The 57,671-nt window shown below is 37.2% G+C and carries 56 protein-coding genes and 1 other annotated feature (2 of these 57 cut by a window edge); of the genes, 47 read left to right on the top strand and 9 right to left on the bottom strand.

Annotated elements, in window-relative coordinates; translation table 11 throughout:
* Positions 1 to 355 carry the 5' portion of a nicotinate phosphoribosyltransferase gene (locus CHB72_RS12080; RefSeq protein ID WP_089283136.1) on the bottom strand. Its footprint begins 1,082 nt before the window's first position, so 355 of the gene's 1,437 nt are visible here — the first part of the coding sequence; the start codon lies at positions 353 to 355; its stop codon lies off the left edge, out of view.
* Between the two features lie 259 nt (positions 356 to 614).
* On the opposite strand from CHB72_RS12080, the gene CHB72_RS12075 reads away from it, so the two are divergent.
* The 10 genes from CHB72_RS12075 (at position 615) to CHB72_RS12030 (ending at position 12,077) form a co-directional block, all read left to right on the top strand.
* On the top strand, positions 615 to 1,190 hold the full coding sequence (locus CHB72_RS12075) for a nucleoside recognition domain-containing protein (protein WP_089283135.1): 576 nt from the start codon (positions 615 to 617) through the stop codon (positions 1,188 to 1,190).
* Positions 1,187 to 1,723, top strand: coding sequence for a spore maturation protein (locus CHB72_RS12070; RefSeq protein ID WP_089283134.1), 537 nt, complete (start codon positions 1,187 to 1,189; stop codon positions 1,721 to 1,723). Before CHB72_RS12075 ends, CHB72_RS12070 begins: the two co-directional genes overlap by 4 nt.
* Positions 1,724 to 1,831: 108 nt before the next feature.
* Positions 1,832 to 2,084, top strand: a binding site (T-box leader).
* A gap of 123 nt (positions 2,085 to 2,207) precedes the next feature.
* Positions 2,208 to 4,190: a methionine--tRNA ligase gene (gene metG, locus CHB72_RS12065; RefSeq protein WP_278277837.1), complete on the top strand. Its 1,983-nt coding sequence runs from the start codon at positions 2,208 to 2,210 to the stop codon at positions 4,188 to 4,190.
* Between the two features lie 12 nt (positions 4,191 to 4,202).
* On the top strand, positions 4,203 to 4,970 hold the full coding sequence (locus CHB72_RS12060; protein ID WP_089283132.1) for a TatD family hydrolase: 768 nt from the start codon (positions 4,203 to 4,205) through the stop codon (positions 4,968 to 4,970).
* A 406-nt stretch (positions 4,971 to 5,376) separates the two neighbouring features.
* The gene (locus CHB72_RS12055; RefSeq protein WP_089283131.1) at positions 5,377 to 6,327 is read left to right on the top strand and encodes a hypothetical protein; all 951 of its coding nucleotides are present in this window, start codon (positions 5,377 to 5,379) and stop codon (positions 6,325 to 6,327) included.
* Between the two features lie 405 nt (positions 6,328 to 6,732).
* Positions 6,733 to 7,776: a ubiquitin-like domain-containing protein gene (locus CHB72_RS27755; protein ID WP_089283130.1), complete on the top strand. Its 1,044-nt coding sequence runs from the start codon at positions 6,733 to 6,735 to the stop codon at positions 7,774 to 7,776.
* A gap of 229 nt (positions 7,777 to 8,005) precedes the next feature.
* Positions 8,006 to 8,542, top strand: coding sequence for a ribonuclease M5 (gene rnmV / locus CHB72_RS12045; protein ID WP_089283129.1), 537 nt, complete (start codon positions 8,006 to 8,008; stop codon positions 8,540 to 8,542).
* A gap of 9 nt (positions 8,543 to 8,551) precedes the next feature.
* Positions 8,552 to 9,415: a 16S rRNA (adenine(1518)-N(6)/adenine(1519)-N(6))-dimethyltransferase RsmA gene (gene rsmA / locus CHB72_RS12040; protein ID WP_089283128.1), complete on the top strand. Its 864-nt coding sequence runs from the start codon at positions 8,552 to 8,554 to the stop codon at positions 9,413 to 9,415.
* Between the two features lie 172 nt (positions 9,416 to 9,587).
* Entirely contained in the window at positions 9,588 to 10,910 is a 1,323-nt protein-coding gene (locus tag CHB72_RS12035) for a DUF7922 domain-containing protein (protein ID WP_089283127.1), read from the top strand.
* A gap of 165 nt (positions 10,911 to 11,075) precedes the next feature.
* Positions 11,076 to 12,077: a sodium:calcium antiporter gene (locus tag CHB72_RS12030; protein WP_242975115.1), complete on the top strand. Its 1,002-nt coding sequence runs from the start codon at positions 11,076 to 11,078 to the stop codon at positions 12,075 to 12,077.
* A gap of 28 nt (positions 12,078 to 12,105) precedes the next feature.
* Here the strand turns inward: CHB72_RS12030 and CHB72_RS12025 are convergent, their stop codons facing one another.
* The 3 genes from CHB72_RS12025 to CHB72_RS12015 form a co-directional block, all read right to left on the bottom strand.
* Positions 12,106 to 12,561, bottom strand: a complete 456-nt coding sequence (locus tag CHB72_RS12025; protein WP_089283125.1) for a rhodanese-like domain-containing protein — start codon at positions 12,559 to 12,561, stop codon at positions 12,106 to 12,108.
* A gap of 70 nt (positions 12,562 to 12,631) precedes the next feature.
* The gene (locus CHB72_RS12020) at positions 12,632 to 13,084 is read right to left on the bottom strand and encodes a hypothetical protein (RefSeq protein WP_089283124.1); all 453 of its coding nucleotides are present in this window, start codon (positions 13,082 to 13,084) and stop codon (positions 12,632 to 12,634) included.
* Complete coding sequence (locus CHB72_RS12015; RefSeq protein WP_089283123.1) at positions 13,081 to 13,410, bottom strand: YtrH family sporulation protein; 330 nt, start codon at positions 13,408 to 13,410, stop codon at positions 13,081 to 13,083. The genes CHB72_RS12020 and CHB72_RS12015 overlap by 4 nt, the downstream gene beginning before the upstream one ends.
* Positions 13,411 to 13,664: 254 nt before the next feature.
* Between CHB72_RS12015 and CHB72_RS12010 the strand changes: the two genes are divergently transcribed.
* The 5 genes from CHB72_RS12010 (at position 13,665) to CHB72_RS11990 (ending at position 18,413) form a co-directional block, all read left to right on the top strand.
* The gene (locus CHB72_RS12010) at positions 13,665 to 14,057 is read left to right on the top strand and encodes a hypothetical protein (protein WP_089283122.1); all 393 of its coding nucleotides are present in this window, start codon (positions 13,665 to 13,667) and stop codon (positions 14,055 to 14,057) included.
* 215 nt (positions 14,058 to 14,272) lie between these two features.
* Complete coding sequence (locus CHB72_RS28095) at positions 14,273 to 14,437, top strand: AbgT family transporter (protein WP_089283121.1); 165 nt, start codon at positions 14,273 to 14,275, stop codon at positions 14,435 to 14,437.
* 139 nt (positions 14,438 to 14,576) lie between these two features.
* Positions 14,577 to 15,689 carry a M20/M25/M40 family metallo-hydrolase gene (locus CHB72_RS12000; RefSeq protein WP_089283120.1) on the top strand — a complete coding sequence of 371 codons (1,113 nt, stop codon included), beginning with the start codon at positions 14,577 to 14,579 and terminating at the stop codon, positions 15,687 to 15,689.
* Between the two features lie 141 nt (positions 15,690 to 15,830).
* The gene (locus tag CHB72_RS11995) at positions 15,831 to 17,291 is read left to right on the top strand and encodes an aminotransferase class I/II-fold pyridoxal phosphate-dependent enzyme (RefSeq protein WP_089283119.1); all 1,461 of its coding nucleotides are present in this window, start codon (positions 15,831 to 15,833) and stop codon (positions 17,289 to 17,291) included.
* Positions 17,292 to 17,414: 123 nt separating this feature from the next.
* Positions 17,415 to 18,413, top strand: coding sequence for an LCP family protein (locus CHB72_RS11990; protein WP_089283118.1), 999 nt, complete (start codon positions 17,415 to 17,417; stop codon positions 18,411 to 18,413).
* Positions 18,414 to 18,555: 142 nt separating this feature from the next.
* On the opposite strand, the gene murC is transcribed toward CHB72_RS11990, so the two are convergent.
* Positions 18,556 to 19,941, bottom strand: coding sequence for a UDP-N-acetylmuramate--L-alanine ligase (gene murC, locus CHB72_RS11985; protein WP_089283117.1), 1,386 nt, complete (start codon positions 19,939 to 19,941; stop codon positions 18,556 to 18,558).
* Between the two features lie 278 nt (positions 19,942 to 20,219).
* On the opposite strand from murC, the gene purR reads away from it, so the two are divergent.
* From purR to CHB72_RS11830, 32 genes are all read left to right on the top strand, one after another.
* Complete coding sequence (gene purR / locus CHB72_RS11980; protein ID WP_089283116.1) at positions 20,220 to 21,038, top strand: pur operon repressor; 819 nt, start codon at positions 20,220 to 20,222, stop codon at positions 21,036 to 21,038.
* 197 nt (positions 21,039 to 21,235) lie between these two features.
* Positions 21,236 to 21,541, top strand: a complete 306-nt coding sequence (gene spoVG / locus CHB72_RS11975; protein ID WP_089283115.1) for a septation regulator SpoVG — start codon at positions 21,236 to 21,238, stop codon at positions 21,539 to 21,541.
* Between the two features lie 282 nt (positions 21,542 to 21,823).
* Entirely contained in the window at positions 21,824 to 23,203 is a 1,380-nt protein-coding gene (glmU, locus tag CHB72_RS11970; RefSeq protein ID WP_089283114.1) for a bifunctional UDP-N-acetylglucosamine diphosphorylase/glucosamine-1-phosphate N-acetyltransferase GlmU, read from the top strand.
* A gap of 7 nt (positions 23,204 to 23,210) precedes the next feature.
* Positions 23,211 to 24,158: a ribose-phosphate diphosphokinase gene (locus CHB72_RS11965; protein ID WP_089283113.1), complete on the top strand. Its 948-nt coding sequence runs from the start codon at positions 23,211 to 23,213 to the stop codon at positions 24,156 to 24,158.
* An 11-nt stretch (positions 24,159 to 24,169) separates the two neighbouring features.
* Positions 24,170 to 24,727 carry an aminoacyl-tRNA hydrolase gene (pth, locus tag CHB72_RS11960; protein WP_089283112.1) on the top strand — a complete coding sequence of 186 codons (558 nt, stop codon included), beginning with the start codon at positions 24,170 to 24,172 and terminating at the stop codon, positions 24,725 to 24,727.
* 21 nt (positions 24,728 to 24,748) lie between these two features.
* Positions 24,749 to 25,138 (top strand): hypothetical protein, encoded by a 390-nt coding sequence (locus CHB72_RS11955; protein WP_089283111.1) that lies wholly within the window; start codon positions 24,749 to 24,751, stop codon positions 25,136 to 25,138.
* A 127-nt stretch (positions 25,139 to 25,265) separates the two neighbouring features.
* Positions 25,266 to 28,790: a transcription-repair coupling factor gene (mfd, locus tag CHB72_RS11950; protein ID WP_089283110.1), complete on the top strand. Its 3,525-nt coding sequence runs from the start codon at positions 25,266 to 25,268 to the stop codon at positions 28,788 to 28,790.
* Between the two features lie 29 nt (positions 28,791 to 28,819).
* Entirely contained in the window at positions 28,820 to 29,797 is a 978-nt protein-coding gene (locus CHB72_RS11945) for a peptidylprolyl isomerase (RefSeq protein WP_176431341.1), read from the top strand.
* A 132-nt stretch (positions 29,798 to 29,929) separates the two neighbouring features.
* Positions 29,930 to 30,481, top strand: coding sequence for a stage V sporulation protein T (gene spoVT, locus CHB72_RS11940; RefSeq protein WP_089283108.1), 552 nt, complete (start codon positions 29,930 to 29,932; stop codon positions 30,479 to 30,481).
* 157 nt (positions 30,482 to 30,638) lie between these two features.
* The gene (locus CHB72_RS11935) at positions 30,639 to 32,240 is read left to right on the top strand and encodes a putative polysaccharide biosynthesis protein (protein WP_089283107.1); all 1,602 of its coding nucleotides are present in this window, start codon (positions 30,639 to 30,641) and stop codon (positions 32,238 to 32,240) included.
* Positions 32,241 to 32,349: 109 nt separating this feature from the next.
* Complete coding sequence (gene yabN / locus CHB72_RS11930; protein ID WP_089283106.1) at positions 32,350 to 33,810, top strand: bifunctional methyltransferase/pyrophosphohydrolase YabN; 1,461 nt, start codon at positions 32,350 to 32,352, stop codon at positions 33,808 to 33,810.
* A 93-nt stretch (positions 33,811 to 33,903) separates the two neighbouring features.
* Positions 33,904 to 34,182: an HU family DNA-binding protein gene (locus CHB72_RS11925; protein ID WP_089283105.1), complete on the top strand. Its 279-nt coding sequence runs from the start codon at positions 33,904 to 33,906 to the stop codon at positions 34,180 to 34,182.
* Positions 34,183 to 34,434: 252 nt separating this feature from the next.
* Positions 34,435 to 35,118 (top strand): hypothetical protein, encoded by a 684-nt coding sequence (locus CHB72_RS11920; RefSeq protein WP_089283104.1) that lies wholly within the window; start codon positions 34,435 to 34,437, stop codon positions 35,116 to 35,118.
* A 91-nt stretch (positions 35,119 to 35,209) separates the two neighbouring features.
* Positions 35,210 to 35,887: a response regulator transcription factor gene (locus CHB72_RS11915; RefSeq protein ID WP_089283103.1), complete on the top strand. Its 678-nt coding sequence runs from the start codon at positions 35,210 to 35,212 to the stop codon at positions 35,885 to 35,887.
* Positions 35,884 to 37,251 carry a sensor histidine kinase gene (locus CHB72_RS11910; RefSeq protein ID WP_089283102.1) on the top strand — a complete coding sequence of 456 codons (1,368 nt, stop codon included), beginning with the start codon at positions 35,884 to 35,886 and terminating at the stop codon, positions 37,249 to 37,251. Before CHB72_RS11915 ends, CHB72_RS11910 begins: the two co-directional genes overlap by 4 nt.
* Positions 37,252 to 37,278: 27 nt before the next feature.
* Positions 37,279 to 37,521, top strand: a complete 243-nt coding sequence (locus CHB72_RS11905) for an RNA-binding S4 domain-containing protein (protein WP_089283101.1) — start codon at positions 37,279 to 37,281, stop codon at positions 37,519 to 37,521.
* Positions 37,522 to 37,606: 85 nt separating this feature from the next.
* On the top strand, positions 37,607 to 38,587 hold the full coding sequence (locus tag CHB72_RS11900) for a SpoIID/LytB domain-containing protein (protein ID WP_089283100.1): 981 nt from the start codon (positions 37,607 to 37,609) through the stop codon (positions 38,585 to 38,587).
* A gap of 128 nt (positions 38,588 to 38,715) precedes the next feature.
* Positions 38,716 to 39,006 carry a sporulation protein YabP gene (gene yabP, locus CHB72_RS11895; RefSeq protein WP_089283099.1) on the top strand — a complete coding sequence of 97 codons (291 nt, stop codon included), beginning with the start codon at positions 38,716 to 38,718 and terminating at the stop codon, positions 39,004 to 39,006.
* Between the two features lie 300 nt (positions 39,007 to 39,306).
* A complete protein-coding gene (gene yabQ, locus CHB72_RS11890; RefSeq protein ID WP_089283098.1) occupies positions 39,307 to 39,813 on the top strand; it encodes a spore cortex biosynthesis protein YabQ in 507 nt (168 codons plus the stop codon).
* A gap of 37 nt (positions 39,814 to 39,850) precedes the next feature.
* Positions 39,851 to 40,144, top strand: a complete 294-nt coding sequence (locus tag CHB72_RS11885) for an FtsB family cell division protein (protein ID WP_176431339.1) — start codon at positions 39,851 to 39,853, stop codon at positions 40,142 to 40,144.
* 117 nt (positions 40,145 to 40,261) lie between these two features.
* Positions 40,262 to 40,678 (top strand): S1 RNA-binding domain-containing protein, encoded by a 417-nt coding sequence (locus CHB72_RS11880; protein WP_089283096.1) that lies wholly within the window; start codon positions 40,262 to 40,264, stop codon positions 40,676 to 40,678.
* A gap of 63 nt (positions 40,679 to 40,741) precedes the next feature.
* Entirely contained in the window at positions 40,742 to 41,635 is an 894-nt protein-coding gene (locus CHB72_RS11875) for a Ppx/GppA phosphatase family protein (protein ID WP_089283095.1), read from the top strand.
* Positions 41,636 to 42,106: 471 nt separating this feature from the next.
* On the top strand, positions 42,107 to 44,500 hold the full coding sequence (gene spoIIE / locus CHB72_RS11870; protein ID WP_089283094.1) for a stage II sporulation protein E: 2,394 nt from the start codon (positions 42,107 to 42,109) through the stop codon (positions 44,498 to 44,500).
* A 48-nt stretch (positions 44,501 to 44,548) separates the two neighbouring features.
* The gene (locus tag CHB72_RS26540) at positions 44,549 to 44,701 is read left to right on the top strand and encodes a hypothetical protein (protein ID WP_176431338.1); all 153 of its coding nucleotides are present in this window, start codon (positions 44,549 to 44,551) and stop codon (positions 44,699 to 44,701) included.
* Between the two features lie 109 nt (positions 44,702 to 44,810).
* Positions 44,811 to 45,836, top strand: coding sequence for an ABC transporter ATP-binding protein (locus CHB72_RS11865; RefSeq protein ID WP_089283093.1), 1,026 nt, complete (start codon positions 44,811 to 44,813; stop codon positions 45,834 to 45,836).
* Between the two features lie 16 nt (positions 45,837 to 45,852).
* Positions 45,853 to 46,725: a carbohydrate ABC transporter permease gene (locus tag CHB72_RS11860; RefSeq protein ID WP_089283092.1), complete on the top strand. Its 873-nt coding sequence runs from the start codon at positions 45,853 to 45,855 to the stop codon at positions 46,723 to 46,725.
* Positions 46,726 to 46,741: 16 nt separating this feature from the next.
* Complete coding sequence (locus tag CHB72_RS11855; RefSeq protein ID WP_089283091.1) at positions 46,742 to 47,644, top strand: carbohydrate ABC transporter permease; 903 nt, start codon at positions 46,742 to 46,744, stop codon at positions 47,642 to 47,644.
* Positions 47,645 to 47,669: 25 nt separating this feature from the next.
* Positions 47,670 to 48,959, top strand: a complete 1,290-nt coding sequence (locus CHB72_RS11850) for an ABC transporter substrate-binding protein (protein ID WP_089283090.1) — start codon at positions 47,670 to 47,672, stop codon at positions 48,957 to 48,959.
* A 12-nt stretch (positions 48,960 to 48,971) separates the two neighbouring features.
* Positions 48,972 to 49,691: a glycerophosphodiester phosphodiesterase gene (locus tag CHB72_RS11845; RefSeq protein WP_089283089.1), complete on the top strand. Its 720-nt coding sequence runs from the start codon at positions 48,972 to 48,974 to the stop codon at positions 49,689 to 49,691.
* Between the two features lie 369 nt (positions 49,692 to 50,060).
* Positions 50,061 to 51,311 (top strand): hypothetical protein, encoded by a 1,251-nt coding sequence (locus tag CHB72_RS11840; RefSeq protein WP_089283088.1) that lies wholly within the window; start codon positions 50,061 to 50,063, stop codon positions 51,309 to 51,311.
* Between the two features lie 147 nt (positions 51,312 to 51,458).
* The gene (locus CHB72_RS11835; RefSeq protein WP_089283087.1) at positions 51,459 to 51,785 is read left to right on the top strand and encodes a nucleotidyltransferase domain-containing protein; all 327 of its coding nucleotides are present in this window, start codon (positions 51,459 to 51,461) and stop codon (positions 51,783 to 51,785) included.
* Positions 51,769 to 52,170 (top strand): HEPN domain-containing protein, encoded by a 402-nt coding sequence (locus tag CHB72_RS11830; protein ID WP_089283086.1) that lies wholly within the window; start codon positions 51,769 to 51,771, stop codon positions 52,168 to 52,170. The genes CHB72_RS11835 and CHB72_RS11830 overlap by 17 nt, the downstream gene beginning before the upstream one ends.
* Positions 52,171 to 52,313: 143 nt before the next feature.
* Here the strand turns inward: CHB72_RS11830 and CHB72_RS11825 are convergent, their stop codons facing one another.
* From CHB72_RS11825 to CHB72_RS11810, 4 genes are all read right to left on the bottom strand, one after another.
* Positions 52,314 to 53,723, bottom strand: coding sequence for a Na+/H+ antiporter NhaC family protein (locus tag CHB72_RS11825; RefSeq protein WP_089283085.1), 1,410 nt, complete (start codon positions 53,721 to 53,723; stop codon positions 52,314 to 52,316).
* Positions 53,724 to 53,794: 71 nt separating this feature from the next.
* Complete coding sequence (locus CHB72_RS11820; RefSeq protein ID WP_089283084.1) at positions 53,795 to 54,952, bottom strand: alanine dehydrogenase; 1,158 nt, start codon at positions 54,950 to 54,952, stop codon at positions 53,795 to 53,797.
* 258 nt (positions 54,953 to 55,210) lie between these two features.
* A complete protein-coding gene (locus CHB72_RS11815; protein WP_089283083.1) occupies positions 55,211 to 56,632 on the bottom strand; it encodes a sigma-54 interaction domain-containing protein in 1,422 nt (473 codons plus the stop codon).
* Between the two features lie 230 nt (positions 56,633 to 56,862).
* On the bottom strand, positions 56,863 to 57,671 hold the 3' portion of the coding sequence (locus tag CHB72_RS11810; protein ID WP_089283082.1) for a hypothetical protein. It continues 1,609 nt past the right edge of the window; 809 of the gene's 2,418 nt are visible here — the last part of the coding sequence; its start codon lies off the right edge, out of view — the gene reads right to left on this strand; the stop codon is at positions 56,863 to 56,865.

Below are 57,671 nucleotides of genomic sequence, written 5' to 3'. Positions count from 1 at the left end.
ATTGAGCTTCAAAACTTGGAGCCTTTATCCTTAACACAGGCTCATTAGGAAACATGATAGAACCCTCTGGTACTCCGTAAATTGTTCCAGAAAATTTGAAATTTTTTAGGGCTGATAGAAAGCTTTCATCGAAGCCTAAGCCCCTTAAGTAATCTAAATCTTCTTCCGTAAACTTAAGGTTTTCAACGTAATCTATAACTTGTTCTATACCAGCAATAATTGTATAACTGCTGTCGCAAGGATTTTTTCTAAAAAAGTAGTCAAAGACTACAATATCCTCATGAATATTATGTTTTAAGTAACCATTCATCATAGTTAACTGATAAAAGTCTGTTAATAAAGCGAGGTTACGCATCGTAATACCTTCCTTATCTTGATTTATTTGGCTGCAATCCAGTAGAAGTAAAAACTCCCTTTAAATTAAGCTCATTTTATAAGCATAAAATTTCTTTGAATCTATTATAACAGATTTTTGTCAATAAATAAAAAATTTGAAAAAAATTTAGTTTCTAAAGACAAGAGCTTATAGAATTGGAAGAGCAGGCATATGGGAAAAGCCCTAAATCATATCATGTAATGACTGTAGACTAAAAAATCAAGAAAAGAGGATTTTTATGAGTGTAATATGGTTTGGTATGATCATCCTTGGTATGATTGTAGCTGTTATAAACGGAAGAACTGAAATTATCAATGAAGTGATTCTAAAGGACGCTCAAGAGGCAGTGGTTTTTGCCATTGGGCTTACTGGAATCATGGGGGTTTGGCTAGGGATTATGAACATAGCCAAGAAATCTGGTTTGATTCATCATTTTGCTCTTTTAATGAGGCCAGTTACAAAAATTCTTTTTCCCTCTCTCCCTCCTAACCACCCTGCCATTAGTGCTATGATGATGAATATGGTGGCAAATATGTTTGGAGCAGGAAATTCTGCCACTGCTTTAGGGATTAAGGCGATGGAGGAGCTGCAAAGTCTGAACACAGATAAGAAGACTGCCACCAATGCCATGTGTATGTTTTTAGTCATCAATATGTCTTCTATACAACTAATTCCTTTAACGGTATTAAAAATAAGAGCAGATGCTGGGTCAATAGCTCCTACAGAAATTATAGCCACCTCTATTATGGCTACAGCTGCATCTACCCTTGTGGGTATCATTGTTTGCAAAATATTGGAGGGAAGAGAAGGATGATTCGATTATTAACAACTTTTTCAGTAGCTGCTATTCCCATTATGATTTCTATTGTTCTAATACATGGACTGATTAAAGGCGTCAACTTATATGATGCCTTTGTAGAGGGGGCCGGTGAAGGTTTTAAAGCTGCCGTCAGAATTATGCCTTATTTAATTGCTATTTTCCTGGCGATTGGGTTTATGAGGCGATCAGGGGCGATGGAATTATTAGTGAAAGCGATGACCATGCCCTTAAGTTTCATTGGGATTCCTTCGGAGGTACTGCCTCTAGCCATCATGCGACCTATTTCCGGTAGTGGTTCTTTAGGCGTTCTTAAAGATATCCTCACCCACTATGGTCCTGATTCCTTTGTTGGTAGGGTCGCCTCCACCATGATGGGGTCTGCAGAGACTATCTTTTATACGATGGCGGTGTATTTTGGCGCTGTAGGCATTAAGTACGCTAGACATACGGTACCAGCCGCACTAATCTCCCATTTTGCAGCTGTAATTGCATCAGTAGTGATTTGTAGGATTATATTTTTTTCTTAGTATGATAAAATACGCTAATAATTTATTCTCACAAAATTTCCAGCATACTATTGACAGATAATACATAATTTTATATATTTAAGGAGAAAATAAGTAGTAATAAATTGATGAAAAGTAATGATAGGAAGAGTAGGTTTATGGATTTAGTAGCAGAGAGCCGGGGCAGGTGAAAGCCGGCACTAAAGAAGTTTACCGAAGATGGCCCTTGAACTTCTTGACTGAGATTCTATTAGAGTAGGATTTAGGTTATGGCGGGATTGCAGCCGTTATACTGCAGAGTGATAAAAGTCACTTGCCGAGATTATTGCTGTGAGGTAATAACGAACTAGGGTGGTAACATGAGTTAAAACTCGTCCCTATACCGATGATAAGGTATAGGGACGTTTTTATTGCCCTCTGTGAAAGTGACTGACACCAAATCAAAGATTTGGGTCATCTACTTTTCTGGTAAAAAGTTTTGAAAATAAGGAAATACTAAGATGAAATAAATAAGGAGGAAGAAAAAATGAGCAAAGGAACCTATTATTTAACCACACCGATCTACTATCCCAGTGCTAAGCTGCATATTGGACACACCTATACAACTGTGGCCTCCGATGCGTTAGCAAGATTTAAGCGCTTTACCGGCTATGATGTACAGTTTCTAACTGGTACCGATGAACATGGAGAAAAAATTCAAAAAGCTGCTGAAGCAAAGGGCATGAGCCCTAAGGCATATGTAGATGAAATCGTAAGAGACATAAAAGAAATATGGAAGAGCATGGATATATCTTATGATATCTTTATCCGCACAACTGATGAACAGCATGTGAAGGCAGTGCAAGGAATTTTTCAAAAACTATATGATAAGGGAGATATCTATAAAAGCGAATATGAAGGATGGTATTGTACCCCCTGTGAATCTTTCTGGACAGAAACCCAGTTAAAGGAGGGGAAACTTTGTCCTGACTGCAGCAGACCAGCTGAACTGGCAAAGGAAGAAGCTTATTTCTTTAGATTATCTAAATATCAAGATAGATTGATTCAATATTTTGAAGAGCATCCAGAAATCTGTCTGCCAGAGTCTAGAAAAAATGAAATGATCAATAACTTTCTTAAACCCGGCTTAGAAGATTTGGCTGTATCCAGAACCAGCTTTAACTGGGGAATTCCTGTTCCTTTTGATCCAAAGCATGTTATCTATGTATGGATTGATGCGCTGTCTAACTATATCACAGCATTAGGATATGGATCCGATAATAGAGAGAAGTATGAAAAGTATTGGCCCGCCAATGTGCATATTATGGCAAAAGAAATTATTAGATTTCACACTATTATCTGGCCAGCTATGCTGATGGCTTTAGATGAGCCGCTGCCTAAAATGGTTTATGGTCATGGTTGGATTATGTTTGGTGACGATAAAATGTCAAAGTCTAAAGGAAACATTGTCTATCCAGAACCTCTAATTGAGAGATATGGACTGGATGCATTAAAATACTTCTTGCTAAGAGAATTTACCTTTGGATACGATGGAACCTATACCAATAGAACCTTTGTCAGTCGATTGAATGCTGATTTGTCCAATGATCTAGGGAATCTGGTAAGTCGAAGCATCACAATGATTGAAAAATACAATAACGGCATCATTCCTGAAGGAAAGATGGCAGGAGAATTTGATGAGAATTTAAAGGAAATAGCTGTTGCAGCAGCTGCAAAAGTAGAAGAAGCAATAGATAAGCTGCAATTCCATCAGGCATTAGAAGAGATTTGGAAAGTAATTCGTAGAGTCAATAAATACATCGATGAAACAACTCCTTGGATCTTAGCTAAAGAGGAGGCTAACAAAGAAAGATTAAACACAGTGCTATACAACTTAGCTGACAGCATTCGTATCGTTTCTGTATTACTAAAGCCCTTTATGGAGGCAACCACAAGTAAAATATGGGTGCAGTTAGGAATCAGTGATGACCAAAGCACGAAGTGGGAGGATGCTTCAATCTTTGGCAAGATACCTGCCGGCATTAAGGTAGAAAGAGGAGAAGTGCTTTTCCCAAGATTAGATATAGAAAAGGAAGTAGAAGAATTAGAGAAGGTAAATACAGCTTACTTCCAAAAAATAAATGGGATAAAAGTAGAGGAAGAAGTTGTAAAAATAGAGCCTAAAGAAGAAATCACCATCGATGATTTTGATAAGACGGAGCTAAGGGTGGCTAAAGTGGTTGAAGCAGAGAAACATCCAAAGGCTGATAAGTTGCTAGTACTACAACTACAGGTGGGCAGTGAAACAAGACAAGTGGTTTCTGGTATTGCAGAACATTATAAGCCAGAGGATCTTGTTGGGAAATCTGTTATTTTAGTTGCTAACCTAAAACCTGTCAAGCTAAGGGGAGTAGAGTCTCAAGGAATGATTCTTGCTGCCGCTACAGATAAAAAGCTGGTGGTGGCTACAGTGGATGGAGATATTCCAGCAGGAACATTGATTAGTTAGGAGAGGAAAAATATGTTGGTTGACAGTCATGCCCACTTAGATGACAGCCGTTTTGATGAAGATCGAGATGCTGTCATAAAAAGGGCAAAAGAAAAGGGAGTACAATATATCCTTAATCCAGGAGCGGATCTTAACAGCTCTATTAACGCAGTAAGCCTTGCAGAGGAATATGACATGATTTATGCGGCGGTAGGGGTCCATCCCCATGATGTTAAAGATATGGATGAGGCTATATTGGGGATAATAAAATCCTTTACTAGTAAAGAAAAGGTAGTGGCTATAGGAGAAATTGGCTTAGACTTTCATTATGATCATTCCCCTAGAGAGGATCAGAGGAAATGGTTTAGACGACAAATAGAGCTGGCTAAGGAAGTAAAGCTGCCTATCATTGTCCACGATAGAGAAGCCCATGGAGAAGTTTTTGATATACTCCAAGAATACAACGCTGGGGAATTTGGATGCGTGATGCACTGCTATTCTAGTAGCCTAGAATTGGCAAAGGAATATATAAAAAGAGGAATCTATATTTCCTTAGCAGGTCCTGTTACCTTCAAAAATGCAGCAAAAACCTATGAGGTAGCTAAAGAGATTCCATTAGAATGGCTGCTAGTCGAGACAGATTGTCCCTACTTAGCACCAATCCCCTATAGAGGAAAGAGAAATGAACCGGCTTATGTTCGTCAAGTCGCCGAAAAGATTGCTGAAGCAAAGGGAATTTCCCTTGAAAAGGTAGCTCAACAGACCAATGAAAATGCTAGACGATTATTTAATATTAAATAGAACAAAAAATTTTGAAAGATGAGGGATATAATCCTCATCTTTGTTTTTGCACTCTGTGAAAGTGACTGACACCAAATCAAAGATTTGGGTCATCTACTTTTATGGTATATATAGCTTAGAAGATACTTGCTATATAAAAACAAATTCTTGTTAATAATCACTTTTGATTGCAAAGAGAATTTAATAATCCCTAAAACAGGGATGGAAAAGAAGGATAACAATGGATAGAAACTAGTATTAGCAAGAAACATCAAAAGCTAAATAGAAAAATCTAAAGGATTACAAAGATTACCATACATTGATAAAAAGACAAAAAAATGGTAAAATATCAATCAGTAATATTTTTAATACAATGCAATATATTGAAGTAATTACTTAAATTAAATAAAAAAAGGAGCGAAAGATCATGAAAAAAACAAAAGGAATAATTCTACTAAGTGTTCTACTGGTTTTATCCATGACAATGACAGCTTTTGCCGATACAAATGAAACATCTGCTATCACCAAAGAAGGAATGACGGCTTCTGAAATGCTAGAAATGGTATCTGACAAGTTGCTAGAGTACAAAACCTTAAAAAATATTATCGAAATCGATATGACATCCCAAGTGATAGATAAAACACAAGAAAAAGAAGAAGCAGCAGAAATGGTCATGAACATGCTGATGGAAGCTGCTATGGATCAAGAAAATGATAAGATATATATTGTAAACACTGTAAAGACAGTTTTAGGAGAGGAAACACTAGAAGACAATACAGAAGCCTTAAAGGATGGCAATGTAATGTATAAAAAACCCCCTAGAGTAGACAAATGGATACAGCAGGATTTAAATCCAATCACGCAGGAGTTTGAGGCTTTATTAGGAACCAATATGCAAAATGGTACTGATATTACCAAGAAACAAATGGAATTATTTGGAATGACAGCTACTTATTTAGAGGAAGAAGAAATAGATGAAGAAGACTACTACGTGATTTTAATTACAGTTGATAAGGAAAAGTTTAAAGCTGTAATCGATGAAGTTCTCGATAAGATCATGACTCTTTCAGTAGAAATGATGGATGTTGAGGAAGTAGATGAATTAGAAGAAGAAGAAATGAAGGAAGCTATCAAAGCCATGATGACAGAAATAATTACAGGCATGGATATGGAGGTTGAATATAAATACTATATTAATAAGGAAACAAAAGTTTTAGAAAAGATGGATTTTGACCAAGTAATCCATATGGAAATGGGTATGATGGAACAACATATAACCAGTACAGGGGCCATCAAATTTTATGATTTTGATGAACCAGTAGAAATCCCAGAAATTCAACCAGAAGATATTATGAATTTTGTAGAGATGATAGAATAAATAGCATTTTAAATGAATGAAACGATAGGAGAGATATACAGAAAGGTTCAGCTACAAGAATAGCTGAACTTTTCCCTTTCTTTTCTTCTATTTCCCGGGAAATCGACGGAAAATTACAAAATCCCATACATGTTACAAAAGATGACTAAAGGAATAAAAACTTTAGCTATTGGAAATAATCAAAATGATTTAAATAATAGCATAATTTCCAAATGCTGGATAAATATGTTGACAAAGTTATTACGATAGCATAGAATGTTATAGACTTATTCCCTAGGCAAGCGGTTAGTCTATTTATTTTGAGATTAACTGTTTAAGAAAAAACTCCACTGCTTCTGTGACTTTGAAGGAAAACATCGACAATAGAGGAATTAGAAACAGTGGAAAAAAACAGGAGGAATATGTATGGAAAGTTTTTTGGGTAATAAAGACTTTTTAAAGATAGTTAATAAAAAAGTCTTTATTGCGATTGGACTAGTGGCCATAGTGATTATGAGCTTGAGCTTAATGGCTATTAAAAAGGATGTAGTTGTAGTTTATGATGGAAATGAAGTAACGGTTTCTACTTATGCTGGTACAGTAGAAGGTTTATTATTAAAACAGGGTATAGAAATTAGAGAAGAAGATAAAGTTGTTCCAGAGCTTCAGGAAAAACTGAAGGATGGAGCAAGGATTGTTATCCACAGATCCTTTGAAATTCAGTTGGTACAAAGCCAACGGGAAGAAACTATTATGACGGCAGAAAAAACAGTTGAAGACTTGATAAATAAATTGGATATAAATTTAGGGGAAGAGGATAAGGTGGAGCCCCACCTACAGGCATCTTTATATCCAGGGGAAATAGTAAGGATTATACGGGTAACTAAGGAAGTTGTTACCGAGGAGAAAGAAATACCCTTCCAGACAACAATTAAGTATAATGATGATATGGACTATGGGAAAACCACTAGAGTCCAGGAAGGGAGAACCGGTGTAAAGGAAGTTCAACTGCAGATTACTTATGAAGACGGTGCTGAAGTGACTAGGGAAGTCATAGAAGAGAGTATTATACTGGAAGCTACCAATGAAATCGTTGAAAAGGGAACTGCTAGATTGCTAGTAACCTCTAGGGGAGATACTAGACGTTACAAAGATGTGATCGTTATGGAGGCTTCAGCCTATACTGCAGGCTATGCAAGTACTGGGAAAAGTCCTGGAGATCCATATTATGGCATTACCCGTAGCGGTACCCAGGTGAGACCTGGTGTTGTAGCAGTAGACCCAAAGGTGATACCATTGGGATCAAAGCTATATATAGAATCCATGGATAGAACGTCTAGCTATGGATTGGCCAGTGCAGAGGATACAGGAGGCGCCATTAAAGGGAATAAAGTTGATCTTTTCTTTGAAAGCCGTGAAGCTGCTTTAAGATTTGGAAGAAGAAAAGTAAAAGTATATATTTTGGATTAAGTCACCAATAGCGGAGAAAATATTTCTCCGCTATAATTGATAATAGGAGTATTGTTAATTTTACCTGATTAAATTAATATAGATATGTACCTTTATAATTAAATTTCAATATACCCGGTCTACGGTTTCTCCTTCGACTGAAAATCATAGTTGAGGACTGCAAAATGTAGCCATTAGCATATTAAAATTTATAAACAGAAAGAATCTAATTTTAAAAGAGGAGATACAAATGATAAAAGAAATAATCGTTGTAGAAGGAAAAGATGATGTAGCGGCGGTGAAACGGGCTGTTGATGCAGAAATGATTATTACGGGAGGTTTTGCTTTGCCGGCGGCGGTGATGGAAAGGATAAAAACTGCTGCAAAAAAAAGGGGCGTCATTATTTTTACAGACCCTGACTTTGCAGGAGAGAAAATAAGAAAAACCATAGCCTCCCAAATTTCTAACTGCAAGCATGCCTTTCTTCCAAGGGAACAAGCCATGAAGGAAGGAGATATTGGCATAGAAAATGCCTCTCCAGAAAATATTTTATTGGCATTAAAAAACGCTAGAAGTCAAACAATAGAGAAAAGACAGGAATTTACTCAAAAAGATTTAATAATCAATCAGCTTATTGGTAACAACAAAGCCTCCTATCGAAGAGATCAGTTAGGAAAACTGCTGGGTATAGGCTATGGTAATGCCAAACAATTTTTAAACCGTCTAAATCATTATGAGGTTACAAGAGATGAGTGGCAGGAAGCTTTAAAACATTTAGAGGAGTAGAGAAAACCTATGGATAAAATTGCATCACCTAAAAAAACTAAGGAAATTATTCAAGAATATCAATTTAGATTTTCCAAAAGCCTAGGGCAAAATTTTTTAATTGATAAAAATATATTAGAAAATATTGTTGAAGCAGCAAATATCACAAAAGAGGATTGTGTCGTTGAAGTAGGCCCTGGTATCGGTAGTTTAACACAACATATCGCAGACAAAGCCGGTAAAGTAGTAGCTGTGGAAATAGACAGGAATCTTATACCTATTCTACAGAAAACCCTAGCTGATTATGATAATATAGAAGTAATTCATGAGGATGTTTTAAAGGTAGATTTACATGAAATTATTGAAAAAAAATTGGGGGGACGAAAAGTAAAGGTGATCGGAAATTTGCCATATTATGTTACTACCCCTATTATCATGAAGTTTTTAGAAGAGAAAATACCAATGACCTCCATGACAGTTATGATTCAACAGGAGGTGGCACAGCGGATGGAGGCGGTGCCCTCAACTAAAGACTATGGAGCTCTTTCTATTGCTGTTCAGTACTACTGTGAACCTAAGATCATGTTGAAGGTTCCACCATCAGTATTTATACCACAACCAAAGGTGGATTCAACTGTGATTCGATTAGATGTACTAGAAAAACCAAGGGTATATGTAGAAAAAGAGAAGCTTTTCTTTGGAATCGTGAAAGACGCCTTTGGAAAACGCAGAAAAACTCTTTTGAACGCCCTAAGTACAGGAGGATTGAGCCTGAGTAAGGAATTAGTAAAGGAGGCTTTTGAAGCCACCAACATTGACGGAAATAGGCGAGGAGAAACCTTGTCAATTCAAGAATTTGCAGAGCTAGCAAATTATTTTGTGGGAAAGCTATAAATCACCTAAAACTTTCATATATTCATCTTTATACTTTATTAATGCTCATATTTATAAAGATTTTCTTTAGCCCTTCCTTAAGAAGTGGGATTTACTAGCAACTATTTCCTTCCTCTTACATATATTAATAAAAAGGTGAAAGAATCTATCAATATATGAAGGGGGTCAGGCGGTGAAAAGAAGATATAGAAGATATTTTGTCATATTGGAAGAAGAAGACAAAGGATTTAGCAACTCAAAGTCAGAAGGAACCAAGGGTTACGGAAAAATTGAAGTAAGAAATGAACAGGGTACACTGTCATTATATTGTCAAAACCTAAAAAAGCTGGAAGAAAAAAAGGAAAGCTACCGTTTATACTTGATTCAAACAAAGGATACATTAGAACCCACTATTGTTGATATTGGTCCTATCAAGCTAGAAAACAATGGTAAAGGGGAAGTTATATGGCAGTTTAATGCGGAAAATGTGAAGGGCTTCAAAAAGTCAATTGAAGACTTTGACACTTTGGCACTTGTAGTAGAAACATTAGAAGAATCCCAAAGGGTTATAGCACCTTTGGTGGGGTATATACATAAGGAAAAGTCTAATTGGAAACCACTGCTTCAGAAGAAACTATTTATTACTACAAAAGGTAAAGAAGAAAAGGTTTTAGAGCAGCCTAAAGAAAAGTCTGAAGAAAAACCGGAAGAAAAACTAATTAAAGTCGATGAGAAAATAGAAAAGCCAGTAGAATCAAAGGGAAGTTTACCTAAAGAAGAAAAGCCAGTAGAATCAAAGGGAAGTTTACCTAAAGAAGAAAGGGTAGTGGAACCAAAGAAAAGCTTATCTAAAGAAGAAAAGGTAGTGGAACCAAAGGAAAGTTTACCTAAAGAAGAAAAGGTAGTGGAACCAAAGGAAAGTTTATCTAAAGAAGAAAAACCAGTGGAACAAGAAAAAGATAAGGAAATAAAGGAAAAATTAGAAAAGAAAACAGAAGATCATCCTGCAGGTAGCTATAGCTTTCAGCAGGATTATGAAGAAATCCATCCACTACAAAAATATATCGAAAATACATTGAAGGTGTTTCCAAGGGTAGAACCCTTTGACACTAATTTAAAAAATTATGAATGGTGGCAGATTTCATATAACATCCAAACAATATATAGGGCCTATATGCCTTTTATTTCCCATATCGAAATGATGATTAGCCCCTATTATTACCATTATCCCTACTATTCTTCATCAGAATATCAAAGACAATTTTGTAGATACCAGCACTATATTTTTGGTGTTTGCTATGATGAAAAGAGAAAAGCAAAGTATTATGTTTATGGTATTCCTGGAAAAAGAATCGGTATAGAACAGCCCTATAAGGGAACAACAGGATTTGTATACTGGAGAGCCTCCCATTATGAGCAATTTAAACAAGAGGACTTTGGCTATTGGCTAATGCATATCAATGCAGAAACCGGTAAAGTTGAAAAACCTTTAGAGGCAACAGAAATTTCATCCTAAGAAGATAGCGGGGTACAGCTCCGCTATCTTCTTGGATACATGTCTTGATAAATTAAGAATAAAGATAGGGGTGACAATTCTATCGCCCCAGAAAACATCAGAGTATATAACTATCAATTTGGAAAAAGCTAAAGAAAAGAGTGAAAGAAAGAGGGGTAAAGATTGTTGAATACTTACTTGTTATTTATTTTCAGTGCAGTGCTGGTAGTAATCTCTGGCACCAAGCTATCACAGTATGGAGATGTAATCGCCAGAAAAACTAAGCTTGGGTACAGTCTTGTGGGAGGCATTCTTATAGCAGCAGCTACCTCTCTACCAGAATTTGTAACCAGTGTTACTTCCGCACTTATCGATGCACCAGATATTGCTATGGGCAATGTTTACGGTAGTAATACCTTTAATATCATGATTTTGGCATTAATTGATATATTACATGGTCATGGACCCTTGATGGTTAAGGTGAAAATGAATCATATTTTGTCAGGGATGCTGGGGGTGCTATTATCAGCTATTGGGGCAATGGCGATTTTAACGAGCCATATAGGAAATTTTGATATTGTAATAGGGTGGGTTAGTGCAAGCAGCATGATAATATTTGCTGTTTACATATATGGTTCAGTATTAATTGTACGATATGAAAATAAAAAAGAACAAACAGAAAGCCCTGAAGATGTAGAAATTGTAGATCAAAATAATATTTCCCTTAATAGAGCAATCATTGGCTTCGGCTTAGCTTGTACTATTATTATATGGGCGGGTATGACCCTATCCCATACAGGGGATGCTATTGCAGTTCAAACAGGATTGGGACATACCTTCGTAGGAACCCTTCTCATAGCAGCCACTACATCTTTACCAGAATTGGTGGCATCTATAGCAGCTATTCGAATTGGGGCTTATGACATGGCAGTAGGAAATGTTTTTGGTAGTAACATATTTAACATGCTAATTATTTTAGTAACTGATATGGTTTATTACAAAGGATCTATTTTTACTGCTATTAATATAGATCACACAATCACAGCGATGGCAGGTATTGTATTAAGCTGCATCGCTGTGATAGGCTTGTTCTATCGTTCTAAGAGGACCCTTTTTTCTGTTGGGTGGGATTCTATCTTTATCTTGGGATTTTATCTTCTATCTATTTATCTAATTTTTGTATCTTAAGTTATATCTATAGATATATCCTTTTGGATTAATCATTATAGAGTACGGGCTTTGTAATTTCATAGGGCCATTTGTTATAGCCTCCAACCAAGGAATAAACTCTAGGGTAGCCAGACTCAGATAAAAGCTTGGAGGCCCTTTGACTGTCTTTGCCGTTATCGCAATAAACAAGGTACACATTTTCTTGACTTAACTCTTCTCTGCGGGTACTTAGCTCTTTTAAAGGAAGAAGAAAGGCATTTTCTAAATGCCCCTTATTAAATTCCTTTTCATTTCGCACATCCAAAACAATTACATTTGCATTGCTATCAATCAGATCTCTAGCTTCTTCTGGTAGAAGATTACCATAGGTATATTTAATAGTAGAGTAATTACTTACAGCTTTATCTCTAGTAAAAACCCAAAATACTAGACCCACAATCAAAATGATAACAAGTGCTAGAACAATATAAATGTTTCTCCGCTTAACAACAAAAATATGCATAATCTCACCCCTCACTTGGTTAAAGTGTCTATTATTAATATATTTATAAAAAAGTTACTTTAGTACAGTATTACAACTTTTCTGAAATTTGAGCTCTAACCCCTATAGAAATTTTTTCGGTGATAACGATATATTTCACCTGGAGGCGAGCCTGACGATTCTCAACATCAACCATACGATCGTCCAGTATCTTATAAATCATTTCTCCATCCACCTGCCACAGTTCTTTACCAACTAAATCCGCTAAATAGAAATGAACAACCTTTTCTATTTCATCCTTTACCAGTGGACTTCCTTCAAATTCCACATTAATAGAAAGATCCTTAACAAAAGTAGTCTTTTCGCTTTGTAGACTTTCGTTTAATCGTTCCAATTTAATTTCTCTGTCTAACAACTGATTTGTTAATTGATTTTGAATACGATATAAGCGATCTAATGTATGCATATGAAGGAGGTTCATGGCAGCTAAACCCATCAAGAATCCAATGCTGAAGATTGCAATCAATCTACTCCATTTTTTCATAGCTTCCCACTACCCTCCAAGTAATAAATAATCCTGTAGGCAATATGAGCCCCCGCCAAGGCACTTAAAATATAGATCATTTGTTTAACTAAACCTCTAATTTCACCATTGAAAATCCCAGTTTCTAAAACCTTAAAGGAGGGAAAAGTTCCTCCTAAGGCTACGATAATGGCCCAAATTTTAATTCTTTCACATAAGTCTATCATGGTTTTTAGTGGAGGATGGCCAACAACGGCAGCAGCGACACCTCCTAACAAACAGCCCCCCAGCAAAACCCCTAAAGAAATAAAAAAATTATAAACAACATTTTGATAAAAAGTAAGCATCTATTTTCACCTCAATTAAACCAGATAATGTAGATAATCAGCATCATAATAAAAAAGTCTGCCTATCAATCTTCGGAAGGAAGACTTTATTTTACTCTGTGAGAGTGACTGACATCAAATCAAAGATTTGAGTCATTTACTTTTATTGGTTATCTATAAATATATGCTATATCTCTTTAAATTATATGATAGCTAGTAGCAGATTTTTCATTAATTGCATAATATGTACTGAAAAGAGAGAGGAGGAATTGAACATGTATCAGAATCCATATCACAACCCTTACCATAACCCTCATCACTATCCATACTATGGTATTCCGGACACCTATATGGACTACTATGACAGCAGAAGCCACTTGACGGATATGTATCCTGAGGTTTATAGAACGGTTTATCCAAGAGTAGTAGAGGTATGTACACGATATGATGTTTACACTCACCCAAGAATGTATCCACAGGTGGACCCAGCTATGATCCAAGAAATGACCGATGAGATCTATGGATTATGTACTCAAGAGGTTGATGCAGAACAGTTTGGACCAAGAGGGATTTTTAGAGATTTAATCACCATCCTGCTTATTAGACAATTGTTACGAAGGCGCCGTAGAAGACCCTTCTTTGGTTTTTCTGGAAATGAGTTCTTTTAGTAAAAGAAAAATGGCGGAGAAACCTTTGTTTCTCCGCCCCTTTATTCTATTCATGAATATTTAATGAAGCTATGCATATTTTTTATTAATATATTCCTCAATTGCTTTACATACCAACTTTGTATGATATACCGCCTCTACAACGGTTTTTGCTTCATCTATAACATGTTTAGCCATAATGAACTCTCTTCCGATGACATAAAAATTTAACACTAATTGTATATCATTCCTTGAAAAACAGCAAGGTAAAAAACTTTGGTACGATCATTTCTACAATGGTGCCATTCTCCCTATTATTCCTGCTAGGATGGACAGTTCTATTCGTAGCATGGTTTATGCTAGGCTGGCCAATTGGACCAGAAGAATATATGACATTCTAAATTTTAATCTATGTCTTTTTAAGCAGAGAATATTTTTTCTCTGCTTTTCTATTTTATTTCCAACCAAGCTTTATGATATAATTATAAAGACATTTACGAATACTACATATAAACCTCAGTATGGAAAGGAGTAAACTATATGGTAAATCAAGATCGTTTAGTACAGGAATTTTTAGAGCTAGTCCAAATCGATAGTCATTCTGGTAAGGAAGGAAAAATCGCAGAGGTATTGACGAAAAAGCTTCAAGAACTTGGTTTAGATGTAATGGTAGATGCTGCTGGAGAAAAGGTGGGAGGAGAAACTGGAAACTTGATTGCTAAGTTAAAAGGAAAAGGTGAAGGTCCTGCCATTTTATTTAGCTGCCATATGGATACTGTGAAACCTGGTGAAGGTGTAAAGCCCATCATTAAAGAGGAGATTATCTACAGTGATGGGACAACGATTTTAGGCGGGGACAATAAAGCAGGAATTGCTGCAGTACTAGAAGGTATCAGAGTCATTAAGGAAAATAAAGTTCCCCATGGAGATATAGAAGTAGCTTTCAGCATTTGGGAAGAGGGAGGACTCTTCGGAGCTAAATACCTTGATTACAGTAAAATCAATGCAAAATATGGGTTTATATTAGACAGCGGTGGATCCCCAGGAGAGATTATTACTACAGGTCCCTGCCAAGATAAAGTAAACGCTAAAATTTTTGGAAAGCCTGCCCATGCTGGTGTAGCACCAGAGGAGGGCATCAGTGCTATTATGATTGCTGCACGAGCTATTGAAAATATGAAGCTTTTAAGAATAGATGAAGAAACTACTGCCAACATAGGTGTTATTACTGGTGGCGAAGCTACTAATATTGTAACACCCCTGGTAGAAATTAAAGCGGAGGCTAGAAGTCTTAAAGAAGATAAACTAGATGTTCAAAGTGCTCACATGGCAGAAGCCTTTAAAAAGGCGGCTGCTGATTTTGGAGGAAGGGTAGAAATAGATGTAGAAAGAATGTATCCACCCTTCCATGTGGAAGAGAATGATGAAATTGTTTCAAAAGTTAAGGAAGCTTTCTCACAAATAGGAATTGAAGGCTATACAGCTGCTACTGGTGGTGGAAGTGATACCAATATATTAAATGGGAATGGCATTAAAGCTGTAAATCTTGGTATAGGAGAGAAAAAGGCCCATACATTAGAGGAACATATCCATATCAAAGATTTAGTAAATAGTGCCAAAATGGTGGCACAGATTATTCAAGTATTCGGATAAAATGTAAAAAGGCTATGCAAGACTTCAAAAGAGTCTCTGTATGGTCTTTTTCTTTAAAGGGAAAGTTATTATAAGCAAAAAAATAATGATATAGGCAGTAAAAAATATTGCTGAATTATGTCGGTCCGAGAGGTGGATTTCATGACAGGTTTTAATCAAAATCAAACTCCGTTGTTTACAGGATTAAGGGACTATCATAGGAGAAACGTAATCCCTTTTGATGTACCGGGGCATAAACATGGTAGAGGATTAAAAGAATTCACTGAGTATGTAGGTAATACGATGATGGAGATAGATGTAAATTCAATGAAATGCTTAGATAATATATGCAATCCCATTGGTGTGATTCGCGAGGCTGAGGAATTGGCTGCAGAAGCCTTTAATGCAGATCATGGATTTTTCTTAGTAAACGGGACGACCTCGGGGATACAAGCCATGATTATGAGCGCCTGTAGACCAGGAGATAAAATTATATTATCCCGTAATGCCCATAAATCATCGATATCTGGGATCATTTTAAGTGGCGCCATCCCAATTTATGTTCAACCTCAAATCAATGAAAGGTTAGGCATTGCTATGGGAATCACAGTAGAGGATTTGGAAAAGATGATAGCAAGACATCCAGATGCAAAGGCAGTGATGATAATTAATCCAACCTATTATGGAGCCACCTCAAACCTTAAAGAAATCGTAGCATTAGCCCATCGGCATGGGATGGCGGTGTTAGCAGATGAAGCCCATGGTGCCCATCTGAGATTTCATAAAGATTTGCCGATAAGCGCTATGGAGGCAGGGGCGGATATGAGTGCTGTCAGTACCCACAAGACTGGTGGGTCTCTAACTCAAAGCTCACTCCTGTTACTAAGGGAAGGTATGATTTCTCCTGCCACTGTAAAGAAGAGTCTAAACTTAACGCAAACCACCAGTGCCTCTTATTTATTGATGGCTAGCATTGATGTGGCAAGGAAACAGCTGGCGATACATGGGAAAGAAATGCTGGGAAAAACTTTGAGACTAAGTAGAGAAGCCAGAAAACAAATAAATACAATCCAGGGCCTCTATGCCTTTGGTACTGAGATGATAGGCACACCAGGAGTGTATGACTATGACGAAACGAAGCTGGGAGTTTCTGCTGCAGGTATAGGCTTGACGGGCTTTGAGGTATATGATTTGTTAAGGGATGGATATAACATACAGACAGAATTGGCAGATTATTATAATGTTTTAGCCATCCTCAGCCTTGGAGATACTGAGGTCCAGATTAACGCACTTGTAGCGGCTTTTAAGGATATTGCAGAAAAATATAGGAAACCTAAAGTCATTCAAATTAAAAGCGGTGTACTGAAAAACCCTGAAATGATTGTCACCCCTAGAGATGCCTATTATAGCAATACCAAGATTGTAGGACTAGAGGATGCAGCAGGTGAAGTTAGTGGAGAATCAATTATGGCTTATCCTCCAGGCATTCCCATCATTGCACCAGGGGAAAGAATTACCCAGGAGATGATAGATTATATCTATATGTTAAAACAGGAGGGAAGCCTATTACAAGGGACAGATGACCCTTATGTGAACTTCGTAAAGGTCTTAGGCCAAAGGTGATAGAAAAAAACATGTGGAAAATATGACTAAATATAAAGGGCTATAGATTTTCATGTCATAATTTGATATAATCAGATGCAGATGTAATTACAAGAAAGAACTTCAAGTAGGGAAGTGAATGTGATGAAAGTTTTTTGGAAAATTTTCACTATAGCCTTTTTAAGCTTTGTTGTGCTAATTGGTGGAGTATTTATAGGATTTAATACCTTTATGAAGGACCAGCATCCTAATGCAGAAGTGCCGCCTGAGAGGGTACAAGATGATGATTTTGAAGAGATAGAGGAAAAGGATGAGCTGATCAGGGCCTTTTCTGAAAGCAACAGAGTAAACTTTGTCATGTTGGGGCTTGAGGGCATGAGAAGTGACACCATGATGTTTGTATCCTTTGATCCTGATACTAAAAAAATAGATATAATTTCTGTACCTAGAGATACTTATTATCCAAGAGTCGGCTATGATGGACTTGGGAAAAAGAAGATTAATGCTGTTTATGGAGACCACGGAGCAGCAGGAGTAAAAACAGTTGTTAGTGATGTATTACTAGATGTACCAGTACATCATTATATTACCATTACTTATAAGGGCGCTGCCTCTATTGTAAATACCATTGGGGGGGTACCCGTAACCATACCAAATCCAGGAATGTATTATAGGGACGACTATGATGACCCGCCACTTGTTATCAACTTTCCACCAGGTCCTAGAGTTTTAAAAGGAGATGATGCTGTAAAGTTCTTAAGGTATCGTCAAGCAACCCCTGGGAGCGGTGGTTTAGACCGTAATGGAGACTTAGGCAGAATTCAAGCTCAACAGGAATTTATGCAGTCTGCTATGAAGAAGGCTATGAACCTAGGAAACTTACCAGGTCTCGTTAGCAATAGCTTTAGACATGTGAAAACAGATATAGAACTACAAGATATTATGCGATTGGCCACCAGTGCAATTGGTCTAGACATGCAAAATATTCAGATGCACACTTTGCCGGGTGAGCCAAAATATATGGAGGATAAGTTATCCTATTTTGTTAATGATGCAAAGGAGACCCGTCAGCTTTTACTAGAGATTTATGGAGTTCAAGAGGATATAGCACAAGAAGATACATCACAAGAGAATAATAATTAAAAGTGGAGAGCAATCTCCGCTCAGACTGTTAAAAAGTCACCATCTTCTTCGTTGATTCAAAAACCCAGCATCCTTACGTATTTCTGTATACGTCACGGTCGCTGGGTTTTCTTGCGCAAGTGATTTCTCGTGAAAATGAAGCTTATTCCATTTTATTAAGCAGTATTTCGGCGATTCTATAAACGTCACCAGCTCCCATAGTTAACACCAAATCTCCAGATTCCACCTTCTCATAAATATGGTCTGCAATTGTTTCAAAACCAGACATGTATCGAGCCTCTAGCTTAGGATCCATTAATTCTACGAGCTTTTTACTGTTAATCTCGCCATCCTCTGGCTCTCTAGCAGCATAAATATCCGTAATAATGATGTGATCCGCTGCATCAAAGGCCAAGGCAAAATCCTTTAACAAAGCCTTTGTACGGCTGTAGGTATGAGGCTGAAAGATAGCCCATATTTTTTTATGAGGATATTGTTTTGCAGCTTCTAAAGTAGCCTTGATTTCCACAGGATGATGGGCATAGTCATCAATGATTCTAGCGCCCTTTACTTCTCCCAATATATCAAAACGACGATGAATTCCTTGATAACGGTGAATATTGTTAGAGATGGTTTTGGCATCGATGCCTAATAGATAAGAGGTAGTAATAGCTGCCAAAGCATTATATACATTATGAAGCCCCGGAACTCCTAAATGAAACTTCCCAAGGTTCTCACCTTTGTAAGTGACATTGAAGGCAGGGTATCCTTCTTCATTAAAGACAATGTCCTTAGCTACAAAATCAGCAGCGGTTCGAATACCATAGGTAATAAGATTACAGGAGGCAGCCTCATAAATCTCCTGTACCTCTGTATCATCGTGACAAGCCACTAGAAAACCTTCTTTAGGTACTAGTGCTACAAACCTTCTAAAAGCATCTTTAATATGATGGATATCTTTATAATAGTCCAAGTGGTCTTCATCAATATTTAAAACAACGGCTATGTAAGGAAAAAACTTTAAGAAGCTTTCTACATATTCACAGGCTTCTGTTATAAAATGCTGACTTTTACCGATTTTAATGTTACCTCCGATACTGTCTAGTTCTCCCCCTACCAAAATAGTAGGATCTAGTCCTGCATATTCCATGAGCAAAGAGATCAAAGAGGTGGTGGTAGTCTTACCATGACTCCCAGCTACAGCAATAGCTTTATCGTACTTTTTCATAATTTGCCCCAGCATTTCTGCTCGATCGACCTGAGGAATATTTAACTCCTTAGCTCGAATTCTTTCGGGATTAAAGTCTTTAATAGCAGCACTATAGACTATCAAATCAGGATTTTGAATATTTTCAGCTGCATGGCCAATGAAAATTTCTCCACCATGCTGTCTTAGTTTTTGCAAAATATTTGAGTCTCTAATATCAGAGCCCGACACACGATAACCGTGACTTAAGAGAACCTCTGCAATAGCACTCATACTAATGCCACCAATTCCAATTAAATGGATGTGATGGATTTTATGTTCATTTAAATTAAAAGCAATCACAATCTTCGCTCCTTTACAATAAGTTGTATTCTATCCGGTAGTGTTGCCACATTCTTGCATTAATAGAACAAAATGTTTTCTGAAGATGTATAAAAAGAGATTTTCTCTCTTATATTAATACGAAACTCTGTTCAATATAATAACATAAAATCCTTAATATGCACAGTAAATTTGAAATTATAATACTTTCATCTTTGGTTTTTTCCTTAACACCTTGTAAAAAACGAATAAAACATATATAATAAATAAAAATATTCATACCTGGAGGAATTATTTTAATGGAAAAGCTGAAAAGAAACGAAAGAATTGCCGCCATAATGAAAATCCTCGGAGATCAGCCTAATAAAATTTTTACATTAAATTATTTTACAGAAAGATTTTTTGCAGCAAAATCTACTATAAGTGAAGATATTATGGTGGTAAAGCAATCTATGGAAAAAATGAGACTAGGAAAAATTCAGACGATATCAGGAGCAGCTGGGGGAGTAAAATATATTCCTTTTGTTACTGAGGAACAAAACAAAGAAATCTTGGAGAATATCTGTTGTTATTTATCACAGGGAGAAAGGATTTTGCCAGGAGGTTTTCTCTATATGGCGGATGTCATCTATTCACCACAAAAGATTCATCAACTGGGGGAGGTTTTTACCAGCCAGTTTGATTATAGAGAGGTAGACTATATTATTACAGTAGAAACAAAAGGGATTCCTTTAGCTCTTATGGTGGCCAAGGCTATGAACCTGCCATTAGTTATTCTTAGAAGAGACAGTAAGGTAACAGAGGGCTCCACTGTAAGCATTAATTATGTTTCTGGTTCCACTGGAAAAATTCAAAAAATGTCCTTATCAAGACGAGCTATTAAACCAAATTCCAAGGTAATTATCATCGATGACTTTATGAAGGCGGGAGGAACCGCAAAGGGTATGGTGGATATGATGAAGGAATTTGATACACAGGTAGAGGCAATCGGTGTGCTTATAGGCACAAAGGAGCCGCAGGAAAAGTTAGTGAAGGACTATATCCCTCTGCTAATCCTGGAGGAAGTAAAGGAAAAGGAAGGCTTCATCAATATCTATCCTAATCCAGAACTAGTATAAAAAACCTTAATAGGTATATTAAATGACACTAACATGGAGGCAACTGTATGAAATCCTACCAAAATGTAAGAAATTTATAATTATTTAATTATTAAAGAAGGAAATTAGAAATTTATGGAGAATAAAGGTAATTAATCCTAAATTTAAAACATTATGCACAGCCCAGTATTAGCATAAGGGAAGGTGGTGAAGGACAGATGCAAGTAACCGATGTGAGAATTAGAAAGGTGGCAGCAGAAGGCAAAATGAAGGCAATCGTCTCAGTTACTTTTGATAATGAGTTTGTTGTACATGACATTAAAATTATCGAAGGACAGAACGGGCTATTCATCGCAATGCCTAGCAGAAAAATGGGGGAAGGGGATTTTAGAGATATAGCCCATCCAATAAATTCTGATACTAGATCTAAAATCCAAGAGGCAATTTTTACAGAATATGAGAGAGTAAATGAAGAGTCAGAAGTAGAATCATTCGAAACGATTAACGAAGCTAACCACGCATAGTCCCAAGAAGGAGCCTTGCATCAATAGGGCTCTTTTTTTTGTTTTTGTTCTAAAGAAAAATTTTCCGCAAGAAGAATTTAAAGAAAAAGGGTTTATTATTTATTTAAAATATAATAAACTATTAAAGGGAAATACTAAGAATAAATGCAAAAATTTAAAAATGTAAAATGAGAAATCAAAAACTTGAACCAAAATTAAAGTCAAGCTCTATAACAATTTACATTTTTAAATCCGCCATAGACGGCAAATTTCGCCCAGAGGGCGACAATAGGTGGTGAAGAAATGAAGCTACAGGCAGTGATATTGGCAGCAGGTGCAGGAACCCGAATGAAGTCTAAGCTTCCAAAGGTACTTCATGAGGTTTGTGGCCAAACAATGCTGCAGCATGTGATTGATGTAGCCAAGAATGCATCAATTCAAGAGTGTATTGTCATTGTAGGACATGGTGCAGAAGAAGTAATCAGCAGTTTAGATAAAGATGTGAAAACAGCCCTTCAAAGCCAACAGTTAGGAACTGGTCATGCAGTGAAAAAAGCCTATGATTTACTGGCGGAGGAAGGAACTATATTGGTATTAAATGGAGATGGACCCCTTATTACAGAGGAAACTTTAAGGCAGCTGATTGCCTATCATGAAGAGGAAAGGTATAGTGCCACTGTTTTAACAGCAGACCTAGAGGAACCTTATGGCTACGGTCGAATTGTTAGAGGTGATAAGGAAGAACTTCTGAAAATTGTAGAGGAGAAGGATGCTACAGTAGAGGAAAAGAAGATCAAGGAAATCAACTCTGGTCTTTACTGCTTTGATGCTAAGGCATTAAAAGAAGCTTTACCAAGAATCACTAGTGAAAATGCCCAAAAAGAATACTACTTAACCGATGCTCTAACCATTATTTCAGAGATAGGTAAAACAGTAGGGGTATATAAAACAAAGGATTATGAAGACATTATGGCGGTAAATTCTCGAAGTCAGTTGGCCCAGGTAGAAGAAATCATGCGACGAAGGATCGCTGAAAAACACATGGATCAGGGGGTTACCATCATCAATCCTAGCCATACCTATATTGAAAAATCCGTGCAAATCGGTAGAGATACTATACTTTACCCCGGTGCTACGTTAACAGGGAAAACCATTGTTGGAGAGGGTTGTATTATCGGCGCCAACAGTAAAATTGAAGAATCCACCATAGGAAATGAAGTAAACATCCAAAATTCTACCATCATCCATAGTACTGTGGGAGATGCCACCAACATAGGACCCTATGCTTTTTTACGGCCTAATAGTCACATTGGAAAGCATGTGAAAATTGGGGATTTTGTTGAGGTCAAAAATGCTGTTATAGGAGACTATTCTAAAGCATCCCACCTTGCTTATATAGGAGATGCAGAGATAGGACAGCAGGTAAACATTGGATGTGGCGTTGTATTTGTCAACTATGATGGTAAAAATAAACATAAAACTATCGTAAAGGATTATGCTTTTATCGGTAGTAATTCCAACCTAATCGCTCCTTTAGTAGTAGAGGAGTCCGCCTATGTAGCCAGTGGTTCCACCATAACAAAAACTGTAGCCCGGGGAGCATTGGCGGTGGCTCGAAGTCGTCAGGAGAACAAAGAGGATTGGGTAAAACGCAAAGGCTTGTTGAAAACAAAGGAGGAGTAATAAAAAAATGAATACCAGCGGTAATGAGATTAAAGTATTTAGTGGCAATGCAAATCCTGCATTGGCAAAGGAGATAGCCCATGAGCTAGGTGTACCTCTTGGAAATTGTGAAGTAGGTACCTTTAGTGATGGAGAAATAGCAGTAAATATTAACGAAACCGTAAGAGGAGCAGATGTTTTCGTTGTACAACCTACTCACCCACCGGTGAATGATCATCTTATGGAGCTGTTAATACTTATTGACGCCTTTAAAAGAGCTTCAGCAGGAAGAATTACAGCAGTACTACCCTACTATGGCTACGCACGTCAGGACAGAAAAGCAAAGGCAAGAGATCCGATCACAGCAAAATTAGTAGCTGACTTGCTTACTACTGCAGGAGCTGACAGGGTATTGGCAATGGACCTACATGCTGCCCAGATTCAAGGGTACTTCAATATTCCTGTGGATCATCTTTTGGGCGTACCTATTTTAGCAAAATACTTCCTAAATAAAAACCTTCAAGATCTAGTAGTGGTTTCTCCGGACTTAGGAAGCGTTACAAGGGCTAGAAACTTTGCCAATCATTTAGAAGCCCCTATTGCCATTATTGATAAGAGAAGACCAAAGGCAAATGTTTCTGAAGTCATGAACATCATTGGTGATGTGGAAGGGAAAAACGTTATTTTAATCGATGATATGATTGATACCGCTGGAACCATTGCACAGGGTGCTAGTGCCTTAAAGGAATTTGGTGCAAAGGACGTATACGCCTGCTGTACCCATCCATTACTTTCGGGTCCAGCCATTGAGAGAATTGATAACTCTCCAATTAAAGAACTGATTGTAACCAACACCATTACCTTACCAGAGGAAAAAATGATTGATAAGATGCAGGTGATGTCAGTGGCATCTCTATTTGCAGAAGCCATTCAAAGAATATACAAGAATATTTCTGTTAGTAGGTTATTTGATTAGAGGTGTAACTTATGTACATTGTCGTTGGACTAGGGAACCCCGGTAAAAGATATGATGCAACTCGCCACAATGTTGGCTTTGATACCATAGATTTACTGGCCTATCGCAACAATATAAAAGTAAATAAATTGAAACATAAAGCGCTTTATGGTGAAGGCTTTTGGGGGGGCGAAAAGGTTTTGTTGGTAAAACCTCAGACCTTCATGAATCTTAGTGGTGAAAGTGTTAGGGACATCGTAGAGTTTTATAAAATTGAAACCAAGAACCTCATCGTTATCTATGATGATATTGATATAGAAGTAGGGATACTTAGAATTCGCCATAAAGGTAGTGCAGGTACCCATAACGGTATGAGATCTGTCATCTATCAACTGCAATCCGATGAGTTTCCTAGGGTGAGAATTGGTATAGGGCGACCTCAATTCGGAGACTTAGCAGATTTTGTCACCAGTAGATTTTCAAAGGAGGAGATTCCTCCTATAAGGGAAACAATAGACAAAGCTGCTTTAGCGGTGGAATCCATCGTAAAGGAAGGCATAGATAAGGCCATGAACCAATTTAATGGATAGACTAACAAGAGGAGCATGTGTATGATCGCAAAAATCATCATGGCAGGTATATTCTCGGCTGCGTTTGCTTATTTATGTAATAAAATAATCTTAAAGTCTTTTCAGGATGAAGGCTTAACAATCGTAGTACCTTTACTGGAGGAAATGGCAAAGACTACCTTTGCCATTTTCCTAAAAACCAATATCATAGGAACCCATTTTATCTTTGGATGTATTGAAGGTATTTATGATATCATGACTTCATCAAAAAAAATTGGGAAGTGGGCTGCTGTGGCTAGTATAGTTAGCCATAGCTTTTTTGGCATTGTTACACATCTAACCTATACAAAAACCAATTATTCAATGATCGCAATAATAGTAGCTTGGATTTTCCATAGTGGATGGAATTGGTATGTTGTCAAAAAAATATAACTAAATTAAGATGTCCCCCGCCTCTATAGGCGGCGGGTGCCACTTAATTTTTTCAGCGGGAGTTCAATCTCCCACTGAAATCGTTGAATGACGGGCAAAGCCCTTATTGAAAGAGCAGGTGCAAAGAATGGAAAAAAATATACTATTGTCCCCAATGGAACATTCTCTACAGTATATACAACTGATACAAACCCTAAGAGATGGTATTACTCCCATAGGCTTACATGGTCTAAATGATTCTCAAAAATCTCACATTGCCTATGGTATCCATGAAGGACTAAAACAACAGGTTTGTATTTTAACTTACAACGATATAGAAGCACAACAAATTTATCAGGACTTAAAATTTTATTTGAAGGAAAAGGTTTTGTTTTTTCCCACAAGAGATATCGTATTTTATGATATAGAAGCTACCAGTGAGGAAGTCAATGAGGAAAGAATCAAAACCTTAGATAAGCTGGTGGAGGGTAATAATTATGTAGTAGTGGCCTCTATAGAGGCATTGCTTCTAAAGCTGACACCGCCAGAAATTTATAAAAAATATCAACTTACCTTTAAGGTAGGAGAATCCATCAATCTTCAACAGGTGATGGAAACATTTATTACCCAAGGCTATGAAAGAACCGAAAGGGTAGATACCAAAGGGCAGTTTAGTATCCGAGGAGGCATCATCGATATTTTTCCTCCAGCGGAAGATAATCCCTTACGGGTTGAACTCTTTGACGATGAAATAGATTCTATTCGATGGTTTGAAGTAGACACCCAAAAATCCATTGAAAAAATTGAAACAATTAAAATCTATCCAGCAGCAGAAATCATTATAGAGACAGAAAACCATGAGGAAAGAATTGCAAAAATCTCTCAAGAACTGAAGGCTACATTGAAAAAGCTGGATACGACAGCTGCTGAAAAGCTTCAGAGTAAGATTAGAGAAGTGATAGAAAAGCTAGAAACTTTTGGAAACTTTAAGGGAATACAGCAGTTTTTGCCTTATGTCTATGAAAAGGCAGCGTTCTTAACAGACTATTTACATCCAGAAGCAGTTGTTATTATTGATGAACCAGATCGGGGCAAAGAAAAAATAAGAGGGTTCCACGAGGAATTCCGTGAAAATTTTAAAACGCTTTTGGAGCGGGGAGAAGTATTGCCGAATCAAGGGCATCTTTTGTTTACCTATGAAGATATAGTAAAAAGTCTAAAGGGATACAAACTAGTAACCTCCAGTCTTTTACCAAGAAATCACGCAGATTTTCCTGCTAAGGAAATTATTAATTTTATTTCCAGGCCTGTACAGACCTTTCAAGGGAAGATTAGCTATTTATTAGAGGAACTGAAAAATCTACGAGAAAAGGGCTACAAAATCCTTTTGCTCCCTACGACAAAGGAAAAGGCTTTTAAGCTGTTGGAAACCCTTAAGGAAGAAAAAATACCGGTAAAATTCTTAGTAAAAGAGCAAAATGGACTACAGTGGGATCAAGTGATGATTTTACAGGGAAATCTGCATCGGGGCTTTGAATACATGGATATCAAATACATGGTTATGACAGATTATGAAATCTATGGGGTCCATAAGAAGAAAAAACAAAAGCCTAAAAGGAAGGATGCTGCCCCCATTAAATCTTTCATTGACCTAAAGGTAGGAGACTATGTGGTTCATGAAGGTCATGGTATTGGCAAATATGTAGGGATCGAAGAATTAAAGGTAGAGGGAATTAAGAAGGATTACCTAAAAATACGTTACTCTGGTGAAGACAATCTTTACGTTCCTACAGATCAGATGGATTTAATTCAAAAGTATATAGGAGCAGATGACAAGTCCCCTAAGCTTAACAAACTAGGAGGCACTGAATGGGTTAAAACTAAGGCAAAGGCGAAAAAAGCCATTGAGGATATGGCAGAAGGTCTCCTGAAGCTCTATGCCCAAAGAGAGGAAAGTAAAGGCTATAGCTTTTCTCCAGATACCGATTGGCAAAAGCAGTTTGAATATCTATTCCCCTATGAAGAAACCCCTGACCAGTTAAAATCTATAGAAGAAGTAAAAAGAGATATGGAGAAGGAAAGACCTATGGACCGACTATTATGTGGGGACGTAGGCTACGGGAAAACAGAGGTGGCTATTAGAGCAGCCTTCAAGGCAGTAATGGATGGAAAGCAGGTGGCGATTTTGGTACCCACCACCATTTTAGCTCAACAGCACTATAACAACTTTAAAGAACGATTTTCCGGCTTTCCTGTTACAGTAGAAATGCTAAGTAGATTTAGAACACCAACCCAACAAAAACATACGATGGAGGGGATTCGAACTGGGAACGTTGATATTCTCATAGGAACCCATCGCCTTTTATCTAAGGATGTTGCTTTCAAAGATTTAGGACTTTTGGTGGTGGACGAAGAGCAGCGGTTTGGGGTAAAGCATAAAGAAGCCTTAAAGCAGCTAAAAAAATCTGTAGATGTCCTCACTTTAACCGCCACACCTATTCCTAGAACTCTTCATATGTCCATGATTGGTATCCGGGATATGAGTATTATAGAAGATCCTCCAGAGGAGCGGTTTCCTGTACAAACCTACGTGGCAGGCTTTAACGAATCTTTAATTGCTGACGCCCTCGTCAGAGAAATTGCTCGAGGAGGACAGGTTTATTACGTCTACAATCGAGTACAGAGTATTCATCAGGTAGCCACAAGATTAGCTGCTCTAGTACCCCAGGCTAGGATAGCAGTAGCCCATGGACAAATGAGTGAACGACAGCTAGAAAAATTGATGCTGGAGTACTATCATGGAGAATATGATGTATTGGTTTGTACCACCATTATAGAGACAGGGTTGGATATTGCCAACGTTAATACCATTATCATACAGGATGCCGATAGACTAGGGCTTTCCCAGCTTTATCAGCTTCGTGGAAGGGTAGGAAGATCCAATCGACAGGGATATGCTTACCTGCTGTATGAAAGAGACAAGATCCTATCAGAGGTGGCAGAGAAAAGATTAAAAGCCATCAAAGAGTTCACAGAATTTGGGTCAGGCTTTAAAATTGCTATGAGGGACTTGGAGATTCGGGGAGCTGGAAACCTTTTAGGAGGAGAACAGCATGGACATATGGCCTCTATAGGGTATGATTTATACGTAAAGCTATTGGAGGAAACCATAGGAGAGCTAAAAGGACAGGTAGTAGAAAAATACGAAGATACCATGATGGAGCTCAATGTGGACGCCTATATTTCTGAAAAATATATTACCAACCAGAGCCATAAAATAGAAATCTATAAAAAAATCGCTTCGATTCGAAACGAAGAGGATCTATATGCTATTGAAGAGGAAATCGAAGACCGCTTTGGAGATATCCCTTTAAGTGCCAGAAATTTATTGTTAATCTCCTATATTAAGGCCCTTGCTAAAAGTTTAAGAGTACAATATATTTCACAAAAGCAAAACATGATTCGTATTCAGTTTAAGGATGGGAAGCTATTAAAACCAGAAAATATTCTTGAGGTAATGGAAGGTTATCGTTGGAAAGTCACTGTTCACGCAGGAGATGAACCCTATTTTGTTTATAAAGTTCAAACCCAAGATCAATATAAGGTGCTGATGGATATAAAAGACATAATAGAAAAAATTAGTGGTTTAAAAAAAACTACAAGTCAGATATAATAGAGTGAGACAGAATAGGAGTGATGAGGATGAAAATAAGAGGAAACCGTAAGAAAATCATAGTAGCCTTAACTGCTTTGTTAATGATGGCAATATTTATCACTGGTTGTTCAAGTTCTACAAGACTATCACAGGACGCTGTAGCAGCGGTGAATGGCAATAACATAACACTAGCAGAGTTTGAAAAAACATTGGCATTACAAAAAATGAGCTATGAGGCTCAATTAGGTCCAGATGTATTTAATCAAGACATGGGGACAGGCATGACTCTTTTAGATTCTATTAAAAAGAGTATATTAGAAAAGCTAGTTTTAGATGAAGTCATTCTTCAAGAGGCAGCTAAGAACGATATTACAGTTACTGATGAAGAAATAGAAGAATCCTATGGTCCTTATGTAATGTTTACAGAAGAAAACGAAGCCTTTAAGCAATTTGCAGAAGAAAACAATATTGACGAAGCTTATATAAAACAACAAATCACAAAAGATATTACGATTAATAAGTATAGAGATCTTTATATCAGCGATTTAGAAATCGCAGAGGAAGCCGCTAAGGCTTATTACGATGAAAACACAGAATTCTTTGCTCGAGAAGAAGTAAATGCAAAGCATATTTTAGTAAGAACCAGCACAGAGGATGCAGAAAAGAAGGCGCAGGATATCTTAAGCAAAATAGCCAATCGTGATGATTTTATGACCTTATGGGAAGGCTATAAGGAAACTCCAGAGGAGGGAATCGTCGTAGAGGATTTAGACTACTTTGGTAGAGGAGAAATGTTGCCGGAGTTTGAAGAAGCTGCTTTTGCAATGAATCCTGGCGAAGTGAGTGGTATTGTAGAAACCACGTTTGGTTATCACATTATTTTAGTAGAGGATTCTATTAACGAAGTAGAAACCTTTGAAGATGTAAAAAATAATTTAATGGAATTTTTAAAGGAAGAAGGATTTCAAGACCATATAGAGGAATTAATGGAACAGGCAAAAATTGTTAAAAAAGAAGAATTATAGATAAAAGCAGGTGTTAAAGCACTTGCTTTTTTTATGAGTAAAAGTAAAGTCCTTCCAATGAATAAAAAACAAAGATTGGTAAAATACTATGAATACACTAAAATTTTACTTTAAAATTAGGAGGGAATGGTATTGAAAGCGACAGGAATAGTAAGACGTATTGACGATTTAGGTAGAGTGGTAATACCAAAGGAAATAAGAAGAACCCTTAGAATAAGAGAAGGTGACCCTCTTGAGATATTTACTGATAGAGAAGGAGAAGTCATATTAAAAAAATACTCCCCTATTGGAGAACTTAGCGAATTTGCTACAGAATATGCGGAGTCACTTCAAGAAGCCTTAGGTCATATCGCAATAATAACTGATAGAGATACAGTAATTGCAGTAGCAGGACATTCTAAAAAAGAATATATGGAAAAGAGAGTAAGTAAAGCATTAGAGCGTATGATGGAGGAAAGAGAAACAGTTGTATTGAATGAAGGTGAACAAATGATCCCGATTGCCTCTGATGAAGGAGATGATGGGAAGTATATAGCCCAGGTAATCGCTCCTATCGTTACACAAGGAGATCCAATCGGAACAGTAATCATTTGCTCCAAAAATAAAGATATAAATATGGGAGAGGTTGAGAAAAAGATAGCTTCTACAGCTGCATCCTTCCTATCCAAACAAATGGAACAATAGAAAGAAAAAGCTCCGCAGGTCGGGGCTATTTTTTTTACCAAAAGTCTGCTATAATGTAAAGCGTTATAACTGTACGATAATAAGTCAATAAGTCAAGGTCAAGGGGACGTTTTGTTTGACATGTTTTGCCCCCTAAGTGATATGGAGGAATGAAGAGATGAAGAAAGATACCTTTTTAAAAGGGGCAGTTATATTAGGAGCAGCAGGAATGATTGTAAAAGTAATGGGAGCTTTTTTTAGGATTCCCTTGGGTATTATTATTGAATCAGAAGGTATGGGGTATTATCAAGTAGGCTATACAGTATTTAACTTTCTGTTGGCCTTTACAGCTGCTGGTTTTCCCACCGCCATCTCTAAGCTGGTATCGGAAAAACGAGCAAATGAAGACTATTATGGGGCTCATAAGGTATTTAAGACCTCCTTCTATCTATTATTAGCATTAGGTGCCGTGGGCTCGGTTGTTTTAGCGTTGTTAACCTCCTTTTTGGTCAATAATGTATTTCAAAGTCCAAATGCTTATTATGCTGTATTGGCATTGGCACCAGCCCTATTCTTTGTTGCGGTTTTAGCTTCCTTCAGAGGATATTTTCAAGGAATGCGGGATATGACTCCTACTGCTATTTCTCAAGTAGTGGAGCAGGCAATGAGGGTAGTTTTTGGACTATCCTTAGCAATTTTATTATTAAGAAGCATGGACGTAACCTATGCTGCTGGTGGTGCATCTTTTGGTGCTTCAGCAGGGGGGGCTTTTGCCCTAGCTATGATGATGTTCCTCTATAGGAAAAGAAAGAATCTTATTCTTCCAGAGGGTGGACAAGTGACAGCTTTTGAAGAAGAAACCTCACAACAAATTATCAAAAATCTATTAAGAATTGCTGTACCTATAGCTATAGGTGCAGCTGTACTGCCTTTAATCAATATGATAGATACCTTTATTGTGTTAAGAAGGCTACAAGCTACAGGTTTTAGCTATGAGCAGGCAAACAGTTTATATGGACAACTACAGGGAATGGCTACTGCTTTGGTAAATCTCCCTCAGGTATTGACGGTTGCCCTAGCCATGAGTATTGTTCCAGTAATCTCTGAATCTGCTGCTAGAAACGACTGGGAAGCCGTAAGAGGAGATGCAAAGTCCGCCTTGAGGGTTGCTTTACTAATAGGCTTACCAGCTTCAGTAGGACTAGCTGTACTATCTACACCTATTATGACTATGCTTTATCCTAAAGAGCCAGCTAGCATAGGAAGAATTCTATTCTTCTTGGCTTTTGCTGTAACCTTTTTAGCACCACTACAAGCTTTGACAGGGGTGTTGCAGGGATTAGGTAAGCCTGATGTACCTGTAAGAAACCTAATGATCGGTGCTGCTTTTAAATTTGTAGCTACCTATGTATTGACGGGGATCCCAGCGTTGAATGTAATAGGCGCTGCCATCGGTACAGTTATTGCTTACTTTGTAGCTTTTCTATTAAACTTTCTTGCAGTAAAAAGAGAAACCAAGGTTACCATGGAAATTCAGCAATTTGTCATCAAGCCTCTGTTATCAGTAGGTACTATGGGGGTCGTTGTATATCTCTTTTATAGACAGCTATACCCATTCCTAGGCAACAGCCTAGCTACTGTCATCTCCATTGCTATAGGAGCTGCTGTCTATGGAATCATGCTATTAAAAACTGAAACCCTCATTAGAGCAGATTTTGAACTTCTCCCCGGTGGAGACAAAATTTTAAAATTACTTCATAAAATAAAATTGATGAAGTAATGCTATTGAGAATAAATCATTTAAGAAAAGGCTATGTAAGAATTCTGTGATCTATAGTAGAGGGGCTTGCATAGCTAATATCTTATTAAATTTATGGAGTGTGATTAAAATGTCTAGCCTCACCATTGTGGGTCTTGGACCAGGTGCCAAGGAGCACCTAACCCTGGCCACTTTAACCGCTATGAAAAACCACAAGGTAATCTATCTGCGAACAGAAAAGCACCCCGTTGTAGCTTATCTACAGGAGGAGGGCATAGGTTATAAAACCTTTGATTATGTATACGAGGAAAAAGAAGATTTTCAACAGGTTTATCAAGAAATAGCAGACAGCCTTGTGGAAGCAGCAAAAAAGGAAGATGTGCTGTATGCTGTTCCCGGACATCCTTATGTGGCGGAGCAAACAGTGCAGCTTTTACTAGAGGCTTGTAAAAGAGAAGGTATAGAAAAAACAGTGTACCCTGCCATGAGCTTTGTCGATGCCATGTTCATGGCTTTAGAAATAGATCCTATAGATGGATTTAAGCTTCTAGATGGGCTACAGCTGGAGAAACAAAAACCAGATCCCACCATCGCAAACATTATTACTCAAGTTTATGACCCCTTTATTGCCTCTGAGGTAAAATTAAGACTGATGGACTATTATGAGGATGAACAAGAGATTTTTGTAGTGAAAAACGCTGGAATTCCAACGGAACAAAGGATTGAAAGGGTACCTTTGTATATGCTGGATAGGCTGGACTGGATAGACTATCTCACAAGTCTTTATATTCCAAGCATTGACATACGTCAAAAAAAATACTATAATGTGAATAATTTAGTGGAAATAATGGAAATATTAAGAAGTAAAGAGGGCTGTCCTTGGGATATTAAGCAAACCCATGATAGTCTGAAGCCTTACCTCATAGAAGAAAGCTATGAAGTGTTGGATGCCATAGATAAAAAAGATGATTTATTACTAGCGGAAGAATTAGGTGACTTACTACTACAGGTAATATTTCATAGCCAAATCGCAAAGGAAAGAAATGCCTTTAGCATTGAAGAGGTAATTCAAGGAATTTGCGAAAAGCTGCTTTATCGTCATCCTCATGTCTTCAAGGGAGTAAAGGCAGAAACTTCTGATGAAGCAGTATCAACCTGGGAGCAGCAAAAGCGACAGGAGAAACACATTAAAAGTATAGCAGATTCGATGGAGATGATACCAAAAGAACTACCAGCGTTATTAAAGGCAGAAAAAGTACAAAAAAAAGCAGCTGATGTAGGGTTTGATTGGGACAAGCTGGAGGATGTTGTTAATAAGGTGAAGGAAGAGCTGCAAGAAGCTCTGGAAGCCTATGCAACTAAAGACACTGCCCACATCAGAGAAGAAGCAGGAGACTTACTCTTTGCAGTAGTAAACTTAACAAGATTTTTTAAAGCAAACCCAGAAGATGCCTTAAATGCTACTTGCAATAAATTTATAAATAGATTTCAGTACATAGAAAAAACGGCGGCTAAGGCAAAAAGAGACTTAAATGAGATGACATTAGAGGAAATGGATCTACTTTGGGAAGAATCTAAGACAAAAATGTAAAAAAATGCTGGTAAATTCTTTAAAAAAGAAGGATTTTACAATTTTACAGAGAATATGCTATACGTACTTTAAAATATGAAGGAGGTATTTCAAGTGAATAAAGCTGAATTAGTTGCAAAAATTGCTGAGAAAAGCCAATTAACAAAAAAGGACGCTGAATTATCTTTAAACGCTTTCATGGAGAGTGTTGAAGAAGCATTAGTGACTGGAGACAAAGTTCAATTAGTTGGTTTCGGTACTTTCGACGTAAGAGAAAGAAAACCAAGACAAGGTAGAAATCCAAGAAATCCAGAGCAAGTAATTGATATCCCAGCTTCTAAAGCACCTGTTTTCAAAGCTGGTAAAACTTTAAAAGAAAAAATTAACGACTAATAAAAATCAGGGTTATCCCTGATTTTTATTTTGCACTCTGTAAAAGTGACTCAGGTTGTTGAAAAAGTCTCAGAATGACAATCCTGCTTTCTTACTGCATTATTTGACTTTTTCAAAAGTAACTGACACCAAATCTTTGATTTGGTGTCAGTTACTTTTCACACAATTTCACACAATTCTTTGATAATTCTTCCGTACTTTTGTCCCAAAATAGAAAATGAAGGTACAAAAAATATATGAGGAGTGATAAAAATGAATTGGAAAAAAATAATACCTGTAACACTAGGACTAACATTGTTAGTACCTGTAGTAGCTTTTGCAAACAGTGAAGGAAGTATAGCGAAAGATGAAGGTAATTTTGGTAGAGGATATGCGTTCTTTGGTGAGAAGCTGAAAGATTCAGAGGGTAGGTTACAAAAAAATAGAGAAATGACAGAAGAGATGACGGCAGAAATAGAAGAAAAGAAAGCACAGATAGAAGCCATTAGAGCAAAGGTAGAAAATGGAGAACTAACAGAAGCAGAAGCCAAAGAAGAAATGGAGAAGCTAGGTTTAGGTAGATTCAAGAGAGACGATAGAGAAATGACAGAAGAGATGAAGACAGAAATGGAAGAAAAGAAAGCACAGATAGAAGTCATTAGAGCAAAGGTAGAAAATGGAGAACTGACAGAAGCAGAAGCCAAAGAAGAAATGGAGAAGCTGGGTTTAGGTAGATTTAAGAGAGATGATAGAGAAATGACAGAAGAGATGAAGACAGAAATGGAAGAAAAGAAAGCACAGATAGAAGTCATTAGAGCAAAGGTAGAAAATGGAGAACTAACAGAAGCAGAAGCCAAAGAAGAAATGGAGAAGCTGGGTTTAGGTAGATTTAAGAGAGATGATAGAGAAATGACAGAAAAAATGGAAAGGATTCAAGAAAGAAAACAAGATGCATAGGACCTCCTTTTATAGATGATTGTATATTAAAAAGGACGTGGTGTAAAAACCCGTCCTTTTTGGTATAATGAAAAATGAGAGGGGTGGAATGATGTCTTTTCGTATTTATTTGGTAGAAGACGATGGCAATCTAAATTCTATATTGACTTCTTATTTACAAAAAGAAGGATGGCAGGTGACTTCTTTTTTAAATGGAGAAGCTGCTAGAGAAGCTATAAAGGATGCTCCTCATCTATGGATATTAGATATTATGCTTCCTGATATAGACGGTTATCAACTGATTCGTGAAATTAAAACCCTTTCGCCTGATATCCCAGTAATTTTCATTTCTGCTCGTGACACGGATATTGACCGAGTTGTGGGATTAGAACTAGGAAGTGAGGATTATTTACCGAAGCCATTTTTACCCCGTGAGTTAGTAATCCGAGCTCATAAACTATTGGAACGGGTATACATAGATATTGCAAAGCAGAGGGAGATATCCACTATAGCCCTGCCACCCTATACGATCAACCCAACAAGTAGAATCGCCAAGCTGAAGGAGGAAGTCTTAGAACTGACCTCCAAGGAATTTGATCTTCTGCTATTTTTCGTAAAAAATCAAGGACAGGCATTGTCCAGAGATCAAATATTAAATTACATATGGGGTGAAGATTATTTTGGAACAGATAGAGTTGTTGATGATCTAGTAAGACGTCTAAGAAAAAAGATGCCAGAGCTACAGATTGAAACTATGTACGGCTATGGATATCGGATGGTGAAACCATGAAAAACCTTCCATTATCCTTGCAAATTTGGCTTGTGATTGCGGTAATTACCTTGAGTATTTCCTTATTTTTATCTATCTTATTTCCCCTAACTTTACGAAGCTTTTTTACTACTGAAATCTATGCCACCATTGAAAATGCACAGAATTTGTTTGTCACTCGGTATGATACAGAATTTTCAAGAGACAATTGGCAGGAGGGATTTTCGCAAGAAAGAAGACCTCCAATGCAGGATGTCCGTACTGTGAACCACTTGATACTCGTAAATGATAATCAATTACTTGGCACGGGTGGTCGCCTACCTACAGCCTTTATTGAAACCGTAGGACAGCAGTCAGAGGAACAGTTGACGGATAGTGAAAGATATAGTATTAAGATTGAAGAAAGAAAAATTTTCTACATTATTCGAAAAGTGTCAATATGGGGAAATGAAGTTATTCTTGTTTCCCATATGTGGGATACCTACCGAGATGATTTAGTACAAACTCTTTTTAACAAACTAGGTTTAATTATGGGAGTTGTTTTTCTGTTTAGTTGGATTCCTGCCCTATTGTTAGCAAAATATCTGTCTAGCCCCCTTGTAGCGCTGGAAAAACGGGTTGGAAAAATTGCAAATCGAGATTGGCAGGAGCCTCTACAGTTAAAGCGTAAGGATGAGATCGGAAAATTGGGAACATCCATTGAACAACTGCGAGAACAGCTGCTTCGTCAAGATGAAGCACAGCAATCCTTTTTACAGCATATATCCCATGAATTAAAAACGCCTGTCATGGTAATCCGAAGTTATGTTCAATCGATTCGAGACGGTATTTATCCTAAAGGAGATTTAACAAATACGCTAGAGGTTATTGAAGAAGAGGCGGAATGTTTGGAAAAACGCATTCGCAACCTGCTTTATTTAACAAAGCTGGATTACATGGAAACCCACAAACCTCAACATCAAAGCTTTGACATCGGTGAATTAATTAAAGAAGTAGTGGAAAGGCTGCGCTGGCAGCGAAGTGAGCTGGATTGGCATCAGAAGCTGACACAGATAGAAGTGATAGGCGATATAGAACAGTGGCGGGTAGCTTTAGAAAACCTATTAGATAATCAAATACGCTACGCTAAAGAAAAAATAGTAATTTCTTTAACTCAGAAAAAGAAGGATAATCAAGGATTGGTAAAGATACATATCTGGAATGACGGGCCACCGATTGAAGAAGCAACAATGAAGAATCTTTTTCATCAATATGGTAAAGGATATAAAGGAGAATTTGGCTTAGGTTTAGCAATCGTCTATCGTATTGCCACAATCCACGAAGCCAAGGTTTGGGCTGAAAACCAAGAAGACGGAGTTTCCTTTTATCTGGAAATCCCGATTTAAACAATAATATTTTAAGGGGAAATAAATATGCGCTTAGACAAGTATATGAAAATATCAAGAATCATAAAAAGAAGAACTGTAGCAAAGGAGGCCTGCGACAAAGGAAGAGTCTTTGTAAATGGCAAGGTAGCCAAGGCAGGAACCGAAGTAGAAGTAGGAGATCAATTGGAAATTCATTTTGGTGATAAACCATTGAAGGTGGAAATTACGCAGCTACAAGAGCATGTAAAAAAAGACGAAGCAAAGGAAATGTTTCGGCTGATTGATTAAAATTGCATAGGAATGCCTTCTATTTCAAATAATATAGACACAGATAGCTTGAAAGTTATAGAGAAATTTTACAAGGAGGATTCCTATGAAAAAGTTCAAGAAGTATGGCATGTTATTATTGGTGATTCTGCTAATTATATCTTTAGCTGGTTGTCGAGCAGCTAGGCGGCCAGAGGGACCGCAGCAACCAGAAGAAACCCCTGATATCCCTGAAGCTATTGATCAAGGAGAGGGAAAAGAACCTAGACTGACAGTACATATTGTAGAAGAAGAACAAAATAAAGAAATGGATTTTGAAGAATATCTACAAGGGGTACTGGCGGGAGAAATGCAAAATGATTGGCCTATGGAGGCCCTAAAGGCACAGGCGATTTTAGCTAGAACCTTTGTTATGGAATTTGTTGATAATATGGAGGGCTCTAAATACGAGGGAGCCAATGTATCCACCGATATTGAAGAAGCTCAAGCATGGAATGCAGAAGGCGTTAATGAGAGGATCGTAGAAGCGGTAAATGCCACTAGAGGACAAGTAGCAGTACATAACAATGAATATATCAAAGCATGGTTCCATGCCCATGCAGCAGGACAAACCGCTATGGCTGTAGAGGGATTAGGTCTGGATGAAGAGGAGCCTCCTTATGTCCACTCTATTGAATCTCCCGATTCGCCAGAGGCTCCTGAGGAGGATGTAAATTGGAGTGAAACCTTTACCAAGGCAGAAATCGTAGAGGCAGTTCAAAGTGCAGGACAGGAGCCAGGAGATTTCGATAGTATCACGGTTGCAGAATGGGGTCCTTCTGGCAGAGCCTATAAGCTGCAGATAGGAGAAGCAGTTGTTATGGCACCAGCCTTTAGACTAGCTCTAGATAGCACCAGAATGAAATCTACAAAGCTAGAGAATATATCAGTGGAAGGCGACCAGGTTACCATCAGTGGTACCGGCTATGGCCATGGTGTTGGTATGAGCCAATGGGGAGCTTATCAAATGGCGGAAGACGGAAGAAGTGCTGAAGAAATTGTAAAGCATTACTTTAAGGATATAGAAATCATTAAACTTTGGGAATAACCAAAAAAGCCACTTAGGTGGTTTTTTTAGTTATAATGGACGAACTCGTTAGAATAAGATAGATTAAGAGGGAGAGTGTCAACCTTAACCTCAACCTGCGGCAGAGCCGTAAAAAGGCGGGTGATATTTTGGAGGAGAGAAGAAACAATCGTCTAAGAGGTCATAGCGTCATTCTAGAAAACAGAGAAAAATTATCGATTTCCGGCGTAGAGCATGTGAATAACTTCAACAGTGAGTTGGTAATAGTAGAGACCATAGCAGGGGTTATTACCATTAAGGGTGACGATTTAGATGTAAACAAACTAAACATAGAAGACGGCAACGTATCTATCACCGGGATAGTTCATTCTATGACTTATAGTGATAGAGAAAGTTTATCGGCAAAAAGCTCAGGATTCTTCGGCAAGATGTTTAAGTAAAACGAGACTTAATTCAGAGGGCGGTTTTTCCACTGAATTGTAGCCGAGTTTATTTCGAGGATGTAGTGCTTAGTCTACTGATTGAAGAGCGGGAGTCTTAGCAATACACCGAAGGGGAACTGTCAATTTACTAAATTGACAGTTTCTTTTTTATTTATTTGAAAACCACCTGTCACCAAACAAGCTATAGAAGAATATAATAAATATGAAAACTATATTTTGTTTTTAAAAATATAAGCTTAGTAAATCATCTCAATAAGCATTAGAGGATTTTACTATCAATTGTTAGGTGGTGAAAAAATGATTTCTATATCCCAAGAAGCATATATTTTATTGACCACCATTTATGGAGGAATATTAATCGGCTTTATTTATGACCTATATAAAATATTTAGAAGAGCTTTTCATCCCAAAAAGATCGCCACAGTTATACAGGATTTTCTTTTTTGGCTGGTTATTTCCGTTGTGGCTTTTTATGTGCTGATTATGAGCAATCAAGGAGCACTACGTTTTTATAACTTCTTAGGCTTCGTCATAGGAGCGGCAACCTATACCTTCTTTTTAAGTGAAGTTGTCACCAATGCAATAGTTTTTATTCTAAGAATCGTTAAAAGCTTTATGATGGACCTATGTCATATCATCATATATCCCTTCCGTGTAGGATTATGTCTAATAGAGTTACCTTATTCCTATTGCAAAACAAAGACAAAGCCTATATACTATAAGACAAAGAGATATTTACAATTACCAAGTAGGATGATGACTAGAACTAAAAAGAATTTAACAAGCTACTTTAAGAAGAAATAGAGAAACACCTACATAGGCTATGCAAGGAGGTTGCCCTATGCAAAAGAAAAAAAGGAAAAACACATCGAAAACAATATGGATGGGAATCCTTTTAATCCTAGTTTTTTATGTACTGAGTACCTTATACCAGCAACAACAGGAACTAAAACACTTAAAGCAGCAGGAGATGAGTTCTTTACAGGAAATAGAAAAAATACAACAGGATATCGATATTCTTAATCAACAGCTGGAAGTTAGCAATGATGACCAATATATAGAAAAAATTGCACGACAACAGCTGAAAATGATAGGATCTAATGAAATAATGGTTATCGATATTGGAGAGCAGTGAAAATATTTTCTTTCCTGTACTTGAGACATTACATAGAATCTGATATAATATAAATGCTTAAATGCAATTATTTTAATTAATATGCAAGTAAATTGCTCAAGGAGGAATATTAATTTTATGCTGGCAGAGGAAGGTAAGATTGTAGAAGGCACAGTATCTGGCATTACAAATTTTGGTGCCTTTATAGATCTTGGAGAAGGCAAAACAGGATTAGTACACATTTCAGAAGTTGCAGATGATTATGTAAAAAATATTCATGATTATCTAAAAGACAAACAAAAAGTAAAGGTAAAGGTACTATCTATCGGAAAAGATGGCAAAATCAGCTTATCTATCCGACAAGCTTCTGTGCAGAATAAAAAATCCGTAAAACCTGCAGAAGTTGATTGGAGTACCGGTGAAGATGCTACAAGATTGACCTTTGATGATAAGCTTAGCAGATTCATGAAGGAAAGTGAAGAAAAAATGCAGGTATTAAAGTCTAAAAGCAAGACATCTGGTCGTAGAGGAAATGGATTTAGAAATAAAATATAATAAATTGCTTATAAAACAAACGCCAGGGAACTATGCCTGGCTTTTTTATGCGGAGGAATGACGATGAAAAGATATGCTGCCATTGACATAGGAACTAATTCTATGAGACTGCTCTTAGCCGAACTAGAGGGAATGAGAATTCTACATAGAGAAAAAGAAATCAATACCACCCGCATCGGACAATCGGTGGACCAAGGAGGAGCCATTACCCAAGATGGCATGGAAAGAAATCTAGAGGCATTTGACGTCTTTGTAAAAAAAGCAAGGAATTATGGAGCAGAAACTATTTTTGCTATTGCCACCAGTGCCGTAAGAGATGCAAAAAACGGTAAAGAATTTGTTAAGGCTGCTTTTGAGAAAACTGGCATAAAAATAGAAATTATAAGCGGTAAAAAAGAGGCAGAGATAGGTTATAAAGGGGTACTTATGGGTTTGAAGGATACCGCCTTAGAGACAATGGTAATCGATATCGGAGGAGGTAGCACAGAATTCATTTTGGGTAGTGGTGAGAATTTAAAAGAGATCATCAGTGAAAATGTAGGAGCTGTCAGAATGACAGAACGGGTAGGGGAAAATGAGACAAAGCTTCGTCAGGCAATAAAAACCACAATAGAAAATACCCTTCATCGATTAAATGGAACAGAGCTGCAACAGCTAATCGGTATAGGAGGCACCATTACGACCTTAGCTGCTCTACATCAACAGTTAGAACCCTACGATATGGAAAAGGTACACAACTACAGCTTAACAGTAGAAAATATCGAAACAGTAAAAAGTCAATTGATGCAGCTTACGATAGAAGAAAGAAAAAAACTGAAGGGACTGCATCCTAAAAGAGCTGATATCATTATAGCAGGTGTAATGATCCTGCTGGTGATTATGAAAAACCTCAATATAGGCAAAATTACTGTCAGTGAATACGATAATCTAGAGGGATTGTTGTATGACCAATTGTAATCACATATGCCACGGGGACGGTTCTACACATATGCCACGGGGACGGTTCTGCCGGTTTCCCTTTGGTTCTCTGCTACCTGAAAGCTTTTAAAAAGTCTATATATAGTTGATTTTTTTCAACAATCTACTATATATATTGTAATAATATTTTTTTATTCAAAAAACTATTCCACAGAAAGTCCAACCCTTCGCCAAAAAATCATACGCTAGATAGACTACACCCAATATATGGTAGATGATATATGTATTACCTACCATATATTTGATTTTTTTTGTCAAAAACCCATAAAGGATTGTCTAAAGGTTTTTCAAATTTACCCCCTATTCTTGACAAATCTCTCTTTATTCATCTGTTACAATTTCCCTATAGAAAAAATATTTAGATTAAGGTCTTGAGGATTAGAATTTTGAGGTTTAAAAGTCTTGTAGTAGATTTTAGCCTTAATCTTAAATTACCGGGGGGATAAAATTATGGCAGAGAAACCAACAATATTTCCAGTACAACTAAATAGAGAAAGAAAGTCGGCACTGACCTTTTTAAATAAGAAGCTGATTCTTTTAAGTATGCTTAGTTTCTTATTAGGCAGAGCGGGGATTTTACAGGGACTCACTCCCTTCGGCATAGGATTTTTTGCAGCCTTAAATTATAAGGATAGAAAATATGCCTATACAGGGTTAACTGCCTTTCTAGGGATTATTTCTGCCCAAGGGATGAATAGCAGCATTCCCTATGGTATTACCCTAGGTATTATTTATTTATTATTTCATTACGTAATGGATTTAAGAAAGATGAAAACCTTGAAGGCTGCCTTCATAAGTGGCTTTGCTTATTTCACAGCCGCCATGCTGTTTGCCAGCTTAAAAACCTTTTATCTCTACGACGTGATGATGATGGCCTTTGAAGCCGTAGTGATCTTTGTCACCTTATATATTTCTTCCTATGCCCTACCCCTTCTTATAGAAAAGAAAAATCGAAGGATTTTGTCAACAGAGGAAATCATTTGTGTAGCCATCCTTACGGCTGTTGCCCTTTCTGGCATCAATGAAGTATATATTTTCAACTTATCGCTTAGAAACAGCTTAGCAATTCTAATCACTATCCTATTTGCCTACAATGGAGGTACTGCAGTGGGAGCATCAGTAGGAATCACCTTAGGACTTATTACCAGTATGTCCTTTGCAGGCACGCCGCCAGTGGTTATAGGCATATTTGGATTTTCGGGGTTGTTAGCAGGAATTTTTAAGGATATGGGGAAGTTCGGAAGCGGTCTAGGGTTTCTGATAGGAAATGCTATATTAACCTTTTACATCAATGGCTATTATGAAGTTTTTATTCAGTTTAGAGAAATCTTTTTAGCCTTTGGATTGTTTCTACTACTACCTACCTCGTGGGTACAACAGATGGAAAAGTTCTGCAACAGTCCTAGAAGCATTCTCTATTCAGATGAAACCCATAGCGAGAGGATGAAAAAAAGAACCTACGAAAAACTCATGGAATTTTCAAGTGTTTTTAACGAATTAGCCGCTACCTTTGAAAAAATCTCTGACAAATATGAGATCTTTGAAAAGGATGAATTGACGAATCTTATTCAAGAAATGGCTAACCATGTTTGTAACAGCTGTGGCATGAGAAGAAGTTGTTGGGAAAAGAATTTTTACAACACCTACCAAGCAATGGCAGACCTCATGGTATTGATAGAAACCCGTGGAAGCCTACAGGTAGAGGATCTGCCAGAGGAGCTAAAAAAACGCTGTATTCATTCAAGTAAAGTAGTGGAAAAAATGACCCATCTTTATGAGCTTAGTTATTTAGATATGAGCTGGAGACAGCGATTTATTGAAGGAAGGGAGTTAGTTGGACAACAATTTAAAGGAGTTTCCGATGTTATTGGACAGATGGCAAAAGAATTAAGTGGAGATACTACCTTTAATGTGGAGCTAGAAAATGAATTGTATGTTGCATTAGACAAAGCAGGATTATCAGCGAAAAAGATAATGGTGATTCAACAGGAGGGAGGAAGTTTAGAAATAACCATAGAAAAAAATCCTTGTTACAATAGAGAAAGCTGCATCAACAGTTTTATCCCTGTCATTTCAGAGGCAGTGGGAGTAAGACTAATGAAAAAACATAGCGGTTGTGGCTACCAAAGAGGGGGAGAAGGCTGTAGCTTTACCCTTGTAGAGGCCAATCAATATACAACTGTTACGAAAGTAGCTAAAGTAATGAAGGAAGGAAACGCATTGTCAGGAGATACGTATAGCTTTATGGATATCAAGGATAGTCAGTACCTCATAGCCCTTAGCGATGGCATGGGGACGGGAGATAAAGCGCATCGTCAATCCAGTGCCACGATTACAATGCTGGAAAAAATGATGGAGGCAGGCTTTGACAAGGAGGTGGCCATCAAATCTATTAACTCTACCCTGATGCTAAAGTCATCAGAAGAGATCTTTTCCAGTTTAGATATGGCTCTATTAAATCTGTGCAAAGGAAGAGTAGACTTTGTAAAAATTGGTTCTGCCCCCAGTTATATAAAAAGAAAGAACGCGACGGTAGAAACCATCACCTCTTCAACCCTACCTATAGGAATACTAAGTGACATCGAGTTTAACGAAGATGTCCAAAAAATAGAGGACGGAGATTTCATCATTATGGTTTCCGACGGTATACTAGAGGCCAACAAGGAAGAAGGAGAGCAATGGCTACCGGCTTACCTTGCCACCCTCAACACCCGAAACCCGCAAGATCTAGCAGACAAAATTCTGAACGAAGCCTTGAAGCTAACCAATAACCAAGCTCAGGACGATATGACGGTATTGGTAACAAAAATTTGGAGGGTAGAACAAAACAGGTGGGCAGCATAAAAATAGATAGGATATACAAGCCATCACAAAAAAGTGGTGGTTTTTTCTTTGGATGAGCTAGTGAAGGAACAACTTACTGCTCTATTTGGTGATGCTCAATATATCAGCATGACAAGTGAAGAAATAATGAGCTTTATAAGCCCCTTCATGGAGAAGATTGCCAAGACCTATGCTGGAAACCTGTCCCCTTGTCCTAGCTAGATTTAACCAAAACATAATACCCTATTAATATTTAGTTAACATCCAACCTATATGATACAGATGCAGTAAACCATATAACCAACAGGGACAAGAAAAGGAGGTAGTTTAATTGGCAAATATCTATTTACAGGATATCACAAAAAAATATGAAAATATTACAGTAATCAAAAATCTAAATTTAGAGATAAAAGATAGTTCCTTTACGGTGTTGGTTGGGCCTTCAGGTTGTGGCAAGTCAACCACCTTAAGAATGATAGCAGGGCTGGAAAAGGTAAATAATGGAGAAATATTTATAGACGGAGAAGAAATAACCCACGTAAATCCGGGAAAAAGAGGAGTGGCTATGGTATTTCAAAACTATGCTCTATATCCCACCATGACGGTGAAGGAGAACATAGAGTTTGGTCTAAAAAACAATAAAATCTCTAAGGAAGAGAGAGAAAGTGTCATTCAGGAGATATGTGATATCGTAGGCCTTACAGAATACTTAGATCGAAAGCCCTCTAATCTCTCAGGGGGGCAGAGGCAAAGAGTAGCCTTAGCAAGGGCGATGGTAAAAAGACCTAAAGTATTTTTAATGGATGAACCTTTATCAAATCTAGACGCCAAACTAAGAAATCAAATGAGAACAGAGCTTATTCAACTTCACAAAAAACTGGGGACCACCTTTGTCTATGTAACCCATGATCAAGTGGAAGCTATGTCCATGGGGGATGCTATTGTGGTGATGGATAAAGGCGTCATCCAACACATGGCTAATCCAGTAGACCTATATAATGACCCTGCCAACATATTTACAGCTCAATTTATAGGGGCACCACCCATGAACATTATCCCCGGTAAAAAATTCTTTGAGGAAAGCACCTACCTAGGATTTAGACCTGAAAAAGTAAAGCTGGACAGCACAAGTGCAGATAATTGCTTAGCTATGAAAGGAAAAATACTTACCAGAGAAATATTAGGTTCAGAAACCATCTACTCCATTCGTACAGAAGTGGGAGACATAAAAGTAAAGACCATAGACAGTGTCTTTCCAGAAGATATAGAGATTCAACTGCACATTGATTATAAGCATATATATTTATTTGACGTTGCTGGAAACAGACAAAGAAATCTAGAGAAAGTAAAACTATAGGATTGGGGGGAACAAAATGAGTTTTTGGGATAGAGTGAAACCATATGTGATGGTCAGTCCGTCAATTACAGTATTTCTTTTATTCTTTATTTACCCCATCATGTATCTATTTTTTTTAAGCTTTACCTCTTGGAACCTTATTAGTCTTACTAAGACCTTTGTAGGGATTGAAAATTATGTAGAACTATTAAAGTCTCCACAATTTCACCTAGTCATAAAGAATACAGTACTATACACATTCTTAATGGTGTCAATTTCTATAGGCTTAGCACTGCCAACAGCTTTGTGGTTAAACAAAAGGGGATTTTTACATAAATTCACCCAGGGAGTTATATTTACCCCCCATATTATATCCTTGGTATCTATCTCTTTGGTTTGGATGTGGATTATGGATCCTGATTACGGACTGCTAAATTGGGTGATGGGTTTTGTGGGTATACCTCCCTCCAAATGGCTGGCGAACCCTAAAACTGCATTAATCTCACTTGTAGTGGTAGGAGTTTGGAAAACACTGGGCTACAACACTTTGGTTCTAATAGCGGGTCTACAAAGTATCCCAAAGGACATCTATGAGGCGGCAGAATTGGATAATGCTAGTAAATGGAGAAATTTTTATAAAATTACTTTACCGATGCTATCACCAAGTCTATTCTTTTTATTGGTAATTAGTACGATAGCTTCCTTTAAAGTCTTTGATACAATCAACATCATGACCCAGGGAGGCCCCATCGACACCACCAATATGATTGTATTCTTTATCTATCAGAATGCTTTTGATTTCTTCAAAATAGGCTATGCTTCGGCAGCTGGTGTTCTACTGGTAATTTTCTTAGGATTGATGACGTTCATACACTTTAAGTTATTGGCAAACCGAGTACATTATAGGTAGAAGGGAGGATAATGAAATGGAAGCAAGAGAAAGGGTACAACAGAGCTTAAGAATAAGAAAAAAAGAGGGCAGAATAGAAAACAGTAAAAACCTAGAGATTCTAAAGAAGGGGGCCAAAGGCTTAGAAATTAGCGGACTAATTATACTGATCCTCATATTTGGATTTCCCTTCCTATGGATGATCTCTACATCCCTAAAGTCTTTTTCAGAGATTATGATTTTTCCTCCAAAATGGATACCAGATAAGCTTATGTTTGAAAACTATATCCGTGCTTGGAACTCAGGTCCATTTTTACGTTACTTTTTCAACAGTGTATTGATATCCATTAGCATACTGATACTACAGTTTGCAACCATGATTCCAACAGCCTATGCCTTTGCCAGGTATGAATTTAAGCTAAAAAAGCTCCTATTTGCAATAACCCTTTTGGCATTGATGATACCAGAGCAAATTACCTTTTTACCAGTGTATCTGCAGATGAGCTCATGGAACTTGTTAAGAACTTATGCTCCTTTGATTCTACCATTTGCAGCCAGCGGTTTCGGAGTATTTCTCCTTAGACAGACCTTTATGCAGGTACCAGATGAAATCATCGAAGCAGCCAGGTTGGACAATGCTTCTGAATGGAAAATCATGTGGAAGATTATGATGCCTATGGCAAGACCAGTGCTAATCACCTTTGCCCTATTTAGCTTTATCTCTCAATGGAACTCTTATTTTTGGCCATTGGTTATGACCAACACCCAAAGTCTTCGGACTCTACCTATAGGGGTTGCTATGCTTAAGGATGCAGAAGCTTTGACGAGATGGGATACTGTTATGGCAGGGAACATGATTCTGATTGCACCGATGCTAGTGATTTATTTCTTTGCTCAAAAACAGATTATTAAAGCCTTTGTTTATTCAGGAATAAAATAAAATTATATTTAAGGAGGAAAAGAAAATGTTCAAAAAAACAGTCTTAAGTATTGTTTTAGCAACTACAATGATTTTTACAATGATAGGATGCAGTTCATCGGCGGGAGAGGCTGGCGATACAGCCGCCGGTGAAAACAAAAAGGTGGAAATTGAGTTTTGGTATTCTCTAGGTGGAGACACTGGTAATTTTATTGAAGCTATGGCAAATGAATTCAACAATGTTCAGGACAACATAAAAGTAACTGCTACTTATCAAGGGGATTATTATGAAAACCATGCAAAGGTAATGGCGGCTATAGCCTCCAACACACAACCGGATATAACGATGGTAGAGATTGCCTCCATAGCAGCCTTTGCTGATGCAGGAGCGTTAGAAGCCTTAGATGAATACGCAGCAAAGGAATCAGCAGGGTTTTTAGATGACTATGTGACCGGATTGATGAGTAACTCCTACTGGAAAAATAATTTATATGCTATGCCTTTTGCTAGAAGCACTCCATTACTATACTTAAATGTGGATATGTTAAAAGCCAATGGACTTAATCCAGCGGGACCCAAAACATGGGATGAACTACAGGAATTTGCCCGTACAATGACAAAGGATAACGTTTATGGATTTGCTACACCTATTGATATATGGTTCTATGAAGCGTTAACCTTCCAAAATGGTGGCAATATTTTATCAGAAGACGGTACACAAGCTATATTCAATAGCAAAGAAGGGGTAGAGCCCATAGAATTCTGGCAAAATATGATTAAAGAAGGCAGCATGAAAATGCCTCCAGGAGAAAAATACAATGCATGGGATGTTGCTAGACAAGATTTTGTTAACCAAAATGTTGGCATGATTTTCACCTCAACCGGTTCTTTAAAAGGACTTTTGGAACAAAGTGAATTTGAAGTAGGTACAGCCTTTTTACCAGCGAAAAAAGATTTTGGGGTTCCAACAGGGGGTGCAAACCTAGTAGTTTTATCAAAATCCTCTGATGAGAAAAAGCAAGCAGCTTGGGAATTTATCAAATACATGACTAGCACAGAAAACAGTGGACTCTTTAGTAAAGCTACAGGATATATGCCGGTGAGAACGTCCTCCATCAACAGTGCTGAAATGGAAGCATTTTATAAGGAATATCCACAATTTACTGTTGCCATCAATCAATTAGACTATGCAAAACGTCGACCTATGGCACCGGGGTATAGGGAGCTGCAGGAGATTATCATGAAGGAAATCCAAAGAGCAGTAATCGATGACACCATGTCTCCCCAAGATGCACTAAATACCGCAGCTGAAGAGGCTCAAAAACTATTAAAATAGCAGGTGAAACCCATGAATAACCCAATAGTAGCCCACAGAGGCTGGTCAAGCTTAGCACCAGAAAACACCTTGTCAGCCCTAGAACTTGCTTTAAAAGAAGATAGAATTGATAAAATAGAAATCGATATACAGATGACAAAGGATGGTATAGTAGTGCTGCATCATGACTTTGAACTTCAACGAACCTCCAATGGTAGAGGGCTGTTATCTACCCGTAGCTATAAGGAATTATTGGAGCTAGACTTCGGCAGCTGGTTTTCTCCTAAGTTTAAAGGGGAAAAAATTCCTACACTAGAGGAGGCTTTGGCTTTAGTAGATAATAAAAAGGAACTAATAATTGAAATTAAAAAAGGGGGTACGATATATCCCACCATAGCAGAGGAGCTATGTAAAATATTAAAAGACTACCCCATAGACAAAGTCATGGTAAAATCCTTTAATCACCAAGTAGTAAAGGAAGTGAAGGATATCCATGGAGACATCAAGGTAGGAATGTTGATTTATGGTAGTCCCAACCTATTAAAGGAACAAATAAGATATGCTCATGCTTCCTTTGTATCGATAGCAGCCCCCTATATCACTAAAGAATGGATAGATAACCTTTATGAAGAAAAAGTAGAGGTTATGGCTTGGACCATCGATGAGCCAGAGGATATAGAAGCTATAAAACAATTAGATAATCGTATTGCTATAATAACAAACTATCCTCAAAGAGCATTTAATACAATATAGTAGCTCCTATTCAATTTATATATAGCTCCCTCCACACCTGAAACCCTCAAGATCTAGCAGACAAAATTCTGAACGAAGCCTTGAAGCTAATCAATAACCAAGCTCAGGACAATATGACGGTATTGGTAGCAAAAATTTGGAGGGTAGAACAAAACAGGTGGGCAGCATAAAAATAGATAGACTATACAAGCCATCACAAAAAAGTGGTGGTTTTTCTTTTTGAGACAACAGTAATATCAAAAAAATTGTAATACTTCAAAATATTTAACCTGGTAAAACATAGAAAACTATAATAAAATGGAATATAGTTAATTTATTGGCAATATAAGCCTATGCTATAAATCTTATTTAAGAAAGGTTGTTGTTAACATGAAAAGATCAAAAAAATTAATTAGTGTACTTCTTGTATTTTTAATGGTTACACTACTTATAACAGGATGTTCAAAAGAGGAACAAAAGCTGTATGGCTTGATGAAGGAAATGAGCAGTTTAGAAGCATCACAACAAAATGGCGAGATTTCTTTAGATATTAATCAATTACCTGAGGAATTTCTTGAAGAAGCGGCTTCTCAACTTGGCTTTTCTTTAGAGATGCTGCAAAATTACTCAATTATTTATGAAATGAAACAAGACACTCAAACAATGAATGCAGAGCTAGTATTATCTATTTATGACAAGGTTAATAAAGAGCAGATTCCTTTTATCACATCTATGTCTGATGGAGATATGGTTTATGTTAAAGTAGATGATATGATCAACTTCATTAAAACGGTTACCAAAGATGACTTAGCTAAAGAACAACTCACTTACTTATTTGGTGATGCTCAATACATAAGCATGACAAATGAAGAAATTATAGATTTCTACATAGAATTACTTCCAGCTTCAAGTGAAGCTGAAAAACAAATTTTAAAAAATACGCTAAGTCAATCATTGGATAAAGAAAGTGTCCTTAAGCAAAGAGAAGAAGTGATGAGCTTTATAAGTCCATTAATGGGAAAAATAGCGAAGACCTATGACGGATTTGAAACAAGCTTAGTAACAGAAGAAGACAATAAACTTATTCTATCTGTTGGAACTGTAGAAATCTTTGATGTAGTAAAAGGCTTTGTTAATTATTCCATCGATCATGCAGATGAAGTAGCAGTATTATTAAAAGAAATTGTTCCTGCATATTTGGAATACACACAAAAACAAATGCATCAGGTTTTTGTGGCACAAGGTATGGAGGAAGAAATAGAAGAAATGGATATACAAATGGATGATATTGCTATAGAAATAAACAGTAAAATTGATGAGTTTGCTGAGATGGTCAATGGAAATGAAGAAGAATATAAAGCTATGGTTGCTATGTTTATCGATATGGCAAGTGAGGAAGTAAAAGCTGCAACAGGAGATTCAGCGTTGAATATAACACTTGAAAAGATAGGAGATGCTACCTATACTACGGTTGTTGATCTGAAGGTGGATGCTGAGCAAGAACAAGTAGCTTTTAACCTTAATGTGACTGAAACAACAAAATCAATAAATTCTTTCAAAATTACAAAGCCTACCCAAAATGTAATGGCAGGAGACGTATACTTTGAAAAAATTCAAGATATCATGGCAGAAATAGAATAGAATAGTATTTAAAAATACAAAGTAATCAAGGAGACAGGTTCCTTGGTTACTTTGTATTTTTTTGTTCCACATCCTCCGTCTTGTATCTCTTTGTGCCTTTGTGATAAAATAGGAATACAAAGAAGTTGAAGGATTGGAGATGGCTTGATGTTAAATCAAGATAAGCATATATATGAGGTTGAAAATATAAAAAAACAAATTATAAGGCGCTATAAACCCCATAAGATCATACTATTTGGTTCTTTAGCCAAAGGGGTTATTAAAAAAAATAGTGATATAGACATATGCATAGTAAAGGATACAGAGGATAAACGGAGCTTGATTAGTGATATTTATATAAATATAGACAGTACATGTCCATTTGATGTAATTGTATATACTCTTAAAGAATGGGAAGATAATATAAAAGATAACACAAGTTTTGCATACAATATATTTGAAGAAGGGAAGTTACTATATGGTAGATACTGCTAGATTTATGAATTGGGTTGAAAAAGCATCTAGAGATATAAAATCAGCAGGTGTTTTAAAAGAAAATGATTGTGGAAATGACATGGTAGCTTTTCATTGTCAACAAGCGGTGGAAAAACTTTTAAAAGCTTATATTATAGCTAAGTCAGGAGTCATCATAAGCAGTCATAGTTTAATCTTTTTATGTAAAGAGGCAACAAAGTACGATTTGAAGTTTAAAGCCCATATAAAGGATTGTGCTTTTGTGAACCAATTCTACATAGAAACTAGATATCCAGCGGATGAACCATTAATAGTGACGGATGAGGAATCGGATGAGTGTATAGCTATTTCAAAAGATATATATAATATAGTTAGTAACCTACTAAAGCAAAAGACTACCCTCTAAAGTCAAATTCAGAGGGTAGTCTTTTTGTTCTTTGATAATTTCTAGTAGATTTTTATAAGGAGATACAAGAGGTTATTATGAAAAAAATTCAAGGAGCAGTAATAGGTGCCATCGTATCTCAGCAGATTCTAATGGAATCGAAATTACGCAGCAACAAAACCGATTACTAGATAGAGTACAGAAGCAACAGCTGCAACGGTTAAAGCATAAGGAATTTGTGTTCTAACGTGGTCCATATGGTCAGAGGCAGCACCAGTAGAAGCGAGGACAGTAGTGTCAGACAAAGGAGAACAATGGTCTCCAAATACGCCTCCACCTGCAACTGCAGCAATTGTAGCTAGAACCAAAGCAGTGATTTCATTCCCTGAAAAACTGAAGGCTAGCGGTACAGATAAAGGCATTACAATTGCAAAGGTGCCCCAAGATGTTCCTGTGGAAAAAGCAATGATTGCAGCAATCAAAAAGGTTAACAAGGGTAATAAATTAGGAACCAGCCAATTTTGTGTAATAGAAATAATATAATTAGCTGTGCCCATACTTTTACTTAAACTGTTAATAGAATAAGAAAGCGCTAGTATAATGATAGCAGGCAATACACCCTTCATGCCCGCCATGGCGGTTTTCATAATATCGTTAAAAGGGATCCCTTTGATTCTCATGATAATGCCTAACACCACAGATGCTGTCAAAAAAGCCTCCATGGTCTTTGCAGACTTTAGCGTAATATAGGTTCCCACTGCAACAGTGATTACGATTAAAACAGGTAAGATAAAGGTTAAGAAAACATTAATTTTAAAATTTTCGTAGGGAGGAGTATCGGTTAACTCTTCCCCCAACAGTGGTTCAGCGCCATCTGCTAAAACTTTGCCTTCATTTAAAGCTCTTTCCTCCGCTTTTTTCATAGGACCAAATTCAGGAATGATTTTTAAGGAGGTTAAACCTACAAATAAAACTGCCAACAGCGCATAGAAGTTAAAGGGAATTGCCTTTACAAAAACCCCCATAGCATCTGAAGCATCCTCGATGGGTCCCATACCAATCAACAAACCAGCGATAAATACCGCCCAGCCTGTAATAGGTACCAAGACACTAACGGGGGCAGAAGTAGAATCTCCTATATAGGCTAGTCTTTCACGAGATATTTTTGCTTTATCAGAAAGTCCTCTCATGGTGGCACCTACAAATAAGGGACTAAAGTAATCACTGAAGTACACAAACATCCCCATAAACCATGCAACCAATTGAATACCTACTCTGCTAAGCTTTTTGTCCTCCACAATTTTTGTAAAGCCTTGAATAGCACCAGTTCTTTGGAAAAAAGCGATCAAGATTCCTATAAACAACTCAAGTAGCATAATCCAAGAGAAACTAGTGGTTCCTAAAGAAACCTTCAACAAATTAGGGAATCCTAAAAGCCCTTCCCCGGAAACCAGCACACCGACAAAACAGGCAACCGCCAAAGAAAAAATAGCATTTTTTGTTTTAAAGGCCAATATGATAGCTATTGTAGCTGGTAACAATGAAATAATACCTAAATGTTCGCCTATTTCCATTTCTCATTTCCTCCTTTTAATATAATAATTTCTTGATGATATACTTAATGCAATAACTTAAAAGATAGATATTAATCTAAAGCAGATGTTGAAGTGGCCTTTGGGGCCATATCAAAATGTTTAAAATCCGTCAGAGATAATGCTTCTTCGGGAGTAGTCCAGGGCCTGTTTTGGATAACGCTGGTTTCTTCGTGGGTCAATATCCCTTTATAAACCGTTAAGCTTCTTCTTAAATAACCATCTTTTTTACAGGCCTCCACAACCCCTCTATCAGCCAAAGCTTCAATATGTTTAAGGATGGATGCACCGTAGGCAGTGGAAGCAGTATAGGGAACAGCTCCTGGGATATTATCAACACCGTAGTGAAGAACACCGTTGATTTCATAAATAGGGTTTTCGTGGGTAGTAGCTCTATAGGTTTCAATGGCCCCCCCTACATCGGCACTGACATCTACGATGACAGAACCACGTCTCATAAGCTTTAACATATCCTTTGTAATAAGGTGATCCTTCCGATGCTTAGGCCACTTTACACAATTAATCACTAAATCTATGGAAGGAAGAAGATTCTGGATATTTTTTTGATTAGAGAAGACTGTATTTACATTTTTAGGGAACAGCTCTTTACAGTTTCTTAAAACCCCAATGTTGATATCCATTAATGTAACATTGGCCCCTAAGGAAGCCACAATATCCGTCGCGGCTTTTCCTACAATCCCAGCCCCCAAAACCAAAACGTTGGCTCCGGCAGCACCACCGATACCACAAATCAGCTTGCCAGACCCTCCATAAATACTTAAAAGATAATGAACTCCCATCAGAGCTCCGAGCTTACCTGCTATTTCGCAGTTGGGAGATCCATAGCGATGGGTATCCTCGGCAGTAAAGGCGATTACTTTCTTCTCTAACAAAGCTTCCACTTCTTCAGTATTAGCAGCAGGATGAATGCAAGCAAAAATAATTTGATTTTCTCTTAGTAGAGGATACTCCTTAGGTGTGATCTCCTTTACCTTTGCCACCAAATCACTTTCAAAATAAATTTCCTTCATAGTTTTTCTGATTTTAGCTCCTGCTCTTTCATAATCCTCATCTAAAAATCCAGCATTGTAGCCTGCATTGCTTTGGACTAGAACATTATGCCCATTATTGCACAGCTCGGACACTTCAATAGGCGTTAAAATTACCCTTGATTCTCCTGTTTTAACTTCCTTTAATACCCCTATAATCAATTGAACAACCTCCTGTCTCTTGTATAAATCGTTGCTAATCTTATATAATAGCAAGTCTTATGCCAAAATTTTCAGACAAAAGCAACGGAGAATAAGGATAAAAAGTAGAATTTTATGGATGTAAAGGGGTATAAGTAGGTAATCAATAGATTAAAAAGAAGTTGGTTTAAAAAATGACAAGAATAAAAAGTAAAAATTCTAGCATATTGAAAGGAAATACACTAGAATTTGTTAACTTTAGGGCAAAAGATGTTAATATTAGGGCACATCTGGCGATATATTGTATTTAACAATTTTTTTCTGCAGAGTTTGGCGGGGAATTTTTAACAATCGAGCGGCCTCTGATACATTACCTCCAGTTCTTCTTATTGCATCGGAAATCAAGCTTGTCTCCAGTTCACCTACTGCATCCTTCAAAGGAACCAAATCCGTATCTAGTTTTCTTTCCTGCTGTTGAAGCCCTAAGTTCATACGATGTTGAACATGATGAAGATCGATGGTGGTATCGGATTCATCAAGGATATTCATGGCATGCTCAATGAGATGCTCCAGTTCCCTTACATTACCAGGCCAATGGTATTTATCAAAAACTTTACAAGTCTCCTTTGATACACTTTTAATATTTTTATTCAATTGTTTATTATACTTATGAATAAAAAAATTGAGAAGTAAGGGGATGTCTTGTTTTCTTTCCCGAAGAGGTGGAATCTTAAAATCAATGACACAGAGACGATAATAGATATCTTGTCTCAATCTACCTTCTTCCACACACTTTTTTGGACAATCATTAGAAGCTGATAGGAGTCGCACATTGGATTTTCGCTCTTTTTTATCTCCTAGCCGTCTGACATAACCATCTTGAAGTACTCGAAGAAGTTTCCCTTGTAAGTGAATGGGCATAGAATTAATTTCGTCTAAAAATAAGGTGCCTCCTTCGGCCAACTCAAATAAACCAGGGGTATCATAGGCTCCTGTAAAACTTCCTTTTGTTGTTCCAAATAAAAGGCTTTCCAACAAATTATCAGGAATGGCAGCACAGTTTTGTGCAACAAAAGGACCCTTTGCAAATTGACTTTCATTATGTAGAGCATGGGCGAAAAGCTCCTTCCCTGTACCAGTCTCCCCGTGGATGAAAACAGGAGAGGTACTATTAGCGATTTTCTTAATAAGATATTTAATTTCTTTAATCGAGCTATGATCTGAAAGAATATCATCTAAAGTAAAACGGGCCTGATGAGGCATAAAATGCTTTTCAATAATGTTTCTATCTTTAAAAAAATTACTATCAATCTTAACTTCATGATGACTTTGATTCTGCTCCTTATATTTTGTAATATCTCGAGAAAGCTCGATGGCACCCATAATCATGCTATTAGAACGAATAGGAAGAGAAATGTTCATGGTATGGATGGTTTCGCCTGTGTAGTTAATGATTTTTTGTCTTTTCTTATAAACAGGAATCCCTAATTCCATCGATTTTACTAAAGTACTGTTGCTATAGTCTATGTTTTTAAAAACATCATATATTTTTTTGCCGATGATAAAGTTCTCCTCTATAACACCAGGGTTAAATGCTGGATTGAATTTTACAGAGAATAAAATGGTTCCAGAAGTATCGACAATAGATATACCATCCATATACTCCATTTCCTCTAAAAAGCTTTTCGGATTTTTTCTCATAAAACTCCTCCCCAAAATAAACTTATCTACAATTATACCAAAAAAACGACTAAAATTGACATGAACATTTTTAATCGTGGTATATAAATATATTAAAAGAGGGGACAAGTTATACATAAAAAATCACGGACCAGCCATAAAAGGACAGGTTTTTTGTTCCACAAATCTCTTTATTTCAGAAGGAAAGCCCTGCAGGAGATCTCCTGCAGGGCTTTTATAAGGAAGAAAATTTAGTAAGTTTTGGTTTTAATTGTTAGCGTGCTATAGGCTTTGTCCACTGCTTCTCCTGACACATCTGCCTCGAAGAATTCAGAAACGTACTTCAACGCGTCTACAACGAAGTCTTCAAAATCTTGGAGGCGACTATCATCTTCAGCGATATCTCGCCATTTGTTTTCTTCTTGGAAGAAATCTCCCTCTAGTTTCACATCAAGGCGGTTGCTTTTTTCAGAGAGCTTATAAGTGAAATCGAAACTACTATCAAAGGTTCCATAATTTTTATTTAAGTACTTTTCCATATCCTGTAGTAAATCATAGGAACGAATATTGCCCTTCTCTATACTAAAGCGGAAGATTTCATTGGTTTTACCTGTATTTAGGATTCTGCCATTGACAGAGATACCATCATAGACATCATAGATTTCCTCCTTAAGATCTTTTAGATAATCCATCTTATCCTCTAAATCCCATCGATAGAAGATATCAGTATTACAAGTGATCGTTAAATCAACATCCTTGCGGTTTGCCACTACCTCATAGCGGAAGCTGACACTTCTAAAACGATACAGATGTTTATCCAATGCCTTTTCTAGTTTTGCTGTATCAACCTTTTGAGAGGAGCTGCCTTGATCACCATGATCCTCAAAATCAAAGTCAAGCTTGCCATCTATTGTATCAAAAAGAATATAAGTATAATCCTTACTGGAAGGTGTGTTACGGATAGAACCGCTGATGTCAGCATAGGGATCATACAACTCTTTTATAGCATCAAACATGTCCTCTATCCAATTTTCTATAGTACTTCTCTTAATACCATCAA

Source organism: Anaerovirgula multivorans, assembly GCF_900188145.1.
GTDB classification, from domain to species: domain Bacteria; phylum Bacillota; class Clostridia; order Peptostreptococcales; family Natronincolaceae; genus Anaerovirgula; species Anaerovirgula multivorans.
This window is presented reverse-complemented; position numbering and strand designations above follow the sequence as displayed.

Coding starts and splice junctions, on each gene's coding strand:
- CHB72_RS12020 (WP_089283124.1), bottom strand. CDS start 13,084: ATGAAAAAATGGAGTAGATTGATTGCAATCTTCAGCATTGGATTCTTG.
- pth (WP_089283112.1), top strand. CDS start 24,170: ATGTACATTGTCGTTGGACTAGGGAACCCCGGTAAAAGATATGATGCA.
- CHB72_RS11945 (WP_176431341.1), top strand. CDS start 28,820: ATGAAAATAAGAGGAAACCGTAAGAAAATCATAGTAGCCTTAACTGCT.
- CHB72_RS12060 (WP_089283132.1), top strand. CDS start 4,203: ATGTTGGTTGACAGTCATGCCCACTTAGATGACAGCCGTTTTGATGAA.
- CHB72_RS11955 (WP_089283111.1), top strand. CDS start 24,749: ATGATCGCAAAAATCATCATGGCAGGTATATTCTCGGCTGCGTTTGCT.
- CHB72_RS27755 (WP_089283130.1), top strand. CDS start 6,733: ATGGAAAGTTTTTTGGGTAATAAAGACTTTTTAAAGATAGTTAATAAA.
- CHB72_RS11935 (WP_089283107.1), top strand. CDS start 30,639: ATGAAGAAAGATACCTTTTTAAAAGGGGCAGTTATATTAGGAGCAGCA.
- yabQ (WP_089283098.1), top strand. CDS start 39,307: ATGATTTCTATATCCCAAGAAGCATATATTTTATTGACCACCATTTAT.
- rnmV (WP_089283129.1), top strand. CDS start 8,006: ATGATAAAAGAAATAATCGTTGTAGAAGGAAAAGATGATGTAGCGGCG.
- CHB72_RS11815 (WP_089283083.1), bottom strand. CDS start 56,632: ATGAGAAAAAATCCGAAAAGCTTTTTAGAGGAAATGGAGTATATGGAT.
- CHB72_RS11850 (WP_089283090.1), top strand. CDS start 47,670: ATGTTCAAAAAAACAGTCTTAAGTATTGTTTTAGCAACTACAATGATT.
- rsmA (WP_089283128.1), top strand. CDS start 8,552: ATGGATAAAATTGCATCACCTAAAAAAACTAAGGAAATTATTCAAGAA.
- CHB72_RS12055 (WP_089283131.1), top strand. CDS start 5,377: ATGAAAAAAACAAAAGGAATAATTCTACTAAGTGTTCTACTGGTTTTA.
- CHB72_RS11880 (WP_089283096.1), top strand. CDS start 40,262: ATGCTGGCAGAGGAAGGTAAGATTGTAGAAGGCACAGTATCTGGCATT.
- CHB72_RS12015 (WP_089283123.1), bottom strand. CDS start 13,410: ATGCTTACTTTTTATCAAAATGTTGTTTATAATTTTTTTATTTCTTTA.
- CHB72_RS11845 (WP_089283089.1), top strand. CDS start 48,972: ATGAATAACCCAATAGTAGCCCACAGAGGCTGGTCAAGCTTAGCACCA.
- CHB72_RS11840 (WP_089283088.1), top strand. CDS start 50,061: ATGAAAAGATCAAAAAAATTAATTAGTGTACTTCTTGTATTTTTAATG.
- CHB72_RS12000 (WP_089283120.1), top strand. CDS start 14,577: ATGGTAAATCAAGATCGTTTAGTACAGGAATTTTTAGAGCTAGTCCAA.
- CHB72_RS12025 (WP_089283125.1), bottom strand. CDS start 12,561: ATGCATATTTTTGTTGTTAAGCGGAGAAACATTTATATTGTTCTAGCA.
- mfd (WP_089283110.1), top strand. CDS start 25,266: ATGGAAAAAAATATACTATTGTCCCCAATGGAACATTCTCTACAGTAT.
- CHB72_RS11900 (WP_089283100.1), top strand. CDS start 37,607: ATGAAAAAGTTCAAGAAGTATGGCATGTTATTATTGGTGATTCTGCTA.
- glmU (WP_089283114.1), top strand. CDS start 21,824: ATGAAGCTACAGGCAGTGATATTGGCAGCAGGTGCAGGAACCCGAATG.
- CHB72_RS11920 (WP_089283104.1), top strand. CDS start 34,435: ATGAATTGGAAAAAAATAATACCTGTAACACTAGGACTAACATTGTTA.
- CHB72_RS11885 (WP_176431339.1), top strand. CDS start 39,851: ATGCAAAAGAAAAAAAGGAAAAACACATCGAAAACAATATGGATGGGA.
- CHB72_RS12075 (WP_089283135.1), top strand. CDS start 615: ATGAGTGTAATATGGTTTGGTATGATCATCCTTGGTATGATTGTAGCT.
- spoVG (WP_089283115.1), top strand. CDS start 21,236: ATGCAAGTAACCGATGTGAGAATTAGAAAGGTGGCAGCAGAAGGCAAA.
- CHB72_RS12010 (WP_089283122.1), top strand. CDS start 13,665: ATGTATCAGAATCCATATCACAACCCTTACCATAACCCTCATCACTAT.
- CHB72_RS11995 (WP_089283119.1), top strand. CDS start 15,831: ATGACAGGTTTTAATCAAAATCAAACTCCGTTGTTTACAGGATTAAGG.
- spoIIE (WP_089283094.1), top strand. CDS start 42,107: ATGGCAGAGAAACCAACAATATTTCCAGTACAACTAAATAGAGAAAGA.
- CHB72_RS11905 (WP_089283101.1), top strand. CDS start 37,279: ATGCGCTTAGACAAGTATATGAAAATATCAAGAATCATAAAAAGAAGA.
- CHB72_RS11825 (WP_089283085.1), bottom strand. CDS start 53,723: ATGGAAATAGGCGAACATTTAGGTATTATTTCATTGTTACCAGCTACA.
- CHB72_RS11860 (WP_089283092.1), top strand. CDS start 45,853: ATGAGTTTTTGGGATAGAGTGAAACCATATGTGATGGTCAGTCCGTCA.
- CHB72_RS11990 (WP_089283118.1), top strand. CDS start 17,415: ATGAAAGTTTTTTGGAAAATTTTCACTATAGCCTTTTTAAGCTTTGTT.
- CHB72_RS11910 (WP_089283102.1), top strand. CDS start 35,884: ATGAAAAACCTTCCATTATCCTTGCAAATTTGGCTTGTGATTGCGGTA.
- purR (WP_089283116.1), top strand. CDS start 20,220: ATGGAAAAGCTGAAAAGAAACGAAAGAATTGCCGCCATAATGAAAATC.
- CHB72_RS11830 (WP_089283086.1), top strand. CDS start 51,769: ATGGTAGATACTGCTAGATTTATGAATTGGGTTGAAAAAGCATCTAGA.
- CHB72_RS11965 (WP_089283113.1), top strand. CDS start 23,211: ATGAATACCAGCGGTAATGAGATTAAAGTATTTAGTGGCAATGCAAAT.
- CHB72_RS11875 (WP_089283095.1), top strand. CDS start 40,742: ATGAAAAGATATGCTGCCATTGACATAGGAACTAATTCTATGAGACTG.
- CHB72_RS12070 (WP_089283134.1), top strand. CDS start 1,187: ATGATTCGATTATTAACAACTTTTTCAGTAGCTGCTATTCCCATTATG.
- yabN (WP_089283106.1), top strand. CDS start 32,350: ATGTCTAGCCTCACCATTGTGGGTCTTGGACCAGGTGCCAAGGAGCAC.
- CHB72_RS11835 (WP_089283087.1), top strand. CDS start 51,459: ATGTTAAATCAAGATAAGCATATATATGAGGTTGAAAATATAAAAAAA.
- CHB72_RS11915 (WP_089283103.1), top strand. CDS start 35,210: ATGTCTTTTCGTATTTATTTGGTAGAAGACGATGGCAATCTAAATTCT.
- CHB72_RS11855 (WP_089283091.1), top strand. CDS start 46,742: ATGGAAGCAAGAGAAAGGGTACAACAGAGCTTAAGAATAAGAAAAAAA.